The 57,671-nt window shown below is 44.0% G+C and carries 50 protein-coding genes and 1 pseudogene (1 of these 51 only partly in view); 29 read left to right on the plus strand and 22 right to left on the minus strand.

The genetic code is table 11. The features are described from left to right. Positions 1-44 precede the first annotated feature (44 nt). The 4 genes from ACFORK_RS22670 (at position 45) to ACFORK_RS22685 (ending at position 3,445) form a co-directional block, all read left to right on the plus strand. Entirely contained in the window at positions 45-761 is a 717-nt protein-coding gene (locus tag ACFORK_RS22670; protein ID WP_379203299.1) for an MBL fold metallo-hydrolase, read from the plus strand. Positions 762-838: 77 nt separating this feature from the next. Beyond that, positions 839-1,387: a hypothetical protein gene (locus ACFORK_RS22675; RefSeq protein ID WP_379203301.1), complete on the plus strand. Its 549-nt coding sequence runs from the start codon at positions 839-841 to the stop codon at positions 1,385-1,387. Between the two features lie 370 nt (positions 1,388-1,757). Further along, a complete protein-coding gene (locus tag ACFORK_RS22680; protein ID WP_379203539.1) occupies positions 1,758-2,747 on the plus strand; it encodes a tRNA dihydrouridine synthase in 990 nt (329 codons plus the stop codon). 128 nt (positions 2,748-2,875) lie between these two features. Continuing rightward, positions 2,876-3,445, plus strand: a complete 570-nt coding sequence (locus tag ACFORK_RS22685; protein WP_379203303.1) for an SF0329 family protein — start codon at positions 2,876-2,878, stop codon at positions 3,443-3,445. A gap of 240 nt (positions 3,446-3,685) precedes the next feature. Here the strand turns inward: ACFORK_RS22685 and ACFORK_RS22690 are convergent, their stop codons facing one another. Further along, positions 3,686-4,588: a hypothetical protein gene (locus ACFORK_RS22690; protein WP_379203306.1), complete on the minus strand. Its 903-nt coding sequence runs from the start codon at positions 4,586-4,588 to the stop codon at positions 3,686-3,688. A 153-nt stretch (positions 4,589-4,741) separates the two neighbouring features. Beyond that, positions 4,742-5,086 carry a helix-turn-helix domain-containing protein gene (locus ACFORK_RS22695; protein WP_379203308.1) on the minus strand — a complete coding sequence of 115 codons (345 nt, stop codon included), beginning with the start codon at positions 5,084-5,086 and terminating at the stop codon, positions 4,742-4,744. Positions 5,087-6,072: 986 nt separating this feature from the next. Here ACFORK_RS22695 and ACFORK_RS22700 point away from each other — a divergent pair. The 5 genes from ACFORK_RS22700 (at position 6,073) to ACFORK_RS22720 (ending at position 13,788) form a co-directional block, all read left to right on the plus strand. Beyond that, positions 6,073-6,405: a nucleotide pyrophosphohydrolase gene (locus tag ACFORK_RS22700; protein WP_379203310.1), complete on the plus strand. Its 333-nt coding sequence runs from the start codon at positions 6,073-6,075 to the stop codon at positions 6,403-6,405. 10 nt (positions 6,406-6,415) lie between these two features. Further along, positions 6,416-8,281, plus strand: a complete 1,866-nt coding sequence (locus tag ACFORK_RS22705; RefSeq protein WP_379203313.1) for a DNA/RNA helicase domain-containing protein — start codon at positions 6,416-6,418, stop codon at positions 8,279-8,281. A gap of 35 nt (positions 8,282-8,316) precedes the next feature. Next, positions 8,317-9,033 carry a restriction endonuclease gene (locus ACFORK_RS22710; RefSeq protein ID WP_379203315.1) on the plus strand — a complete coding sequence of 239 codons (717 nt, stop codon included), beginning with the start codon at positions 8,317-8,319 and terminating at the stop codon, positions 9,031-9,033. A 128-nt stretch (positions 9,034-9,161) separates the two neighbouring features. Next, positions 9,162-11,402: an MrcB family domain-containing protein gene (locus tag ACFORK_RS22715; protein WP_379203317.1), complete on the plus strand. Its 2,241-nt coding sequence runs from the start codon at positions 9,162-9,164 to the stop codon at positions 11,400-11,402. Next, positions 11,374-13,788: a DUF2357 domain-containing protein gene (locus ACFORK_RS22720; protein WP_379203321.1), complete on the plus strand. Its 2,415-nt coding sequence runs from the start codon at positions 11,374-11,376 to the stop codon at positions 13,786-13,788. The genes ACFORK_RS22715 and ACFORK_RS22720 overlap by 29 nt, the downstream gene beginning before the upstream one ends. Positions 13,789-14,119: 331 nt before the next feature. Here ACFORK_RS22720 and ACFORK_RS22725 read toward each other — a convergent pair. Both ACFORK_RS22725 and ACFORK_RS22730 read right to left on the minus strand, forming a co-directional pair. Then, positions 14,120-14,209, minus strand: a pseudogene (locus ACFORK_RS22725) (IS3 family transposase); the annotation flags it as partial. A gap of 215 nt (positions 14,210-14,424) precedes the next feature. Further along, positions 14,425-14,790 (minus strand): hypothetical protein, encoded by a 366-nt coding sequence (locus tag ACFORK_RS22730; protein WP_379203324.1) that lies wholly within the window; start codon positions 14,788-14,790, stop codon positions 14,425-14,427. Between the two features lie 171 nt (positions 14,791-14,961). Here ACFORK_RS22730 and ACFORK_RS22735 point away from each other — a divergent pair, with 171 nt between their 5' ends. Continuing rightward, positions 14,962-15,654 carry a helix-turn-helix domain-containing protein gene (locus ACFORK_RS22735; protein ID WP_379203326.1) on the plus strand — a complete coding sequence of 231 codons (693 nt, stop codon included), beginning with the start codon at positions 14,962-14,964 and terminating at the stop codon, positions 15,652-15,654. Positions 15,655-16,029: 375 nt separating this feature from the next. Here the strand turns inward: ACFORK_RS22735 and ACFORK_RS22740 are convergent, their stop codons facing one another. After that, entirely contained in the window at positions 16,030-16,566 is a 537-nt protein-coding gene (locus tag ACFORK_RS22740; protein WP_379203328.1) for a TetR/AcrR family transcriptional regulator C-terminal domain-containing protein, read from the minus strand. A 209-nt stretch (positions 16,567-16,775) separates the two neighbouring features. On the opposite strand from ACFORK_RS22740, the gene ACFORK_RS22745 reads away from it, so the two are divergent. Together ACFORK_RS22745 and ACFORK_RS22750 are read left to right on the plus strand one after the other, a co-directional pair. Further along, entirely contained in the window at positions 16,776-18,695 is a 1,920-nt protein-coding gene (locus ACFORK_RS22745) for an oxidoreductase (protein WP_379203330.1), read from the plus strand. Between the two features lie 305 nt (positions 18,696-19,000). Next, positions 19,001-19,333 carry a hypothetical protein gene (locus tag ACFORK_RS22750; protein WP_379203332.1) on the plus strand — a complete coding sequence of 111 codons (333 nt, stop codon included), beginning with the start codon at positions 19,001-19,003 and terminating at the stop codon, positions 19,331-19,333. Positions 19,334-19,544: 211 nt separating this feature from the next. Here ACFORK_RS22750 and ACFORK_RS22755 read toward each other — a convergent pair whose 3' ends face one another. Continuing rightward, positions 19,545-20,957 (minus strand): PQQ-dependent sugar dehydrogenase, encoded by a 1,413-nt coding sequence (locus ACFORK_RS22755; protein WP_379203334.1) that lies wholly within the window; start codon positions 20,955-20,957, stop codon positions 19,545-19,547. A gap of 587 nt (positions 20,958-21,544) precedes the next feature. Here ACFORK_RS22755 and flgL point away from each other — a divergent pair. Together flgL and ACFORK_RS22765 are read left to right on the plus strand one after the other, a co-directional pair. After that, entirely contained in the window at positions 21,545-22,777 is a 1,233-nt protein-coding gene (flgL, locus tag ACFORK_RS22760; RefSeq protein ID WP_379203336.1) for a flagellar hook-associated protein FlgL, read from the plus strand. Between the two features lie 1,086 nt (positions 22,778-23,863). Beyond that, positions 23,864-24,979 (plus strand): slipin family protein, encoded by a 1,116-nt coding sequence (locus tag ACFORK_RS22765; RefSeq protein WP_379203338.1) that lies wholly within the window; start codon positions 23,864-23,866, stop codon positions 24,977-24,979. 358 nt (positions 24,980-25,337) lie between these two features. On the opposite strand, the gene ACFORK_RS22770 is transcribed toward ACFORK_RS22765, so the two are convergent. From ACFORK_RS22770 to ACFORK_RS22780, 3 genes are read right to left on the minus strand one after another with little or no spacing between them, the layout of a single operon-like run. After that, positions 25,338-25,808: a hypothetical protein gene (locus ACFORK_RS22770; RefSeq protein WP_379203340.1), complete on the minus strand. Its 471-nt coding sequence runs from the start codon at positions 25,806-25,808 to the stop codon at positions 25,338-25,340. A gap of 29 nt (positions 25,809-25,837) precedes the next feature. Beyond that, on the minus strand, positions 25,838-27,646 hold the full coding sequence (locus ACFORK_RS22775) for a DUF2201 family putative metallopeptidase (protein WP_379203342.1): 1,809 nt from the start codon (positions 27,644-27,646) through the stop codon (positions 25,838-25,840). Positions 27,647-27,648: 2 nt separating this feature from the next. Next, positions 27,649-28,710, minus strand: a complete 1,062-nt coding sequence (locus tag ACFORK_RS22780) for an AAA family ATPase (protein ID WP_379203344.1) — start codon at positions 28,708-28,710, stop codon at positions 27,649-27,651. 233 nt (positions 28,711-28,943) lie between these two features. On the opposite strand from ACFORK_RS22780, the gene ACFORK_RS22785 reads away from it, so the two are divergent. Continuing rightward, on the plus strand, positions 28,944-29,522 hold the full coding sequence (locus ACFORK_RS22785) for an RNA 2'-phosphotransferase (protein ID WP_379203346.1): 579 nt from the start codon (positions 28,944-28,946) through the stop codon (positions 29,520-29,522). A gap of 129 nt (positions 29,523-29,651) precedes the next feature. Here the strand turns inward: ACFORK_RS22785 and ACFORK_RS22790 are convergent, their stop codons facing one another. From ACFORK_RS22790 to ACFORK_RS22805, 4 genes are all read right to left on the minus strand, one after another. Beyond that, entirely contained in the window at positions 29,652-30,836 is a 1,185-nt protein-coding gene (locus tag ACFORK_RS22790) for an MFS transporter (RefSeq protein ID WP_379203348.1), read from the minus strand. Between the two features lie 6 nt (positions 30,837-30,842). After that, positions 30,843-31,739, minus strand: coding sequence for an SDR family oxidoreductase (locus ACFORK_RS22795; RefSeq protein ID WP_379203350.1), 897 nt, complete (start codon positions 31,737-31,739; stop codon positions 30,843-30,845). A 145-nt stretch (positions 31,740-31,884) separates the two neighbouring features. Then, positions 31,885-32,847, minus strand: coding sequence for an AraC family transcriptional regulator (locus tag ACFORK_RS22800; protein ID WP_379203352.1), 963 nt, complete (start codon positions 32,845-32,847; stop codon positions 31,885-31,887). A 204-nt stretch (positions 32,848-33,051) separates the two neighbouring features. After that, on the minus strand, positions 33,052-33,516 hold the full coding sequence (locus ACFORK_RS22805) for a nuclear transport factor 2 family protein (protein WP_379203354.1): 465 nt from the start codon (positions 33,514-33,516) through the stop codon (positions 33,052-33,054). A 269-nt stretch (positions 33,517-33,785) separates the two neighbouring features. Between ACFORK_RS22805 and ACFORK_RS22810 the strand changes: the two genes are divergently transcribed. From ACFORK_RS22810 to ACFORK_RS22830, 5 genes are all read left to right on the plus strand, one after another. Beyond that, entirely contained in the window at positions 33,786-34,682 is an 897-nt protein-coding gene (locus ACFORK_RS22810; RefSeq protein WP_379203356.1) for a helix-turn-helix domain-containing protein, read from the plus strand. A gap of 289 nt (positions 34,683-34,971) precedes the next feature. After that, positions 34,972-35,754, plus strand: a complete 783-nt coding sequence (locus tag ACFORK_RS22815) for an SDR family NAD(P)-dependent oxidoreductase (RefSeq protein ID WP_379203358.1) — start codon at positions 34,972-34,974, stop codon at positions 35,752-35,754. Positions 35,755-35,794: 40 nt separating this feature from the next. Next, positions 35,795-36,655, plus strand: coding sequence for an AraC family transcriptional regulator ligand-binding domain-containing protein (locus tag ACFORK_RS22820; protein WP_379203360.1), 861 nt, complete (start codon positions 35,795-35,797; stop codon positions 36,653-36,655). Positions 36,656-36,666: 11 nt separating this feature from the next. Beyond that, the gene (locus ACFORK_RS22825; protein WP_379203541.1) at positions 36,667-36,777 is read left to right on the plus strand and encodes a helix-turn-helix domain-containing protein; all 111 of its coding nucleotides are present in this window, start codon (positions 36,667-36,669) and stop codon (positions 36,775-36,777) included. A 236-nt stretch (positions 36,778-37,013) separates the two neighbouring features. Further along, entirely contained in the window at positions 37,014-37,412 is a 399-nt protein-coding gene (locus tag ACFORK_RS22830) for a hypothetical protein (protein WP_379203362.1), read from the plus strand. 147 nt (positions 37,413-37,559) lie between these two features. Here ACFORK_RS22830 and ACFORK_RS22835 read toward each other — a convergent pair whose 3' ends face one another. Continuing rightward, positions 37,560-38,168, minus strand: coding sequence for a nitroreductase family protein (locus ACFORK_RS22835; RefSeq protein ID WP_379203364.1), 609 nt, complete (start codon positions 38,166-38,168; stop codon positions 37,560-37,562). A 388-nt stretch (positions 38,169-38,556) separates the two neighbouring features. Here ACFORK_RS22835 and ACFORK_RS22840 point away from each other — a divergent pair, with 388 nt between their 5' ends. Beyond that, a complete protein-coding gene (locus ACFORK_RS22840) occupies positions 38,557-39,723 on the plus strand; it encodes a DUF4317 domain-containing protein (RefSeq protein WP_379203366.1) in 1,167 nt (388 codons plus the stop codon). A 164-nt stretch (positions 39,724-39,887) separates the two neighbouring features. Here ACFORK_RS22840 and ACFORK_RS22845 read toward each other — a convergent pair whose 3' ends face one another. From ACFORK_RS22845 to ACFORK_RS22870, 6 genes are all read right to left on the minus strand, one after another. Beyond that, positions 39,888-41,399 (minus strand): sodium:solute symporter family protein, encoded by a 1,512-nt coding sequence (locus tag ACFORK_RS22845; RefSeq protein WP_379203368.1) that lies wholly within the window; start codon positions 41,397-41,399, stop codon positions 39,888-39,890. Between the two features lie 44 nt (positions 41,400-41,443). Continuing rightward, positions 41,444-42,196: an SDR family NAD(P)-dependent oxidoreductase gene (locus ACFORK_RS22850; protein WP_379203370.1), complete on the minus strand. Its 753-nt coding sequence runs from the start codon at positions 42,194-42,196 to the stop codon at positions 41,444-41,446. 26 nt (positions 42,197-42,222) lie between these two features. Beyond that, the gene (locus tag ACFORK_RS22855; protein ID WP_379203373.1) at positions 42,223-43,950 is read right to left on the minus strand and encodes a methyl-accepting chemotaxis protein; all 1,728 of its coding nucleotides are present in this window, start codon (positions 43,948-43,950) and stop codon (positions 42,223-42,225) included. Positions 43,951-44,362: 412 nt separating this feature from the next. Beyond that, on the minus strand, positions 44,363-46,138 hold the full coding sequence (locus ACFORK_RS22860; RefSeq protein WP_379203375.1) for an ABC transporter ATP-binding protein: 1,776 nt from the start codon (positions 46,136-46,138) through the stop codon (positions 44,363-44,365). Then, a complete protein-coding gene (locus tag ACFORK_RS22865) occupies positions 46,125-47,900 on the minus strand; it encodes an ABC transporter ATP-binding protein (RefSeq protein WP_379203378.1) in 1,776 nt (591 codons plus the stop codon). The genes ACFORK_RS22860 and ACFORK_RS22865 overlap by 14 nt, the downstream gene beginning before the upstream one ends. A gap of 124 nt (positions 47,901-48,024) precedes the next feature. Then, positions 48,025-49,014: a DUF4003 family protein gene (locus tag ACFORK_RS22870; protein WP_379203380.1), complete on the minus strand. Its 990-nt coding sequence runs from the start codon at positions 49,012-49,014 to the stop codon at positions 48,025-48,027. 230 nt (positions 49,015-49,244) lie between these two features. On the opposite strand from ACFORK_RS22870, the gene ACFORK_RS22875 reads away from it, so the two are divergent. Continuing rightward, complete coding sequence (locus ACFORK_RS22875) at positions 49,245-50,621, plus strand: hypothetical protein (protein WP_379203382.1); 1,377 nt, start codon at positions 49,245-49,247, stop codon at positions 50,619-50,621. A 360-nt stretch (positions 50,622-50,981) separates the two neighbouring features. Here ACFORK_RS22875 and ACFORK_RS22880 read toward each other — a convergent pair whose 3' ends face one another. Next, entirely contained in the window at positions 50,982-52,178 is a 1,197-nt protein-coding gene (locus ACFORK_RS22880; protein WP_379203384.1) for a DUF5780 domain-containing protein, read from the minus strand. A gap of 393 nt (positions 52,179-52,571) precedes the next feature. On the opposite strand from ACFORK_RS22880, the gene ACFORK_RS22885 reads away from it, so the two are divergent. Both ACFORK_RS22885 and bshB2 read left to right on the plus strand, forming a co-directional pair. Next, positions 52,572-52,916, plus strand: a complete 345-nt coding sequence (locus ACFORK_RS22885; RefSeq protein ID WP_379203386.1) for a YojF family protein — start codon at positions 52,572-52,574, stop codon at positions 52,914-52,916. Between the two features lie 23 nt (positions 52,917-52,939). Further along, positions 52,940-53,611: a bacillithiol biosynthesis deacetylase BshB2 gene (gene bshB2, locus ACFORK_RS22890; protein WP_379203543.1), complete on the plus strand. Its 672-nt coding sequence runs from the start codon at positions 52,940-52,942 to the stop codon at positions 53,609-53,611. Positions 53,612-53,707: 96 nt separating this feature from the next. Here the strand turns inward: bshB2 and ACFORK_RS22895 are convergent, their stop codons facing one another. Continuing rightward, positions 53,708-54,130: an Lrp/AsnC family transcriptional regulator gene (locus ACFORK_RS22895; protein WP_379203388.1), complete on the minus strand. Its 423-nt coding sequence runs from the start codon at positions 54,128-54,130 to the stop codon at positions 53,708-53,710. A gap of 215 nt (positions 54,131-54,345) precedes the next feature. Between ACFORK_RS22895 and ACFORK_RS22900 the strand changes: the two genes are divergently transcribed. From ACFORK_RS22900 to ACFORK_RS22920, 5 genes are all read left to right on the plus strand, one after another. Continuing rightward, complete coding sequence (locus tag ACFORK_RS22900) at positions 54,346-54,978, plus strand: ABC transporter permease (RefSeq protein WP_379203390.1); 633 nt, start codon at positions 54,346-54,348, stop codon at positions 54,976-54,978. A gap of 20 nt (positions 54,979-54,998) precedes the next feature. After that, a complete protein-coding gene (locus ACFORK_RS22905; RefSeq protein WP_379203392.1) occupies positions 54,999-55,907 on the plus strand; it encodes a glycine betaine ABC transporter substrate-binding protein in 909 nt (302 codons plus the stop codon). Positions 55,908-55,918: 11 nt separating this feature from the next. After that, a complete protein-coding gene (locus tag ACFORK_RS22910) occupies positions 55,919-56,881 on the plus strand; it encodes an ABC transporter ATP-binding protein (RefSeq protein ID WP_379203394.1) in 963 nt (320 codons plus the stop codon). Between the two features lie 24 nt (positions 56,882-56,905). Continuing rightward, a complete protein-coding gene (locus tag ACFORK_RS22915; RefSeq protein ID WP_379203396.1) occupies positions 56,906-57,541 on the plus strand; it encodes an ABC transporter permease in 636 nt (211 codons plus the stop codon). 73 nt (positions 57,542-57,614) lie between these two features. Beyond that, positions 57,615-57,671, plus strand: the 5' end (the start) of a protein-coding gene (locus tag ACFORK_RS22920; protein ID WP_379203398.1) for an LLM class flavin-dependent oxidoreductase. The gene runs 1,278 nt beyond the window's last position; 57 of the gene's 1,335 nt are visible here — the first part of the coding sequence; it begins with the start codon at positions 57,615-57,617; the stop codon falls past the right edge of the window.

Consider the following 57,671-nt stretch of genomic DNA (forward strand, 5'->3'; position numbering starts at 1 on the left):
GTATGCTTGGACAAGGATATGGCTTTAGCAGGAGGGTTTATTTTATGGAATTGAGACAGCTAACAGATCGTGTTTTTTATACTATGTTTAGTAAAGAGTCCGATAGGCCAGTTCTTGGATATATACATGGGCAAAAATGTTCTTTAATGGTGGACTCAGGCAATTCTAAACATCATGTTGAATCGTTTAATGAAGCTGTACGTAATGAAGGATTCAGAAAACCGGAAATCATTGCGATCACGCATTGGCACTGGGATCATACTTTTGGGATGCATGCAGTGGAAGGTGTAACCATTGCCCACGAAAAAACGAATGCTAAATTAGCGGAAATAGCTAAGTGGGAATGGACAGATTCTGAAATGAAACAGAGATTAGCAGAAGGGGTCGAGATTGAATTTGCAGATACTTGTATTCGTACAGAGTACCCTGTGCTATCGGAAATACGAGTAGTGACTTCGGATATCTCCTTCAGCGGATATATGGAAATCGATTTAGGAGGCATTGTTGCAGAATTACATCATGTAGCCTCTCCGCATAGTGACGATTCTGTCTGCATATTTGTACCTCAAGAAAGAGTATTATTTATTGGCGATGCCGTTGGATTGGATTATTATAATAATCTCTACCTAGATAAAGATAAATTGCGTTCTTTAATTACAGCGATTGAAGGATTTGATTTTGATACTTGTGTAGTAGGACATGCTGAACCTGTAAGTAAACAAAAGATTGTTGATATCATGAATTCTCTTCTGGAACGTTAGAAAAAATTCTGCTCAGCCCATAACGATTTCATCACGTTGTATATCTTGAGCAAAGCGAAGGGACGGGGTTAAAAAACATGAAGGAACCATCCGAACAGCTCATTGAAATGCTTGGTCAACCGTATAATCCTAAGAGTGTTCAAACCTTGCTGCAGTCCTTCGGCGTCAAGCGGATGCCAGGTCCAAACAGCTTTTTTAACGACGATATCATCTGGTCTGTAAAATCATCGATACGTATAGATCTTTATCGCGCGCCAAAAATAAATGATCTGACCGGGCTCCAATATACCAATCAAGAGGAATGGATTATGGGTGCCGTACATTTTCTTGCGCCCGGGTCGGATGACAGAATTAAGGCTCCGTTTCCCGGATACCTTCCCTCAGGAATCACGATGAGCTCAACACCAGATGAGTCGATAGAGGCATATGGTCAACCTGGGCTGGATGAAGACTGTGAGTGGCCTGGATTTTCCGGCCGAATCTTGGCATGGCGCAAGCCGGGCATCAATATCGCAATTGAATATGAGGACAGTGAGAATGGTGTCAAGATGAGAAGCTACCAAGCCTGTCTAATTGGCTGTATAGGCGCTTGGCGAAATGATAATCCGGAGGTTTTTGCTCCTTGATCGTAGGTTCCCCTCACAGCTGTGTGGGAAGAATAATGGGTAACTGTTACAGAATGGCTCCTCCCACTGCTAGCCTGGAAGCCAGAAGTTAACCAACATGAAGCTAGAAAACGAAGAGACGCCGGGGATACCCGAGTGTCTCTTTATTATCTGTGGGGTTGTTCTCAGAATGAGAATGGAACAATGTATTAACAGGAGCTTGTACACTCATTAGAAGCAATTGTGATAAGATTAAACCATTAGCGTTAACATATACTGTCGTTTGATCTGCGCTGCTTAAACATGCTATAAGTGAAGAACCAGGGATATGAATAAGTATATATATTTTTGCGGGATAAAGATTTATCTTGGCAGCTAGAGAGGGTTTAATATAATGAATAATTTTTGGCGTGAATTACCACGGCCTTTTTTTATACTGGCGCCGATGGAAGATGTGACGGATGTTGTGTTTCGCCATGTAGTAAGTGAAGCAGCCCGGCCGGATGTTTTTTTTACGGAGTTTGCGAATACAGAGAGCTATTGTCACCCGGAGGGGAACCATGCTGTGCGCGGGCGTTTGACGTTTACAGAGGATGAACAGCCCATTGTAGCTCATATCTGGGGAGATAAGCCGGAATTCTTCCGTCAAATGAGTATCGGGATGGCGAAAGAAGGATTCAAAGGAATTGATATTAACATGGGCTGTCCTGTAGCGAATGTAGCAGAGAACGGGAAGGGAAGCGGTCTGATCTGCCGTCCTGAGATCGCAGCGGAGATTATCCAAGCAGCTAAAGCCGGCGGACTGCCCGTCAGCGTAAAAACAAGGCTCGGTTTCAGTGAAGTAGATGAGTGGCGCGGCTGGTTAACCCATATTTTGCAGCAGGATATTGTGAATCTGTCCATTCATCTGCGCACCAGAGAGGAAATGAGCAAAGTAGATGCGCACTGGGAGCTGATCCCAGAGATTAAAAAGCTTCGTGATGAGGTGGCACCAGATACACTACTGACCATTAACGGGGATATTCCTGACCGTGAGACCGGTCTCAAGCTCGCTGAGCAGTACGGTGTGGATGGGATTATGATTGGGCGCGGTATTTTCCATAATCCGTTTGCTTTTGAGAAGGAGCCGAAGGAGCATAGTAGTGAAGAGTTGCTGGATCTGCTACGGCTGCATCTGGATCTCCATGATCAATATTCGGGACTGGAGTCCCGTTCATTCAGACCTCTTCAACGATTCTTTAAAATCTATGTCCGCGGATTCCGCGGGGCAAGTGAATTAAGAAATACCTTGATGAACACCAGGTCAACCAGTGAAGTGCGTGCGCTACTGAGTGAATTTGCAAGCAAGACGCAGGATGAGGCAGAGGAACAAGAAGATTAAGCTGCCCAAATGGTAGAAACCCGTGTGGAAATAGAAAAAAGACGCAAACAAATGAGGATCGGATGAATGGAGAGGGGGACAACCCGAAGCCATCCAGCCTTTCCTCTGTTTTGTTATGGAGGGATCACATGTCCTGGAGCAAATTGAAGCAACAACTGGAGGGCTTTCTTAGTCCTGCGTTAAACGGAAGGGTAGAGTACCGCGCACCGGGTTACCGTTATCTGCCTGATAAATCAGGGATTTGTTATATTACCGTAGATAAGAAGAACATCCTCAACATGAACGATAAAACGAACCCTATAAGATGGTATCAAACAGAGCTGGAAATTAAGAACGATCCAGACATTCAAATTCCTATCACCAATGAAGAAATAGAAGCCGTCAGAAAAGATACTAAGGGGCCAGTGCCAGAGGACCGCCTAATAGTCATTGCCAGAGGCAGAAAAAGTACAGAACATGCAAAAGAGCTTTTGTCAGCACAGGCTGCATTAAGTAAGTCGAATTTTACTGTTGTGGCTAATAAATTCCTAACTACTCCTATAGAGGAGAGCTTGGAGAGCAGCGAGATTCTATTGAATGTGTTGGCTTTGATGGACAAAAGAGTCGGGAAGAAGCGGATTTTGGGTATGGCTGAGAAGATGGAGTTGAAGCATCCGGTTGTGCGGTGGTTTTATGATTTGCGGCGGGGGACGTTGTGAGGTATGGTACCGGGAATGATTATAGATGGGCAGTTTGTTAGTAATGCTCAATCCACACATGTGGAGAGTTACTTACTGGTAGTGTGAAACGGCCGCATTTTAGAATAAACTATATAAAAATAATGAGGGGCTATTGCCCCTCTTATTGGTCATTGAAATGATCAGAAAGACTACTGTTTCAATTTTATTTGATGTGATAATAGAGTAATTCTTATAAGCACATTTATATAGTATTTCTGACTAATAAATAAACTTGTCTAATTCAGCATCAGTCATTGCTTTATTACTGTATAAAAAAGGGATGGCATCATGGTAGTCTTTTAAAAACGACTGGTCACTTTCTGTTTTCTCATTATTATATTTATATTTCCAATTACGCTCTTCTTTTGATATTGCATTTTTGAGCTCTTTCTTTGTGGTCCGATAACGAGTTTTCCCTTTGGGAGTGGTATATGCGGTTTCTTTTTTAGCTCTTTCTAGAATTACGCGCATTAAAAATTGATTTGCACCAAAAAAGTACTTTTTTCTAACTATATTCTTAGGAGTCAAAAGTATTTTATTATTTTCATAACGATAGCAGGGGAGTGTTTCTTTTTTCCAAGAAGATGAGATCATATCCCAGGTATAAAAGGTGTCTTCAGAGTTGGGGCTTACATTATAAATAGCTAATTGTTCTAATGTAAACTCGTTTAATTGGAGATGTATAATATTGGTCATCATATCTGAAAGTCCATCTTCATTGAATCCTGGTATAGTAACAGGTAAATCCATTGCTTTTGTAATAGATGGTATATTCACTGCTAGTCTTTCGAGATTTTTAAAAGTTTCTATTAGACCTTCTGCTGTATTTCCATGTCCGTTATCTCCATTTCCGTAACCTAACTTTGTATAATTAATTTCCCTTGCACAGGATAATAGCTCTAATTTTTTTTGATCATCATTGTTGCGATACGCTTCATAAAATTCATTAAAAAAGCTATTCAACAGATTTGTTGCCTTATCATACCAAGGCCCTCTTTGAGTTTCTATTAAACAAGGATCAATAAACAGTTTTTGATCCTTTAATACATTAATATCTACAAATTCATAAAGAGAATGTCCAGTTCGAGATTGATTTAGAAGTTCGGAAATATGTTTTTTCATATTAACCCCCCATGCTAGAGTTCAATCGCCATATTTAGTTATAGAACACTTTCTATTTTACAGCATTCTACATTATTTTACAAAAAAATCATCGGTAATAGTTAGGAATAAATAATATTGCTTTATGAAAAAATGTAATTTCACTAAATAACTCTACTTCTCACCTTTGCCTATTCCCATAGCAGCAATCACTTCCCGGGTTACCCGAGTGATTGCTGCTATTTCTTTTACACTTTTGCTGCTAAGCAAAGCCATATGTTCATCTAGAGCCTTGCGGCGTTCTGTCTCATCATCGAAGCGAAAGAATTCTATAGCTGGAATATCAAACGCCGCAATAATTTTCTCCAATGTCTCTAATGAGATGTTTCGATCTCCTCGTTCGACACCGCCTATGTAACTGTAGTGAAGCGAAGCTGCTTCAGCAAGTTGTTCTTGTGTCCATCCTTTTGCTTTTCTAAGCTCACGAATGCGATTGCCGACGCTTTCTGGTAAATTCATGGGATCACCTCTACATTAAGGCTAGAAGAGGAAAGCTAACCCTTACAAACTATTAAGAGCAATTTGATGATCTACGAAAAAGTACTTATAAGTACTTTTTATATTGACCCTCTAGATGAGAAAATAAAAAATGTAGGTATGGATAAAAAAAGGGGGATTCACACATACCTCTCTCTATCCTTAAAGCCTTCAACCCAGACATTTTTGTCCAAATGCTGGAAACTGCTTATTATTACGAACAGTGGGACAAGCTGCTATACACTGCAGATATTTTGCATAGCTATTCCCAGCGTATCTATTAAGAGCGGCTGTGCTGAAAGGTGATGGGGATGACGATCCCATTAGTCAAAATGCAGCGCCCTCTTTTTTATTATTTTGGGTTCAGTCAACAGATGCGAGGAGTTGCATGTAAGCATCTGGGGGATTACGAGCAGGCTAGAGATAGCATCTACAGATACGTAGAACTTGGGTGGTTGGAGGACCTAGGGAAGGAAGAGAAAGGGATTGCTCATGAATTTCGAAACTGGCAAAAGCGAATTTATATGCGGTAGAGATTTTATATGGAAAGACAGAATTATTAGAGGAGTATGTTCGCTTTCTTCAGACTAATCCAAAGGAACAGCCTGATGGGCTGCTTGTAATTGTGCAAACTGCCCTTTGTTATGGAGTGAACGTGGATGAGCAGTTGGGCCACTTTACTGATGATATAAATGAAATCGAGCTAGAGCAGGATAATATTGCGCAGATGAAGTACAGAAGGTTTTATTGTTTATTGAATTTATATAATATGCGGGAAGCTCTAAATATAATATATTAACCACCTTATTTAGTTTGACTATTTTTGGTCTCCATAATATTCTTAATTAAGAAGCATATAACAAAGGCCAAAGCATGGCCATAAGTGACCATTCAGAGGCGTATCCCAGGCAAGGGAGAACTGCCTCTTTTTGCGTTGTTTACTTCCTTATCATGATAGGAGCACACAGATGAATGAAGAGCTTATAAAACAAATCTTGGCCTTTCGAGAGAATAGGAACTGGGAACAGTTCCACAATCCGAAGGATTTGGCGATTTCATTGAGTATTGAAGCGTCTGAATTGCTAGAAAACTTTCAATGGAAGTCCTCGGAGGAGGCAGTTCAGTCGAAAAAGGAACAGATCACCGATGAACTCGCAGATGTGTTAGTGTACGCAGTGTACTTAGCGCAGTCGTTAGAGCTAGACCTTGAGGACATAATCCTCGCAAAGCTTATTAAGAATGAAGCCAAGTATCCGGTTGAAAAGGCATTTGGGAAAAAAGACAAATATACTGACCTATAGGGGAGCCTACATGATAATTTACAGCAGCAGTGCGCTAGCTTTCCGAGAGAAAGTTGATAGTAACCAGTTAACTGTAGAAATTGAGAATGCTTTTATCAGCAAGATGGGTATGCGACCCAGTCCCGGGGAAAGAAGAGCCTGGAACAACTCTATGCAGTTCATGGAACGTGTAGTGCGTAACTCAAAGATCGCTGATGATTGCGGTGTTATGATTGAATATAATATCCCGGCTACTAGTAAGCGGGTAGATTTTATAGTTGCTGGTCAAGACAAGGAAGGTAAAGATAATTTTGTAATCGTAGAATTGAAGCAGTGGGATGCGGCTAGCGAAACAGACCGTGAGGATGTAGTGGTTGCTTATATCGGAGGCAGAGAACGTGAAACTCCACATCCTTCGTATCAGGCATGGTCTTATCGGCAGCAGTTAGAGGATATGAATGAAGCTGTTCATTCCAGTAATCTTACCAGTTACTCTTGCGCATATTTACATAATTATCGAACTCCTCAGCCTGACCCGTTAAAAAGTGAACAATATCAAGGCTATATCCGTAAAGCACCGTTATTCATGGCGGAGGATACACTTAAACTTCAGGAATTTCTGCATAAGCATATTGGCAAAGGAAATGGAGTTAATCTGCTTTATCTGATTGAGAACGGAAAAATTCGTCCATCTAAGAAGCTGATTGATCATGTGGACGGGCTGTTCAAGGGGAACTCCGAATTCATCCTGCTGGATGAGCAAAAGGTCGCTTATGAGACCATAATGAGTTTAGCTAAAGACACGAGCAAGAAACGTACAATCCTTATTAAAGGTGGCCCCGGCACAGGGAAGTCGGTGATCTCTATGAACGCGCTCGGAGGACTGCTGAAGCATAAATTAAATGTGAGATTTATTGCTCCTAATGCATCCTTTAGAACGGTAATGGTAGAGACCTTGGTGAAGCAGCAGGCGAAGAATAAGGCACGGGCACGATCGCTTTTTGCTGGGTCGGGTCAATTCTACGATACACCGGAGAACTTTTATGATGTTATGGTTGTAGATGAAGCTCACAGGCTGAAGGGAAAAGGTGCTTATCAATATCGTGGTGACAATCAGATCGAAGATATTATTAAGGCTTCTAAAGTAAATGTATTTTTTATCGATGATTTTCAACGGATTCGTCCGGATGATATTGGATCAGTAGCGGAGATTAAGCGGATTGCTGATCTACACGATTCAGAAGTTCATGAGTATACTCTTTCTGCGCAGTTTCGCTGTGCGGGTGCAGAGGGATTCATTAATTGGGTAGATCATATTTTTCAGATTCGCCAGACAGGTAATTTTAACGGGTGGGATCAGAGCACTTTTGAGTTTAAACTCATAGATAGTCCCCACAAACTCTATCAAGACATTAAGGATAAAGTGAGCGAAGGTAATAAAGCTCGTATGCTGGCAGGATTTGCTTGGAACTGGACTAAGGATACCGAAGGGAACCGAAATGGTGAGATCGCCGATGTAACGATTGAAGAGCATGACTTTCAAATGCCGTGGAATGGACGGGCAATCTCTAACACTTGGGCAATTCATGAACACGGATTAGAGCAGATTGGTTGTGTGCATACTTCACAGGGCTTGGAATTTGACTATGTGGGAGTCATTATTGGAAATGACTTGAAGTTCGATCCTAAGAGTATGCAGATTTATGCTGAATATAATGAATACAAAGATACCATGGGAAAGCGCGGACTGAAGAACAACAACCAGCAGCTTACAGCGCTTATCAAAAACATTTACAAAGTGTTAATTTCTCGCGGAATGAAAGGATGCTACCTGTATTGCCGAGATCCTGAATTAAGAGAGTACCTAGAGGATCAACTCAAGCGAGTAATGGCATAACATTACAATTATACTAGTATATCTAAGGAGTATTTATGGCATCAATTATTGGATTTATAGTACTTATCATCGCCTTATCCATCTTGTCCGGACTGATTCAAGGTAACAAGAAGAACAAACGGCGCAGTTCAGCCAAACGAAAAACAACTGCTAAGAAAAGCGCTACAACTGGCTTTAATCGTGCCTCTACAACGTGCAGACCGGATGAAGTACTCTTAAAGGCACCTTTAGATCAAATTAACGGTGCTGAGTTTGAAAGACTGCTATCTCTATATTTTCGGGATCAAGGCTATACCGTCAAAGAAGTAGGAGTAGGCGGAAAGGATGGCGGTGTAGACTTGGTTATTATTGATAAGCGCGGCGAAAAAACTGCAGTGCAAGCCAAGTGTTATGCTGAACACAATAAAGTGCAGGTTATGACGGTTCGTGAATTGGTAGGCGCTAAAAGAAATCATGACTGCATCTTATCTCTGTTAATCACCACTTCAGATCTTACAGCGGACGCAAAACGAGAAGCGGAGCAATTTAAAGTTGATTACTGGCATGGAGCTCTGATCGAGAATAAGCTTCGAGCTTGGGGGAAATGGCAGCCTACAAAAGGTAAAGTAAAGCCTAAAAAAACTAGTAGCAACAAAGTTAAAGCCGTTACCTGTGCATGCGGGGCACCAATGGTTCAGCGTAAGAGTAAAGAGGGCACAGCTTTCTGGGGCTGCAGTAATTATCCAAGCTGCCGGAAAACAAAGGCTATGTAATTTTAGAGAAAGACCATCCTTAACGTAGCAGGATGGTCTTTCAAAATTACAGACTCAGCGATTCGCAAACTTCACGTAGAAAAAATCACTACGACTACTAAAAATCGTTAACAAGCCTGGAGGACAACATGCCATTACCGGAGTCAATCACACAGATATTCAAGCGTAAGCAAAAATCATACAAGATGGTCCTGATCCTAGCCCTAATTGAAGAACTGAGATCAACTAATCAGGAGAGGGTTTCGTTCGATCGCGTTAAAGAGAGATTCCTTAATTACTTTATAGCTGAGCAAGAAAGAGGTAGCCGGGTCGATCAGCCACCAGGGCGGGAGCTATGGAGGGATGCATCCAAAAGTCAGCTTAAAGATATCATTAACAGTCCTGTTAGTGCGCTTTCTCAAGTTTTGTTTGTGAATTCAGAAGATAACACCATAGGTTTTCATAGCCAGATTCAAAGACAACTGGGGGAAGAGGAGCTTTCAGAATTGGAGAGGCTTGCCAATGATGAACTGGAAGCCTATAACTCTGCTTTGCAACAATTTTCCTTACAAGGTTACCTTGAAGGGATCATGTCGGAGTATACTTCTGCCAAAAGAGAGACATTTGCGGGGCATTCCCTAGGTACTTTGTTTCGGCAGACTCTTCCTTCTGAGCTTAGAAAGCTACCTTTTTTAGACGATCAATATAAAATTCAAGGATCGGTTGGACAAGGGAATTGGGCAACAGTTCCATGGCTTGCAATACTGGATAAACGGATCACGGAAACGACTCAACGTGGAGAGTATGTTGTGTATCTGTTCGCTGAGGATATGAGTGCCGTCTATCTTACGTTCAACCAAGGGGTGACTGTGCCCATTCAAGAGATGGGACGTAGAGAGGGCTATAATTATCTGCGCAACCGTACGCTAGAGATTCGGGACCTCCTGCCTCTTGCCCATATGAAAAAGGATGAGGATATCCATCTGGTGAGTAGCGGTCTAGGCCAAGACTATCAGGTATCTACTGTCGCTTACATCAAGTATGAAAGAGGAGTCGTTCCGAATGATGCGCAACTGATTCGAGACCTTGAAAATATTATAGAGGATTACCGTCTATACGTGGATACTGTGACCTCTACGAATAATGAAGCCAATAACGAGGAAGTGGAAACATTGCCACAACAAGCCGAGCCTCTAAATGACGGACAGTTAACAAGCATCCTCCACCAAATCCAATCCCACATCCGCCGCAAAGGCTTCTTCTTCCCCGAACACCTCATCGAGAACTTCTACCTTTCCCTGAAGACCAAGCCTTTTGTCATCCTGGCTGGCATATCGGGCACGGGAAAAACGCGGCTGGTGAAGCTGTTTGCTGAGGCACTTGGTGCAACGGGAGATAACAGTCAGTTTACTTTGATCCCGGTACGACCGGATTGGAGCGATCCTGCGGATCTGCTGGGGTACAAGGATCTGTCGGGCTGGTTCAAGCCGGGTCCGCTCACGGAAGTATTGGTAGAGGCGCGGAAGCCGGAGAATGGGCATAAGCCTTATTTTATCTGCCTGGATGAGATGAATTTGGCCCGAGTGGAGCATTACTTCAGTGATCTGTTAAGTGTGCTGGAGACGCAGGATTGGCAGCAGGAAGGGAAGATTCGCACGCAAGATCTTATCTCTTCTACGCTGCTGGATAAGCCTGAGGATCAGGTGAAGTATGGCAGCCTGGGTATCCCGGAGAATGTGTTCCTGATCGGGACGGTGAATATGGACGAGACGACGCATCCTTTTAGCAAAAAGGTACTCGACCGCGCCAACACGCTGGAGTTCAATTATATCAACCTGCAGCAGTATCCAGACATGAAAGAGCAGGAAGACGCGGAAGATCCCGCTAATCTTGCTGAGCTGAACCATTTGTTTCTGCGTTCCGATTATTTGCAGCTAGTGGATGCCTATGATACCAACAAGGAGCTCGTTGTTCGGACGACAGAGAGATTGGTGAAGATCAACGCCTTGCTGGAGGACATTCACGCTCATGTGGGCTTCCGGGTCCGGGATGCGATTTGCTTCTATATGATCTATAACGATCGGTACAACCTGATGGGTGAAGAAGAGGCGTTTGACTGGCAGCTGCTGCAAAAGATTTTGCCGCGTATCCAAGGCAGCCACTCTACGGTGCGCCGGGTCCTGCTGAACTTGATGAAGGTTGCTCTTGGCACCGGATCTGATGTTACAGTAGACATCTCTAAACTTATGGACGACGTTTCCCCGCTCTATATGAAGTGGGCTGCTGGCCAAACTCCGCCTACGGCTGTACATCCACAAAGTGCACGTAAATTGGCTTTTATGCTTAGGAGGCTGGAGGAAGATGGATTCACCTCGTACTGGCTCTCTTAAACAGGCAGTGGAATTGCTTCGTGTGGACACGGAGCTTTTTACGCTTTTCATTCAAGGACGGCCCTATCATCCTACGGTAGAGACATTACAGCTTCATCGGTCTACGGGTCAGGAGTGGGTGAATGCGCAGCTTGGACTTGTGTGCTCCGAACGACTGGGTGATGTCCAGATCAAAGTCTTTTCACCTGAAGCTAACGGGATGGTGGAGTGGAGTTCGGAGGAAGCTACGTTTCCATGTTTCTATGAGACGCAGTCGTATGAGCTGGTGATTCAAAAGAAGACCTCAGGAGACCTATCTTTTTACCATGATAATGTGCTGCTGCGGCAGGCGATCAAGCCTTTAGGGGATTCGCTCCTTGTCGGTGCGCTGAATTTCGGGAATGAAGTCGGCTTGACGGAATGGGAAATCCGGGGTGAGGGGCAGACGTTGCTTCGTGTGGAGATGGAGATTTTCCCCTCGAAGATGGATTACAAGCTGGATTACCAGAACATTCTGAATGAAGTGAATGAGCAGATTTATAATTTGGCCTTTGATTTTTTGCGCAAAACCTACCAATTAACAGGCCTGCGGGAGACGCAGCATCAGAGCCTGACGGAGTTTTTTACGATACTACAGCATGTATTTAAACAGCTCCTGGATGCCGTTGAGCGAATTAACAAGAATCCGAATTACGCGCTGCTCCAGGACCGCCGGCTGGTGGATGCCAATCGGGTCAAAAAGGCCGGAAGAGAGAATATCCGCGAGCTCGCCAAGCATCCGGAACGGCTGAGAGAAGATATGAATCATGGATTCTTAACTATTGATGGCCGGAGCTACACAGCTACACATTTATTGGAGACACGCAGACGCCTCGCCTATGATACGAATGAGAACCGGTTCATCCGCTGGATGCTGGAACGTCTTCATGGGAAGCTGAAGGAGCTTAAGAGTCGCTGGAAGCTGAACAACCGGACCCAAGATCCATTAATCCTTAGAAAAATTGACACGATGCTTACCCAGCTGGAGCGGGTGCTTCAGATGGATTTCTTGCGTGAGGCAGGGAAGCTGAAGCAGATGTCCGTTACGCTGGTGCTGCAGATGGCACCGGGATACCGCGAAGTCTATCGTTTTTACCTCATGCTGCTTAAAGGCCTGTCTATTCAGGGTGATCTATTCCGCTTATCCATGAAGGATGTCGCCCAGCTCTATGAGTATTGGTGCTTCCTCAAGCTGAATCAGCTTCTGGGGCGGAAGTATAAGCTGGTGAAGCAGGATATTATTAAGGTGAACCGGAACGGGATTTTTGTGACGCTGGATCAATCGCGCAGCGCGCAGATGGTATACGAGAATCCGGTGAATGGAGAGCAGTTCATCTTGTATTACAATGCGATACCTGACTCGGATAAGACACCGACGCTTAGTCAGAGACCGGATAATGTTCTAACACTGAAGAAGAAGGATGCTGGCAAAATCAAAGAATATAAGTATGTTTTTGATGCCAAATACCGCTTAAATCCTGCTTATGATGATACTTCTTACCAGAAAAAGTATAGACAACCTGGGCCTGAAGAGGACGACATTAATACGATGCACCGCTATCGGGACGCCATTGTGTATCAAGAGAAAGGCTCGGGGGAATATGAACGAAGCATGTTCGGCGCGTATGTGTTATTTCCGTACCCTGACGAGGAGCGGTATAAGACCCACCATTTCTATAAAAGTATTGAGCTGCTGAATATCGGCGCCTTGCCGTTTCTGCCGAATTCCACAAGCCTGGTGGAGAAATTCCTGGATGAAATTATTCAAGATAGTCCGGAAAAAGCTTACGAACGCTCCACACGTCCACGCGGAACGAAAGAGTATTATGCCAACCAGTTGGCGGGCAAAAATGTGCTTGTCGGCTCTGTCCGGGGACCGGCGCAGGTGGAGGCGGCGAGGAAGCATTCTTTTTACCATGTGCCGTTAAAGAACCTTTCAGACGTCAAAATCCTCACCCAGATCGAGTACGTGGCGATGTGCCAATCGCGTAAAAAGTTCTTTGATCCTGCCAAAACGGGTATTCACTGGGTAGGCAAAGTTACAGATTGGAAGGTGCTACGGCGTAAGGAGATAAAAGAAATTCCTTGCCGTCCGGGGACGGAGGAAGAGCTGTATGTCCGATTTTCGATTAAGGAATGGGAGGAGGTAGCAGCTCCTATTGCACTAGGGGGACAGGGAATCTACACAGTGCTCTATACAAGAAAATATATCCTGGACCGGGCGCTTGAAATTGCGGAGCTTCGCCTGGAGACTGAGGAAGATCTTCGGGAATGGAGGGAGAAGCGCCGCAAGGGCAGGGTAAAGGTGAAGCTGGATCATAAGCAGTATGTGGACTTAGGGAAGGTTGTGGAGGTTCGGAATATTTAAAGTTCTGGATTCACGAGAACATCGCGGAGCTTGGGCTGGATTATAAGAAAAATGGATTTGGTGTTCTGAGTGTCAGGGGTACCTTTATCAGCGGTTCTATACATCCGTTAACGCTAAGGGTCAAATAGCAAGCGAATGCAGGATAAGCTGGTGAAAGATTGACAGGTGAGCTAATGGAACTATCGGATTTTGTTCCGCTATCCCTTGCGTTATGTTCTTGAAATAGCTACACATAAGTGAGGCCTCGAAGCCCCCCCACAAAATCATAATTGATAAATTAAAAGACCGTCTAACATCTGAAGTGACCCATAAAGTTAGACAGGTTATATGATTAGGCGATTCGTTGGGCATGAGTTCGGTACTGTACCGGACTCATGCCTTTTAGTTTTGCCTTGATTCGCTTGTGAGTGTAATAATTCATAGGATCTCAGAATCTCTTATTCCCACAGATTTTAAGCCATATCTACTAATTAACGACAAAAATCTACAACTTTTGACCTAGCTGTCCGATATTTAGCTTAGAGGGTTTGCTAAGGTCTGTAAGTTATGAGTTATGGATATCCGAACTGAATTTGGCAAGCGCCAATGAAAAAAAACCGCCACTAAGGGCGGTTATTCGCTAATGAATATTTTATATTAATTTGTTTCCGGACCATCAAGGTAAGCTTGAGCATCTTCAACAGTATCGAAGAACTTGATGAATCCGCCAAACATCCGTTTCTGTTGCATTCTATAAATTGAGCTAGTTGTGACAGTGGCCCAGCTCTTCTCCGTTGAAAGGCCGTACTTTACGACAAGTTCATTGGAGGAGGATAGTTCTTGCGCTACATCTTGGGCGAGGACTTTGGCTTCGGATAAATCACCAATGGCGGTAAATCCAGGTTTTGCTTTTTTAAGGTTGTCGGTAAGCTCATCGACATATTGTTGAACATTATCCTTGGTAACCGAATAGATTTTGATATATAGCCTATTCTTTTCTTGATCGTAATTGATTGTGAACATTATGTATTCCTCCTGATTGTCTTAAAAATCAACTTAACTAATTATACGGTACGAATGATTAATCATTCCACGGACTATAAGTCACATAGATTGTATTTCTGCAAAAGTATTTCAAGAATGCATATTCAAATCTTTATTTTACATATAGAAGAGGTAGTTGGAGGTTGTTGTATGGATATACTTGCTGAGTTTGGAAACAGGGTTAAGGAACTGCGTGCGCGTAGCGGAATCTCGCAAGAACTGCTGGCGCATCGCTCCGAACTGGATCGAACATATATAAGTGGAGTGGAACGTGGTGTACGTAACATCAGCTTAGTTAACATCGAGAAGATTGCAGCCGGGCTTAACGTCCCAATGAAATACTTGTTTTCAAGTGAGCGGTTTTCAAGCAATCCTGCTTTTTTAAAGAAAGATGTTGAAGTCCCAATTACCGAACGATTCAAGTATCATTTGGACTGTGACCAAAAGCTACTTACTATTCAGATACAAGGATTACTAACCGGAGCAAATGTGGATTATATATCGAAAATATGGAAAGGCATTGTCTCTAACTTTGCGGAGGGAGAATTAAGTGTTCTCGTTGATCACAGAGACATGAAAGCATCGGACGGGGATCCTGTTGTTTTTTCTCCTGAAGTAGTTGAGAAAGCGGTTTTGCTTCAGCAGAGTGTGATAACGTGCAGCAAAAAGGCTATAGTATTATGTAATTCGGAATTCATGGTACATCAATTGAATTATATGACAACCAGAAGTGGGGTAGGGGATAAAACTAATCCCTTGTACGGTAAGGATAAAGAAATGGTAGGTCAGGCTTACGAATTATTAGATGTTCACGGGAATGAATTAATTAAACCTATGAAATAAACTGCCAGTGATTGCTGCGGTTTATTACGAGCCGAGCGAGAAGCGGGGATTCCTTCCTGTTTTCCTCGGCTCTTTCTCTGCTAAAACGTTCTGCGGGATCAGAAAATGCAGGGGAAATTAGATGACGGACAGGGAAAAAGGTTACTGGTTCGGAAATACAAAATAAGTGCTTTGTTTTAAAAGAGACAAAACACTCATTTTGTTTCTTTTAAAGTGTTACATAACAGAATAGACTGGAATTGCTCACGGCAAGACACCCTTAGAAAAGGAGGTAATCGGCGCTTGCGAATATGATGTGCGGAACTAAGTAGCTGCGGCCAGTTATGTGAAAAACATCACAACTATTGAGCAACAGGAACTGAATCAGGTATGTGGTTATGCAGTTGCGTTAAGTCCGATTTTTAGAATATCGGGCATATTATTGCAAAGCAACGCCGCCAATTCCTTCGGCGAGAGCTCCATATCCGAATTTACCCAGCTAATGAATATCTGAACAGTGCCTGCGCAATGATAATCAATTGCGAATTTAAGCTCCGTGGATATTTCTTGAGTTTTGTTTCTTGAAGCATAAATGGCAGTGCAAAAATCCTGGTAATACTTTTGTATGAACTCAATAAATGAGTTTTGTCCTTTGTATTTTATGGCGTTCTGGAAAAAGAGCTTTCGCTCATAAATAAACTCAGCGGATTTGTTGCATATCTGCTCCCAGCTATCTTCGGAGTGAAAGAGTTCCTCTTTTATATAGGAAGCGTAGTACCAGTTCATCAAATCGTATTTATCTTTGAAATAACGATAAAACGTCGCACGTGATATATCGCTTTTTTTCAGAATCATGTCGGTGGAGATTTGATCGATGCGATGCTCTTGCATTAAATCAAATATGGCATTATACAGATGCTTCTTCACATTCATGTTGTTTACCTTCACATTGTATGAAATTTAAGCCGTGCTAGAGTGTCGAATAATGTCACTATTATATTGTGTTGGGTATGCAATGTAAAGCAGAGTACAGCAGCCATGCTCGATGATACTTATTCCAAGGAGTTCGAGATCGGGCTGCAGGTTGAGTGTAGCAAAAGGAAAAATGACACCGTTTTCATATACAAATAGGAGGCATAGTTATGTACGAAAAATTGTTTCAGCCTATTAAAATAGGTCAGGTAGAATTAAAAAACCGTCTAATCGTTCCACCCATGGTGGTGAACTACTGTACCCCGGATGGTATGGTTACTGAGCGGTTTATCCGCTACCACGAGGCCCGTGCCAAGGGCGGCTGGGGCCTGATTACGGTAGAGCAGAGTGTGGTGTGTGTGGAGGGAAAAGGACATCCGGGACAGCCCGGCCTTTGGTCTGACGATCACATAGAGGGTCTATCACGACTGACAGAGCGAGTCCATGCAGCCGGTGCCAAAATCTCCATACAAATCAACCATGCTGGTCGGGCGGCAAGCAGCTCTATCACTGGCTCTCAGCCAGTAGGACCTTCGCCTATTAAGGGGATCAGCAGTCTAGAAACGCCGCGTGAACTGAGTGTCGCGGAAATTCAGGAAATTGTACGTCAATACGGGCAAGCCGCACGACGTGCCAAAGCGGCCGGTTTTGACATGATTACCGAACATGCTCATGCCGGATACCTCATTGCTTCATTCCTTTCCTCTACCAGCAACAAGCGCACGGATGAATATGGCGGCACCCTTGCCAACAGGGCTCGTCTTGCACTGGAGATTCTAAAGGAGATGCGCTCCCAGGTGGGGAGTGAATTCCCCATTTTGTACCGGTTTTCAGCCGAAGAATATGTGGAGGGCGGTCTGACCATACGTGATACCGCTGCTCTGGCAAGGCTGATGGAAGACGCTGGGGTCGATATGATGGATGTTTCAGTAGCCAATGACACCCCGCCTTACACCGTGCAGCCCGCAGCGTTGCCACATGGTTTTGCAGCGGAGTTATCCCGGGAGATCAAAAAAGTGGTATCTGTTCCGGTAGCAGTGGCGGGACGGATTAACGACCCGCTTGTTGCAGAAAGCATTTTGGCATCGGGTGATGCCGATTTAATCTCCATGGGCAGAGCGTCTATAGCTGATCCTGAGTTTCCTAACAAAGTGAGAGAGGGACGGCTGGATGATATTAACTACTGTGTTGCTTGTCTACAGGGCTGTGTAAAAAGCGCCGCCTCCTATTCCCCAGTCTCTTGTTTAGTCAATCCTGTCACAGGACGTGAGGAGGAATTTACCGTAGAGCCGGCTGCGCAGCGCAAAAAAATATTGATTGCCGGCGGAGGTGTGGCGGGCATGGAGGCCGCAATCGTCGCAGCTCAGCGAGGCCATGATGTTCATCTCTATGAGCAGTCTGACAGGCTGGGTGGTCAATGGCTTCTAGCTGCTGTTCCTCCTACCAAAACGGAGCTTAACTATTTTACCATCTGGCAAAAGAACCAGCTTAAAAAGCTGGACGTAAAAATCAGCTACAACACACCTGTGGATCGTAACCTGGTGTTGCAGGAACAGCCGGATACTGTAATTATTGCCACTGGTGCCAAACCAATCGTTCCTCGCATCAAGGGAGCGGACAACCCCAATGTGGTACTGGCTTTTGATGTTTTAGCGGGTAAAGTAGATGTTGGCAATCGAGTGGCTGTGATCGGCGGCGGTTTGGTAGGTACAGAAACAGCTGACCATCTTGCCTTACATGGAAAACAAGTGGTTCTAATGGATATGCAGGACGCTATTGCCAAAGATGGCTTTGTGTTTAATAACCACTATCTGCTTGAAAGTATTGATAAACATCATGTAGAAGTCATCACCTCCGCGAAAGTGCTGGAGATTACTCCTGATGCTGTGATTTATGAAAAGGGTGGCGAACCACTCCGGGTGGAGCAGCTAGATACTATCATTCTTGCATTAGGGGCTGTACCTGTAGATACGTTGAGCCAGGAGTTTAAGGATATGGGAATTGACGTGAAGGTTGTGGGAGACTCCGCAGTGGTTAAACAAGCCATTGATGCGATAAAAGATGGATTTGAAGCCGGATTAGCAGTATAGGTATAGTCGGTACGGATAGATAATGACGAAATTCAGAGGGGTTGCCTATGAGGCAGCCTCTCATTTTTTTTACCGAGATATTAAAGAAACAGGATGGAAATGCTGGGACAATTCTACCATGAAACAGCCGGAACAAAATTACTTCGGATTCAAAATAGAGAAAATATAGGTATTTAGTGCTAAAAAAATGGATGTGAAATGCCGATGTAATATTATGGGTGGTGACAATGTGAGAATAGCGCATAACATTTCGGCGCTAAATTTTAAAATGGATAATAATACATACATAAAATGGAGGGGTCTTTTTGTCGACACAGACAATTTCACAGAAGTCCAAAGTGGTTAAGAAAGAAAAAGATAGACTAGGTTCAGCTATCGTTTCATTAATTACAGGGATTTTTTCAATTCTATTTTTGTTACTTGGCTTTTCAATGGGTGAACCAAGAATGGCTCTTATTGTCATGTCAGGGATTTTATCAATTATTGGTTTGCCCTTAGGTATTAGAGCAAGAAAATCATCTAGTGGTAGAGGTTTGGCGATTGCAGGCATAACATTAACGGTTGTACCCTTTATTATCACTATAGTAGGTGGAATTTTAGTTTTTGTATTCGCGTACTGGACAGCACGTAGAGTGTAGAAAGATAAGTCTGACTGGTTTAGCGAATTACAGGAGAGTTAATAGGGATGTAGGTGGGACTTAGGATCCATGAAGCAAGACGATCAAAGGGAGCTCTTCGAGCATCCAATAAAATTAGAAGCCGGCCCAATCGCATACGCGAGACAGGCTGGCTTTTATAATCCGATCCCTTAACAGCCACGAATTTACCCCCGACTATATTCAAAAAGATTCATGGAACAATCTCAAAAACAGTGCCTTGATTAGCATCGGCCACTTTCATCGAGCTATACACCCCTAAAAATAGCCGGGATTGATTCAGATTTGTTCCTAAACTAACATAATAAGCGGTTTGAGACCCGAAATTATAATCAGTTTCAATAATATTGTAATCACTTGGTTTACAATCTGCTCTTACCTTGGTATAAGCTAAAACTCCCCTAATAGGAGGCGCTGATTGTTTCCGAGCAAGATCGCTAAACACGACGCTCCCCGTTAAATCGGGGATTTCATTCCCGCTATAGGCCTGAACGCCTGTGAGTGCAGTTCCTGCAAACTTACCTGGGCGGGGGTCTTCATGATAATAACTAATTAAAGGCGGAAGGCGAAGCGCTGAAGTAGTCACAGCCTCATCGAAATAGGCAATATTTTTCTCATTCAAAGCTGTATTTCCAGGGCAGCCTCTCGGTACGGCAGTCGGTAAAGCACCTTCCCACCCTCGCCAGCCAAAGTTAATAAATCCTTCTTGGTCAGACGCAGATCCCATCATAGAAGCTTGAACAAGCTGAGTAACTGGTATGGGTTGATAATGAACGAATGAAAAAATCGATTCGACCAGATCCTGTCCGACACTCCCTACGTATTTAATATACTTATTATTAAACCTTTGAAATGAAATGCCCGTTAGATTACGTCCTCCTTTGGCAATGACCGTAAGCATTTCCTGAATAGGTTCGGGCAGCTCATGGAAACGTGTAACAACGGTTGGATTATCAATTAAAGTATGTATGCCTACATCAATTTCAATGACTTTACCGGCGATTTCCATAATGTCCTGGCTTAAATTAAAGGGGTCATAGGCTGATCCGCCATCTCCGGTCGTTAGAACAAGTTTTCCTGTTTCAGGTGAGAAGTTTAAGGTATTAATACCATTATGATTTAAAAAGGGTCTTCTTATATTAAGTAATGAGCGCCGTTTTTGCGGTTGACCATTCGATTGTAGAATCCATTCTTCAACGGTATCGATATGATCATATTTTACGTCTCTATTGTCCCACTTTAGATTTAAAGTGCTGGGATCACACGGGTTAGGCTTAAAAGATTCAGAAAAAGCAACTGGACCTTGGCTTCCAGCTACGGAGTAATGGAGATAGAATAGACCGTTATAGTAAAATTGGGGATGAAAAGCTAAACCGATCAGCCCTCGTTCATCGTATCCACCACCGGAGCTGCCTAGTTTTAAGATTCGCTGGCGAATATCTAAAAAAGTCCCGATCACTCCGTTTCTAATATAAAAGATCTCTCCGACCTGGGTTACAATAAATAAGCTTTCTACGGAGTCACCCGGAAGGATTGCTGTCTTTACAACAGTAGGCATGTTTATCCCACTAACAATAGGCCGTAGACTGACTTTAACTTTTTTCAAAGAAAACCCTCCCGGTTGTTGGCATCTTTTTAAGAATATGATGTGATCTGTTTTATTAGTACCGGGTTGAGGTTAGAGATACCTCGTCACATCTAAGGGAATATAGGGATGATCCTACTATGTAATTAATTGAAATATTATTACTTTCAATTTCTAAATCGAGAAAATATAGGTATTTAGTGCTAATAAAATGGGTGTGGAATGCCGATGTAATATTATGGGTGGTGACAATATGCGAATAGCGCATAACATTTCGCCGCTAAGTTCCTTACATACATAATAACGCCTCGAATTATGGAGTTAATATTACATAGGTGAGGGATCTCGTTGACAACACAGACTGTTTCACAAAAGACAAAAGTAGTTAAGAAAGACAAGGATAGACTAGGTTATTTTTGTTATTTGGCTTTTCAATGGGAGGGGCGGGAACAACATTAACGGTTGTACCATTTATTTTCTCTTTAGTAGGGGGAGTCTTAATTTTGTTTACACGTACTGGACAACACGTAGTGTGTAGAAAGTATAAGTCTAAATAGCATATATTGAATAATTTAAGGGGAAATATTCCATGTTAGCGAGGAATTATCATGATAATAGCTCATAACCCTGTAGCTTTACAGACTAATAATAAATTACAAAAAAATAATGATAATGCCGCCAAAGCAATCAGTAAACTGTCGTCGGGTTTGCGTATTAACCAAGCAGCTGATGATGCGGCCGGACTAGCTATATCAGAAAAAATGAGGGGACAAATTAGAGGTCTGACTCAAGCTAGTCGTAATACTCAGGATGGAATATCGCTGATACAAACGGCTGAAGGTGCGTTAGGAAGTATTGGGGACATTTTGCAGAGGATTAGAGAATTAGCTGTCCAGTCAGCTAATGGAACACTAACAGATGAGGACAGGAGTTTTTTACAATCGGAGGTCGCACAGTTAAAGGATTCAATTCATACCATCGGTAGTACAACTGAATTTAATAGGATAAAGCTGTTAGATGGTTCAATGACCGTTATTCCTGCAACTCCGCCAACTCCAGCAATTCCACCAAGTTCTAGTATTGATGTGTCGACTGGGGGAAACGGTAAGACTATTGCGGACGGGGATATTCCTATTGGTGTTAATGGTGCAGTTGTTCGGTTAAACCCTAATGAACATATAAATACGGAAGAAAATTATTCACTCTCTATTGATTGGTTAAACGGCTCTCCTGTCGGACTTACCATACACAGACAATCAAGTGGCACAGTTGTCACCTTAAATAATCCTAATCTTATTTATAGTGTGAATGGGATTACCTTTGACATAAGTGGCGCATCAAATGCGAACACAGCTCCTGGTAATCAACACCAAGGAGATGTTGTTTTTCATCCGGGCAATAACTCAGCAATTCCCGCCCATCCCGGAGCTCCGGCAATAGACAACAGCTTGGCGTTGCAAGTTGGTGCTAACTCAGGACAGTCGGTTAAAATTGCAATAGATGATTACAGGACAAGCAGTTTAGGCATTAATGGGTTAGCAATTGACTCTAAAGATAAAGCTTTAGAAGCGATTCAGTTAGCTGATTTTGCAATATCCAAAGTATCTGGGGGAAGAGCCAAGTTGGGTGCTACCCAAAATAGATTGGAGCACACAAATTCCAATCTTACCAATATGGCTGAAAATCTTACTTCCGCGGAGTCACGTATAAGAGATGTTGACATGGCTAAGGCAATGATGGAGTTCACCAAGAACAATATACTGACTCAAGCCGCTCAAGCTATGCTGGCTCAAAGCAACCAGCTACCACAATCAGTCCTATCCCTTCTTTCATCTAAATAATTATAGTTTCCTGCCTACAGAGGGCGGCTAAGTTAGCCGTCCTATTTTGTCATTTAGACGTACCCACTACGTAACGGATTAGTATCTACCCTCCTTGCAAGTTTTAGAATGTATAACATATCTGGTCCTCTATTAGATAAAATCTTTAGAAAGTACACCAATCCCGTTATAACAAAAGGGGAAGTGAAAACGTTGGGAAAGATCGTTTCCATTAAAAGAGCCAGAGAACTTCAAAGTATGGCGACTGGTGGCATCGTCGTGACACATTTAATCATGGAGACGAAGTCAAACGAGTCTGGTTCGATTAGATCAGCATGGTTAAGGATGCTTTTAAAAATCTGAGTAGCTTCAGGGTGACTTTCTTGAACTTCTAATTAGCATTAGAATTGGAAAACACCTATTGTTACATTTTTATTAAGGGTATCGGTTATCTGTTCAATCAAAAGCGGATTCTCCAAACTCTCTTTTCTTTACACCAAACACCTCGTCAACAGATTGATCCTCTTCAAACGCAACACTCACTCCCATTGCAGCAGGAGACGAATTTGGTCAAAACGACAAACTTTATCCCCATCGTAATACTTTCACCATGTTCCTCTAGCTCGAAATGAGCGATTATAGAACCTGTAAGACACATTGGCTCTTATTCGGACGGACGTAACGAGGCGGGGATATCGGTTTATCCCGCAGTGCCGTACATGTTATGTTACGGTATCCTGTACGATCCGGATCGGTATGAATCAACTATTCGGGGTTCGATTCCCCAATCGCCTAGGGAGCGATTCTGGTAGAATTCTCGATTTCCATCGAGCAAAAATTGAGCAAAAGAAAGACCAAAGGATAGAATCCCTAGCGGCTATTTTGAGCGCACTGTAGGCTGGCTTTGTAATCTGTGGATACCGCTGGAACGAAACTCCTGGGAATTCGCTTGGACGGAGGAGGAAGAAGGACGACTGAAGTTTGGTTAGGCCTTTTCCCCAATATCCTTGAGGATCACTCGCAGAAAAGTCCAGCTAAAACGAGATTCCGCCAAAGCCACAGTGGGATTCTTCATCCAATGGTCGCAACCATTAAGGGGGAACGAAGATGTTAAACAAGGTAACCATTCAAGCTGACCAGCGCGGTCTGCTCTTTCATAAAGGAAGTTATATGAAGACACTCCTTCCAGGAACTTATAAGTATTTATCGTGGTCACAAAGCACAGTTGTCGTACTGAATATCGCGAAACCGTTCGTTGTAGAGGGCAAAGAGCTGCAATTGTTCCTTCACGATGAAGACCTCGCTCGAGAACTTAATATCGTACGAGTGCAAGACCACGAATATGTTCTGCATTACGAGGACGGGCAATTCGTACATCTGCTTAAGCCTGGTATCTATGCCTTCTGGAACATACTTAAAAAACATACCTTTTTGCATGTAGATACCAGACAGCCTGAGCTGTCTGCTGAGGTAGATCGTTCCATTTTACCGAAGCTCACAGCCCATGTGCACACCTTCGAAATCGGAAGTCACGAATCCGGATTTTTATTTTATGATCATGTTATGCAGCGTGAGGTTTCTCCCGGAAAGTATTACTTCTGGAAAGGCCCGGTGTCGGTTATGGTCAAGAAGATTGATTTAAGACAACAACAAATGGATCTTATCGGCCAAGAGATCATGACAGAAGACAAAGTTACGCTGCGGCTGAACTTCGTTTGCCAATATAAGATCGTAAACCCGCTGCGCGCTTTGGAAATGAAATCGTTCGACGAGCAAATTCATATCCAGCTTCAGCTCGTGCTGCGGGAGTATGTCGGAACGCTTAAATTGGACGATTTGTTGAAACGGAAGGAGGATGCTGCGTCGTTCATCCTGTCTCGTATGAGCGAGAAGGCTGAAGAGTTCGGCGTACAGTTCCTGAGTGCGGGAGTTAAGGATGTCATTTTGCCGGGTGAAATGAAAGAGATCTTAAATACCGTTCTAATGGCGGAAAAGAAAGCTCAGGCCAATCTAATCACTCGCCGGGAAGAGACGGCATCTACTCGCAGCCTGCTGAATACCGCGAAGCTGATGGACGAGAACCAGACATTGTTCCGACTGAAAGAGCTGGAGTTCTTAGAGAAAATCTGCGAGAAAGTCGGAACCATCTCTTTAACAGGTGGTGGGGATCTGCTTGAGCGGTTGAGCTCTCTTATTGGGGAGAGAAAGGTGGGAAGCAATTAGGGGGAATTATTAACCTTTTTAAGGGTCTCCAAAAGAAAGGGAGTATGGGCATTTAGTATTAATAAATCCTGCTTAGTTTGAACACATCGAGCGGCTGATGCAAACGCTCCGGTAGGAGCCACAATCATTGGCTCGATGATTTTTTTCGGTCTTTTTGTTAAATCAAAACACTAAATTATTCCGTCATCATAGTTAGAATCCGATTTAACTCATTAACATGATTAACCCCATGATCTTTCAAAATCTTACGTAGTAGTTCATAGCCAACTTCTGAATCAAAATAGTCATCCATAAAAGCTAGTACGTGTTCGTTCTGACTATCATTAAGCGGTATCCAGGAACCTCTCGTTTTTATAGCTCATATATCATTTAGTTGAGTCCAAAGTAATTCTATTTCTTGCACGGACAACTTCCGTCTGTAGAATAACGATGGCTGGTTCATGATTTTTACTGCAGGTACATTCTCAAGATAAGAAACAAAGCTACTTCTCTCTTCAAGCATTGTGTTTCTTGTAACATTATCATCGTCATTTGCTTTTGTCATAAAACTAACGGCTTCATTTATAACCTGAATGATCATGACTTTTGCCTCTGCAAAAGAGTCAAAGTCTTCGGGTATATATCCTTCCATTTCAGCTAAGATAGCTTCCAAAACAATGTATCTGGGGAATAATTTCTTGGCTTCAAGAGAGAAGTCGATTCCGTCGGGTTCTCGATCCCTTCCTTGATCGATTAACTTATTATACTTTTTGCCCCAATAATCAATTTTTGTTATGCAATATCTCCTTGCCAACGAATGAAAACCTCTTATTAGAGTAGTTTCTTCCATAGGTTCACCTCTGCGGGATTATTTAATATTCAATCCATCCGAAAAACTTTCCCCTTCGGTACAAACGGTAAGCTCTGGCCCTTAGGAATAAGAAATGCATGCTCACGGCGAATGCTCACTCTATCGCAGTAGCCATCTGTGATGATCAATAAGGGACCGTTCTTGGGAAAATCCTCTGCACGCTCTAGCAGATCGATTCCCGGTTGGAGGATGGTGCCTCCTCGGCCTTTGATGGACACGCAATCTGCGATAACCTCTGGGGCGAGATACCCTTGGTCGTAGACGGCAGCGTCGCAGAATACTACACGTACCAGGGGAACATCTCGGGACAGGCTGTAGCTGGCGATGGCACCCAGGGCTTTGCCAAGCAGCTTGGTATCCATGGAACCGGAGGTATCGAGCACAACACCGAATGTACGACCATCTTCGTCCCCGGCGTCCGGTATCCAGCGAGGTCTGGGAATATCGGGGGTGGAGGATTGTCTACGGCTGATTCTGGAATAGCTTCGGACCTTCTCCACTGGCGAGAAGTAGTGGTCGAACCATTTCGCAAGCTCAACATCCCATAGAATAGGGGGCTGAGACAATGCGCGGATTTCTTCTACAAGTCCTGCCGGAAGCAGCCCGCGATGCTGATCATAGTGATAATCAAGGCCTTGGCTGAGACAGTTCCGGTAAAAATCATCAAGTGCAAGTCCATCATTCCGTTCCCACCAATCAGGTTTGCTCGGCGGCAGGATGTCTCCGAGGCCCATTCCCCGAAAGGTAGCAACTTTACGATACAGCCTAAGATCGTTGACGATCCGGTCATAGATCGATTCGGCACACAAACCCTTTAATTCCGGGTCATAGAGCCCACCAATCCTAGGGAAAGCACCTAACCCCATCTCCATCAGCCACTGATTGATGACATAATCACAGGCCACATTCCATAAATAAGGGTCACGTCCGTCAGCGCGGGCATGGTGTCTTAACCCGACATGCAGAAATTCATGTGCCAGCACGAACCGGCATTCCTGCTCGTCGAGGCCTGCTGCGGGGTTCATATAGATTTCTTTGGCCTCAGCATCTACAGCGGCTACAGTGATGGACAATCTATTGCATAGAATGGGGTCCTCAATAATGGTGAAATCGGCAGCCATCGCTCCCATCAGCGGGTAACTGCTAATGAACCAATTACGGGCTTTTAGAGCCAGCGTGAGGACTTCTTTCTGAGCTCCCAGGTATTCTTCGTATCCTGCGGTGACATTGACTGCACTGGTGACAGCCATGGATAATCCCTTTCCCAGACAATCCTGCCAATTTACTTGGCGACTGCTCCAATAGTATCCCGTATTGCGGGGATTCAAGAGCATGTCCTGAAATCCGTGTCCGGCAGAACCGAGATTGTGGAAGGAAGGAGGGAGTCCTCGCTCTACGAAGATGTCATATAACTCTTCTTCACTTTTAGCTGCCAATTCGATTCGTCCGTCCATTGCCGCAGGAGGTCGCCCAAGCTTCATGTCATACAGAAATTTTGCAATAAAAGCATCGCATGCCGCATTCCATAGATCCTGACGTTCCATCGTCCGGAAATGTCCAAACCCAAGATGAAGCAAGGCATGGGCAAGAATGTACACCCATTCCTCTGGCAGCCCTCTTCGCTTAGGATGCACATGAATAAAGCCGTCACTAGTAGTGACAGCCCAGCCGTGCTCCGGACATTGGTTTCCTTCCCGGCGAATAAAATGAGCGTGTAAGGCAAGCGGAGCGAACATGGGATGTTCAGTAATGTATTGAAGACCTTCGTTATAGGCTTTGGTAGCGGGATCAAGTTCTCTGGACTTAGGTTTCGCCATAGTTAGACTTCCTTCTTCTGGACGAGGCGTGGCAAGTCGCGGACAATTTCAACTAGGAACCAATCCGGCAGACTTTCTCCGTTCTCGTTTCGCGCAACCGTGAGTTGAGCGATTTCGAGACTGATGGTGCTTAAGTTCTTAATCAGAGCCTTGGAACGGTGGGCAAGTCGCTTATGATGCTCAGTAAGATTGGACTTGGATTCCGGCAGTTCTTTAATAAGATGTGCGCGGAAGGACTGTGCCATAAAGTACAGCACATCCCGATCCTCTGGTTCATTAGGCCAATGGAGCTCACCTTCCAGAATGGCATTCAGTTTGTATTTATTATTAGTTTGTTTGTAGAAGGCTTTAAATTGCCCGGCATGATGAGGGGATAGACAACCTGTGGCCAAAATATCTAAAATTTCAGGCTGCAAGCCGTCACCGAATTCTTTTAACGCATCACTTAGCATATGCCAGGATCTTGGTGTGGAGAAGGGTTCTTCGTGTTTCGGAGGTTGAACCCAAAGATGGTCTGGACGAGTCTCTATATATTGGATCACTAGCGGGTGGATTTCATTCTCATATGCCCACGCTAACCATTCACGGTGAGATACTCTTAATTGCACATGAAACATGCGGTTGATCAGTGCGGATGACATGGGTTTGACGATAGCGCTATCCTGCGCACGGTTTCCAGCGCCAATGACGATAGAGCCTGCCGGGAGGTGGTATTCCCCGACACGTTTCTCCAGGATCAAGCTATAAAAGGCTTTCTGAACCTCATGAGTACAGGCGTTAAGCTCATCCAAAAACAAGCAATAGGGCTCGTCGCGGGCGATGATGCTTGGCGGACAGAACCTGCTTTTTCCATCTATAATTTGCGGGACGCCAATGAGATCCTCGGGTGCAAGCTGGCTTCCCAGTAGAGAGACACAGGGCAATCCCACCTGATCGGCGAACTGCTGGACTAAGGAGGATTTTCCGATTCCCGGAGGTCCCCAGATGAAAACTGGACGTGCGACGGCGATGTTTAATAATAGATCCATGATCTGTTTAGATGACACTGTTGTAGAGATATTCATTGCTGATTGTTGATTCCTTCCATATTTAAACGTTAAAGTAATGATACCATACGATAATTATGGTGTTGGTGATAAAGAATGGTTATAAATTAAAGATTCATAGGCTAACCTTGCTTAGATACAGGCTGTATTTTTCAGCTTTAATCAAAAATTACCGCTCCCTAAGATGACATCAGAGTATAATGCGGTTAATAGAAGCTGGATTAAAAAAGGAATTTAGGAAGTGAAGGTAGATGTTAAATCAAGCTGCAGAAAAAAGCTTAAGCAAGTTAATGACCAAGATTCTTCGCCATGCTCCCGGAGAGTTTGGCATAGTCTTAGACCCGGTGGACGGATCATGTTCGCTGAGTGCCTTACTGCAAGCCATTCAAGCCCAACATAAGTGGTCAGGGGTTACGTTAGCGGATATTGAGCAGGTGGTTCGTCAATCGGACAAACAGCGTTTTGAAATTAGGGATGACCGAATCAGAGCGAGGTATGGTCATAGTCACGATAAAATTCAGTATGCCCCCGGTGAGCCTCCAGCGTTGCTCTACCATGGTACGAATCAGAAGGCCCTCCCTATAATCCTGCAAGAAGGGCTGAGGCCGATGAGCAGGCAGTATGTTCATTTATCTGAAGGAACTCATTTTGCAACGTTGGCTGGGAGCCGCAGAGGAGCGTTAGCCATCCTTAAAGTGGACACTCAGTGCGCACAGCAATTAGGCATCACCTTCTATTACGCGGGGAATGAGGTCTGGTTGGCTGAGCACGTGCCGCCTGTGTGCTGTTCGGTCTTGAAGTCTGATGAAAAAGGGGAAAGACAATCATGAATCAATCTATCAACTGATATCGGCGTCAGTAAGAGTCCAGTATTAACAAGATGAAGTTTAATAGCACCCGCATGAAAAGCCGCCGATTCCGGCGGCTTTATCTTTTACTCTGCACTCAATTGTACTTCATCAGCTTACTACCTCTTTAGAAACCTCGTTACGAATCAGGCAAGCGGCCCCAAATCCAATGCCCAGCACAAGTGCCAACAGGATAAAGGTTAGCGGGAAGCTGCCCGTTCTCATGCACTGAATTGCAATAATTGGCCCTAGGCTCGTTCCTGCAAACAGGATGAATGTATAAACCGATACTGCAATGCCCTGTAATTGGCCCCCAAGTTGGCCCACAAGCGAGATGAGAACTGGGCCTACAAGTGCTATGCCTGCGATATAGATAACACTCATTACGGCGAGTAACGTTAAGTTAGTGATTAATCCCAATGAGGCTAGTCCAAGCATGGCTAATAGTAACGCACCACGTAATATCCTCAGGTTGCCGAAACGTGCAGCAAGTCGTCCAGCGTAGGGGGAAACCAGCATTCCCAACACGCCAACAGAACGAACATATAAAATTCCTTGTTTGTTAAGTCCGAATGTCGGGCCGCTTAAATAGGTTCCCAGCGCGGTCGACATACTAACGAAAGACATTAAGAGAACAAGCGCTACCGAATAAGCGAGCAGGAGTTTCTTACGGGCAAAGACTTTTCCCATGTTCCGAATCGGTTCCAGAATACTGGAATTGTCATTCTGATAGTTCCCTTTAGGCAGAAATTTTAATACCAGGATGGCAGTAAGCGAATATAAGGCTGCCAGCAAATAAAAGATCGAATACCATCCATAATGTTGGCTCATGATTCCGCTCAGCACTTGACCAACAATTCCGGCAACCATAAACCCGGTGGTTATGAATCCGATCGCAGTCATTCGTTTTTGCGCTGGATACATTTCAACAGCATAAGCTAGTGCAACCGGGGAAAACGTCGCGGCAGCCGCCCCTTGTAATCCCCTTAGTACGATAATCCAAGAAAAGTCCCGGACCGTGCCAATGAACAGAGAAATGAAGGCCAAAGCAATTAAACCGCTAAAAATTACATACTTACGACCATACCTTTCGGATACTGGGCCATAGATAAGACAACCTATAGCGAAACCCAATGAGAAAATACTGCCAGCAGTCGCAGCCTGCGTGGAAGATATTTTAAAGATATCCGAGAACAAAGGAATAAGTGGAATGGTAACGTACAGGCTAGACATGATAACCATGCCTGCCCAGCACAAAATAACTGTCATGGAGGTATAATTTTTTGGATTAGTCATGATAGGTCAATTATTAAAATAGTTCCTATCAAGATCACTCAGAAGACCTGCATGCTCAGGCCTCCACCCAAGCAAATCTTGAGTCAACTTACTCGAAGCCTGAACATTCTGCGAAACGAAATGTGTCAGCCAACCAAAATGAGCAGGAGCTTCTTCAACAGATTTACTAACGACAGGAATATCGAGGCGACGACCTATTACTTTGGCAATCTCCTGAATAGGGACACCTTCCTCGCCGATCGCATGCAGCTTGGAACCTGCAGGAGCGGCTTCAAGTGCTAGTCGGAACAATCTTGCAGCATCCAATCGGTGTATAGCAGACCAGCGGTTTGAACCTTCTCCCACATATGAGGAAACACCGGTCCGCTTAGCGACATTAATCAACGCCGGAACGAAGCCGCCACGATCACCGGCACCGTGTACCGAAGGAGGAAGTCTCAACACGGATACACGCACGCCTTTCTCAACCAAGGAAAGAGCTTCCTCTTCCGAAGCGATTCGGTGCCTCCCAGCAGTACTAACATCAGGGGAGTCTTTCTCTGTTCCAATTCGTCCTGGTGCAAGGTGAGCAATCACGGATGTCACAACCAGAGGGCGTCCCGAGCCGGCAAGTGCTTCACCGAAAGTCTGAACTGCACGGCGGTCTGTTAGTCCGGCATCTGCCATATTCGAAAAATCATGATTGAAAGCAGTATGAATGACACCATCACATGCTTTTGCACCGCTTCTCAGGCTATCCAGATCATCCAAAGAACCACGGTGTACGAGCGCTCCGGATTTAAGTAGAGAGTCGGCAGCTTCATCTGAACGAGCCAGGCCAATCACTTCGTGTCCTGCGTTTAACAATTCGGTTACGACGGCAGAGCCGATAAAACCAGTTGCTCCTGTTACAAAAATACGCATGATGAGACCCTCCATCGAATATAGGATTTACTTGCACTACCGAAACGATCTACTTGCGATCGGAGTTCGGGGTTACAAGGTTATATTCATTTTAGAATCCATCGCGTCTTGATGATTGCCTGTTCTGCTTCGTTTATTGCCTATTTCAATGGAGGTTTGAATCATCCGTTACTTGTTGACGTAACCCCAAAACATCTCTCTTGGGTGGGCTTCCAAAAAAACGGCTGTAATCCCGGCTGAATTGAGAGGGACTAACGTAACCTACTTGATAACATGCTATTGTCGCATCCATTGATTCAGAGAGCATTAACCGTCTTGCTTCATGCAGGCGAAGCGCTTTTTGGTATTGCAATGGACTCATTGAGGTAATAGATTTGAAATGCACTCGAAAAGTAGATTCACTCATATGTACCATCTCACCCAGTTCTGCAACTTTCATTGGATAGGCGTAATTATTACGAAGCCAGGTAATGGCTCTTGTAACCCGGTGTGCTTCCGATCCTGAAAAGCCAAGTTCAGCGATACTAGATCCAATTGGGCTGCGTAGAACTCGTATTAAAATCTCATCCATGGCTAGGGGGCCCAGTAATTCGGCATCACTGGTATTGGTCACACATTCCACCAGTCTTGTTGCAGCACTAATCATACCTAGGTCGGCGTTTAGTACATAACCTGCGCCCCACTTCGTTACGGCAGGTACACCCTTTGGATATACCCTGAGGGCTAATTCGGCAATTTTTTGCGGTTCAAGAACCAGTTTTACGCTTAAATAAGGCTCGATATTGCTAGCTTGTGTGACCTTCAAAGCAATAGGAAGTGCCACAGGAAGCATAAGGATTTGCGATTGATGGAATCGATAGACCTCTTGCCCTACGGTCACTGACTTAGCACCTTGGGCTACAATTAACATAGAGGGCAAGTCAAATGATTTTACAGAGTTCTCGTTTACTTGCGAATATCGACTGACGGATAGGCCGGGGATGCATTTCTCGAAAGTCCCTTCATATGGGGTTTGGGCGCTGATAAGGCCTGCCAAGCGAACAGTTTCAACAGCAAGTGCTTCCTTGTCGCTACTTTTCGAAGTCGAAACCAATGTATGTTTGTTCATGAGTTTTCCCCTGTTCCCTAACCAACTAAAAAGTGGATAGAAGAGTTGTGAGTCTAACAATAAATTTTCGCCGTTACAAACTAAAACACCTGTCAATACTGGGCAATAAGAGTCCGGTATCGACAGGTGTTTTGAGTTGTTATAACAATCTGAGCACACGTACTAGTAAACTAAGACTCAGGGGAAAATAGTCATACAGGCGATTTAGCTATGCTGAGGTTTAGTTTCAACCCATGCAACCTTGAGATCTCTTTTTTTGAAGAACCAGGTATTATTAATTTTGACGAACTCGTCGAAATATCTGATCGTTGCCACCATCAAATTTTGTTTATCGCCATCAACTGTTAAGTGATGAGCAAAACAATAGGTTGTCCCAGTTGCAGTATCACCAGACAAGGTGATCTTACTTTGGCCATTAAAGTGCATGGTGGAGGTATAGGTGTTCAGGTTGTCGAACACAGGGAACAAATCTTGTCTACTGTTAATGATTTGGTCTGGTTCTGCCTGACGCTCATCCATAAATACTCTAAATAGCGTATCTTCAGTGAATAGTGACATTTGACCTTCAGCATCTCTTGTGTCTGCACAAAATGCATAGGCATCAACTAGTTCACGGATCGCATCACGGTCAGCAATTTCTTCAAGGGTTAATTTTTGTACTTCTCTCATTTTTCCCACACCTTTTCTTGTAGTTTGTTTGTATCTGTTCTTTCTGCATATGCTTTGTTTGTTGCATAACTTCTATCCTTATAGTAACCGAGCCGAGGTTGTAAAGCTTTGTCGTGCAGCTCATTTTAGTTGTCAATTCGGCTCATTCGAACCGATAAATTGGAACAGTTGTTACGTGCCGGAGCATGCTTCCGTAAATTTTAGTGCTGTCCCATTGGATTGGCATGGGGGCTTTGTGTTATCTTGTACTCAGATAAGGAGTGAGGCAAATGGGGGCAGTAATTACAAAGGCTGTGAAAATGCCTCAGAGTATAGCCAGTGTTAGCATGCTTAATATGAAAGGACTATCGGTCATGGGGGCATGCGGCTATTCTGACATTCAGACCGGGAGAATGTATCTGCAGGATCATGTTCTATTAGTTGTTTTGGAAGGGGTCTACATCATCAGATATGGTGATCAGGAATATGCGGTGAGAAAAAACGAAATGGTGCTGTTGCATAAAGGCATCGCCGTCGAGTATGAGAAGTATGGGGAAGAGAATTCGAGACATATCTTGGATTACATGATGTTCTTTCTGAAGGATGAATTGCTGCATGAATTTATGAAAATATCCAGTCTTCCTTCTCCCGAAACTACATCGCCTGCTCCAACGGCTGTTCATTCGGTGAATGAGCGCCTGTTAAGCTATATTGCATCACTCAAGCCTTATTTTGACAAGCCAGAGGCCATTCAAGACGAATTAATTAAGCTGAAAATGCTGGAGCTTCTATTTGATATATTGGATGCGGACAAAGGGTTATTGAACCAAATTCTGCAGCTGAGACAGCAACGTCCTACAAGTATTGTCGAGGTGGTGGAGAAGAATCTGCTTAACCCCGTATCGCTTCAGGATCTGGCTTATTTGTCCGGCAGGAGCTTATCGACCTTCAAACGGGAATTTCGGAAGATCTATAATGAGCCTGCAATACAATGGATTCGTAATCGTCGGTTAGAGAAGGCTAAGGAGCTATTAACCCATTCCGGAATATCCATCACGGAAGTCTGTTACGCTACAGGCTTCGAGAATGTCTCGCACTTCTCAAAAGTCTGGAAGAAGAAGTACGGGATCCCCCCATCTGCAATGAGGCATCGTAACGCTGCTGAAATGGCTATTGTTGAGGGTTGAGTGAGGATAGGATTATCCGAAGCTGCCTTACGTTCGGATCATAAGTTTATCTTTCTTAAAGACACGGAAGCACATTTCTGTGTCTTTTTGCTTTTCTATAATGGGTTCCAACTCAGCTGTGCAATTATTAACTCCATGATGCCCAGGTTGGCGCGAATTGAAAGAATAATGGCGTGAAATGTCGTTAAAATCGTGAGATATAGAGAATATAATTCTTAACACAAGGTAAATTGAAACTATAGATGTGGTCATAACGAATTGCATCTGTGGAATAATAGGAGGATTAGACATGAGTAGGAAAGTAGCGCTAATTACAGGAGCATCTAGTGGAACAGGAAGAGAATTTGCTCGAATTCACGCAGCAAAAGGCGGGGATCTTGTTATCATTGCCAGAAGAGAAGATAAGTTAAATGAACTCAAACAAGAATTAGAGAAGAAATATAATATTAAGGTGAAGGTTATTGCGAAGGACTTAAATTTGCCTCAGGCACCTGTTGAGATTTATAACGAGGTCAAAAAGGCAGGCATACAGGTAGATTACCTTATAAATAATGCCGGGTTTGGAGGACGTGGTTATTTCCACGAGCGTCCAATGGAATTAGATTTACAGATGATTCAAGTTAATATCGTAGCGCTGACTAGTTTAACAAGATTGTTTTTGCCTGACTTTGTAAAAAGAAATAGTGGGAAAATAATGAATGTATCGTCAACAGCATCACTTATGGCCGGGCCATTGCAAGCTGTTTATTATGCATCGAAAGCTTATGTTACGTCCTTTAGCAATGCATTAGCGCAAGAATTACATGATAAGGACATAACAGTTACAGCATTATTACCTGGAGGAATGGAAACAGAGTTTGCCCAAGCGGCTGATTTGGTGAATACACCTTTGTTTGCCAAGACAGTAAGTCCATATATTGTCGCAAAAGAAGGATATGATTCAATGTTAGAGGGGAAATTAAATGTCATCTCAGGGGTCTCAGCTTCCCAAAGAGCGATGATCGGAATGACACCATTCATACCTAAGAAGGTAATGTTGAAACAAATATATCAAATGCAGCAAAAAAAATAGTCTTTCATTTAAGCAGGAATGGATAATTAGGGAGGGGTACATGTCTAATAATAGAGTTGTAATGAATAGGAAATTTGCAGACCTAATAGAAAATGCCGGTATATCCATTACAGAGGCACTGAAAAAATCCGACCTGCCTGAAGACTTATTTAATCGTCAAATATCTTCATTAACAGCTGTTGAATATATAAGGTTTATGGAAGCCCTCAAAGAGCTGTCCATTGATGAGTGCACGCCAATAAAGATGGGTACATTAGAAAGTGTAGAAACATTTTCCCCACCTGTTTTTGCAGCTTATTGCAGTAAGAATATGTTAACTTGTATGAAAAGAATAGCAACATATAAAAGGCTTATAGGCCCATTAGTCTTTGTAATTAACGAAAATATGAATGACGTAACCTTAGAGATGAGTTTTGAAAATGAAGAATATGAAGTGCCCGAGTTTTTAATTGGTGCAGAAATGGTGTTTTTAGTACAACTTATGAGAAATGCTACTAAAACTCATGTTGTACCAAAAGAAGTGATGACACAGCATCAGATAGATCATGATCATTATGAAAGTTTTTTTGGAATAAGACCTGCAGCAGGACCAAGAAATATGCTGACGATATCAAAGCAAGATGCACTTCGTCCTTTTATAAGCCAAAATGATGCCATGTGGGAATATTTCGAGCCAGAATTAAGAAGACGGCTTAATGAATTAGATGTAGATGACACTTATGCCGCTAGAGTTAGAAGTGCACTCATAGAGCTTTTACCGGCAGGAGAAGGAACTATAGAGGATGTATCATCAAAATTAGGCTGGAGCAAAAGAACGCTGCAAAGAAAATTAAAGGAAGAAAATACATCATTTCAGAAACAGCTAAACCATACAAGAGAACTACTAGCAAGGCATATTTGAAAAATTCGGATATGATCTCTGATGAAATAGCTTACCTCTTAGGGTATCAAGATCTAAATTCATTTGTGAGAGCATTTCATATATGGACGGGCATGACAATAAGCGAATATAAAAGAAAATAAATAAGGCCAGCCTTTTGGCTTGATTTCTATTTGGATCGTCAGCTCATTCATTTCCATCACGTATAACCGTGCCGCTGGTAAATTAAGCATAAAATCAGTATAATAATTATAATCTGTCATTCCTCGAGTTGGATTGGTTACACAACCATCTTACGGAATGTACAGATATTTTCTATATTCTGGGCCAGTTTCACAATCTATGCTGAATTTAAAGCGCTTGAGGAAGGATGAGGTCTATGTATACATTTGATAATCAATTACCTAAAACAACAACTTATTGGAAAGAAAATGGGATTTTTCATGTTAAACATACAAGCTTTCGTGTAACCATTGAGGAAGCCTATGCAATTGCGGAATTGTTAAAAGCATCTGTTAAGGACCAAGACACGAAGGCGATTATGATAGACAATCGTGAAGCTAGTGGAGTTTGGACCCCAGAAGTGAATAAAGTTTGGGACGATACAACGGTTGGAATTAGTGATGAAAGACCTAAGAAGTTTGTTACATTAACGAATAGTGTTACAGCTGCAATGCAGATTAATAGAATTTCTAGAAGAACTGGTAATGAAAATATGTCTAAAGCATTTTTCAGTGATTTTAATGACGAGGTAAAGGCATTTATAGACGCAGAGTAAAATACCTAACTGGGACGAACTAGTGCAGAGAAGTAAATAAATGGTAGAAAAAAATAAACGGTCTTTATCCATATAAGGATGAAGACCGTTTTTATAGTGGGAAATTATTTTATAAATTGGTGGTAACCGTTTAGCTTAACTGGAGGTTTACTTATAAGTTCCCTCAAAAACTACTTCGCTAAGCAGCTTTCGTCCACTCGGTACCTCTCTCTCCTGAATTGGATCAGGCAAACTACTCTTATCTCCTTGATAGCCAAGGGCAATGACGGCATGAAGATCGTACTGTTCAGGCAAATTCAAGGCCGCTTTGGCTTGCTGGCGGTCGAATCCGCCAATAGCATGAGTTGCCAGTCCTTTCAGCGTTGCTTCAAGTGCCAAGTAGCCCCAAGCAGTCCCTGTATCAAAAGCATGAGCTCCATTGTGATCGCCGTTTTCACGTTTAGTATCAGAAGCGACGAGAACGAGCACTGGGGCTGTAGTCGCCCAAAGCTGGTTGAACTCGCCCAAAAACTGATGAAATACTGCCAGTTGTTCCTCTGTCTTAGCCACCACAAATCTCCATGGCTGATCATTATATGAGGAAGGTGCCCAATGAGCGGCTCCCAAAATCGCATTTAAATCGTCTTCTGATACTTTACGATCGTCGAATGCGCGTGGCGACCAGCGGTTCAGAAACAATGGCGATACACTGTTCTCTTCGTTGCGATAAGGTTGAACCTCTGCGGAAACCTCTTCTAAAATACGAGTTGAGCTCATTTAAAACACACCTTTCCGATAGATATTATAGTATTTTGTTGTATTGTATCATGTTAAGGTGGGTAAGGCAAAAGATTTCTATTTAGGGTCTAATGTTCGATAGAAATGTAAGACGAATAAAAGAAAATAACAAAGAGCAAGAAGGAACGAAGGGGAAGGTTTGGAACAGTAGGAGCGTTAGCGATCGCCTTTGTATCCAGATTTCAACCGCTAAAAGCGGCTTATAAAGAAGAAATCTGGGTACAATAGCGACCGGAAGTCCAAACATTCACCGTAGCGACGACCGAGCCTTACGTTCATATCATAAGCTCGTCTTATATAGCGAAGGTTTTTTATATCATTTATACTGATAAGACCAATTTACTTCTTAGGAGTTGTTTAACGAATCATGATAAAGAAAGAAGTCGCGCATATACGCAAGCAATTTAAGCTGGATCACGATTTGCTGAATATTTACGACATTCTCAACGTGTATATTATGAAGGAAAGCAACGAGATCTATCATTGGGAGCGCCAGCCGTTTGGCCTGGTGGACAGAGAGAAGCAGGAGCTCTATATGGGCAATTTTAAAAAACTACTGACCGGCGAGTTGGATCAGAAGCTGTTCGAGTTGAAGTTTCAAGAGGAAGCAGAGGAACCGACGCAGGTGATGCTGCACCAAGCTTTAGTGACAGGTGATCCGGAAGAGTGGCAGGATTTAATGCTGATGTTGGTGGATAGAATGATGGCAGATACCCATTATGAACGGGATACGGTGGTCACTTTCGTTCGTGGACAGTATTACCGGCCAACCAAAGCAAGAAACGATGAAGCTGAGGAAAGTGAGAAGAACGAAATGTTCGCGCATCCGTTCATTCTATGCAGCGTGAATTCGACGGAGAAGCAACGGAAAGCTCTCTTATTTGATTATGTGGAGAAGGAATATAAATACAATGTCATTGTAGATCCGATCGTCAAGTTAAGTACACCGGAGCAGGGCTTCTTTTACCCGAGCGTGACCGACAATTACTCCGATGTGAACCGCATTCTGTATTGTACGGGAAAATCGAACTTTCCAGATCCGCATTTCATCGAGCAGGTCTTGAATGCCGAAAGATCCGTGACGGCACTGGAAGAGAGAGCGATTTTCGAAGATATCGTGAAGGAAGTGGCGGGCGAACAAGTTGACGCAGCTACCCTCGCACAGGTGTATGAGGAGATCCATCAGGTTATCGAAGATGGCGAAGGCCAGGAAGAACCTCCGAAGCTCGATTATAAAGATTTGGAACGCGTGCTGACGGTAAGCGGCGTGGAGAATGTGACGCAGGAAAAAGTTGAGCGGGCGTTTGAAACGATCGTTGACAATAAGCATTATGAGATGAAGGCGAGCAGCGTGATGCCGAAATTCACTACTAAATCGATAAAGATTGATACCAAAGTAGCTACGATTTCGATCAGTCCACAGGATTTAAAGTATGTGAAACAGGTGAATTATCAAGGGAAACGCTGTATTTTGATTGAGGTTGACGAAGATGCCATGATCGAAGGGTTTACGCTTAGTACAGAAACGCTTTAGTGTCAGTTGACACTGTTGAAGCGATCGCAGATTTTGAGTAAATCTAAGCGAATGCTTCTTGCGTAGCTTATTAGAGTCAGCATAAAAGAAGGGCTGTCACCGGATCTTGAAGATTCGGCAGACAGCCCTTTTTAGCTGGACTAAATTAAGATAACAGGCCTCTATTAAGCCTTTGCGTGAGTACTGAAGCCGGAATTAATGTCATCTGTACCACTCACTTCATCCAGTGAGGCGTCCTTCTGTTTATTGAACATTTCGAGGACAGCAGGCGTAGCTGGGAAGATGAAGCTGAATAATACAATGGTAATGCCGGACAGAATCACACCGGAAATGCCCGGCATCATCCAAAGCTCTGTCACCAGACCAAAGAATCCGGTAGAGTCGGTAGTCCATCCCGGTACCCCGGTGAAGGAAGTAATGATGTAGTAGAGTAGACCGACGGTGATGCTGGCCCACACGGCAATGGTGGAGACTCTACGCCAGAATGGCCCTAGGACAAGCGGCCAGAAGACCGTAACGAAGATGATATCCCAGGCGAGATAAGCCAGATCGATGATCTGCTGGAAGTTAATCGCCAGGATGAAGCCGATAACGGCACTAACCGCAATTCCGATCCGTGAGACACGAAGCAGCTTCTTTGGTTCAGGGTTTGTATTGATGAAATCCAGATAAATGTTCTTAGTGAACACCCCGGAGGAAGCGACGAAGCAGGCGGCTAGTGTCGACATTCCCATGGCAGCCAGCGCAGTCAGGAAGATCGCAGAGACTAGCGGCGGGAAGTAACCTTGGGCGAAGGCCAGCATGAGGTTCTCCGGATTTTGGCTGCCTGGGTAAATGAATTTATAAGCTTCACCAAGCATGCCGGGAATCCAGCTTATTAGAATTACAATGACACCAGAGATAATCATCCCCCGCTGGGCAATCTTCGGATTCTTAGCTCCAGCTACCCGCTGCCCTAAGTCAGCTGCAGGAATATCACCGAAGGCCAGCACTAGATACAAGCTCCAGAAAGTAGCGCCGCCTTTATTGAATAGTGTACTTACGTTCCACCAATCGGGATGGAAGATGTTATCGTGGTACGAGTAAATGACTGCAACGGTAATCCCCAGGATTCCCACGATAGAGAGAAGGCCTTGGATGACTTCCGTATAGGCAACTGCCCATAGTCCGCCAATGATGGAATATAGCGCTGTTAGAAGCACGAACAACAGGGCAGCCGGGATAAAAGGAAGATCGAAGATTGCTTGGATGATATAGGTTCCTCCGACCGTCAAGGCTCCCGCATTAAAGAAGCCGAAAGCGATGGTCATCACAGATCCAGAGTAAGCACCTAGCTTCTTGCTGGCATAGCGCAGGCCGTAATAGTCGGCAATGGTCCATCCCTTCAATCTGCGCAGCGGCCGGGTCCAGATGAAGGCACCCAGCACCATGCATGTGCCAAGCCCGGCCATCGTTGCTGTTCCTTCGAAGCCGCCAGTGGTGTAACCGGACCCGATAGCCGCGAAGAAGAACGGTGCCGCCAGCATGGCGGCCAGGAGACTGCCGGCTACGACGTAGAGCGGCATGCTCCAGCCCGCAACGAGCAGGTCTTCAGCGGTTTTGATTTTTTGATACCCTTTGAAGCCGATGTAATATATAAAAATCAAATAAATGAGAAATACAATTATGGACGTCATGTGATTGCTCCCCCAGTGGTTACCATTAAGATGACTAGAATAAATTAATTCATTACACTGCCGCCATTGGCACCCAGCACTTGTCCTGTGTAGAAATTGGCATCATCGGAAGCCAGGAACAGAACAGACTTAGCGATTTCCTGCGGCTGTGCCAGCCGCTTCAGTGGATATTTCGCCGCTTCTTCTTCTTCGTAGCCTTCGCCGAAGTCAGCGAGGATATCGGTCAATGTTCCTCCTGGAGCTACCGAGTTCACGTTAATGTGTGGGGCAAGTTCCCGTGCCAAAGCTTTGGTGAAAGAAGTAATACCACCTTTGGCTGCCGAATAATGCGTGAATTCTTCACAGCCAAGACTTGCTAAGTCCGAGGAGATGTTAATGATTTTACCAGCCTTATTGTCCCACATACGGCGTGCGGCTTCCCGTGCATTATAGAAAGTTCCATATAAATGTACTTTGATCATGCGGTCCCATTGCTCATCTGTCATTTCACGGACTGTTACGGCCTGGGCAATCCCCGCATTGTTGACGAGTATATGGAGTGTGCCGAATAGGCGGTCGAATGCAGCGAACATCTCACGCACTTGGGTGGAATCACTGACATCGGCGTGGTGAATTTCGGCCTTAACGCCATAGGATTCCGCTTCTTTTTTTACTTCAAGTGCTTCCTGAGCATCGCCAATATAATTGATCATAACGTTCGTTCCCGCCTTGGCGAATTCAAGTGCCACCGCTTTGCCTATTCCTTTGCTTGCGCCTGTAATCAACGCTTGCTTGCCTTTTAGCCCTGTATAGCTCATCTATGATCGCTCCTGTCTATTAAAAATTAAACTTTGAATCGTTGAATTAATTCTTGAAGAGATTGCGAAGTAAGGCTTAAAGATTCGGTAGCTTGGGCTACCTCCTGAATGAATTGCAGCTGAAGCTCGGAGGAGCTGGAGACTTGGTCAGATTTCTTGGCAATCTCGCCGGAGACGTTTCTAAGCTCCGTCATCGAAGCGGTAACCTCTTCAGAGGAGGCGGAAATTTGCTGTGATGAAGCGGAGATTTCTTGCATTTGCATAGATACATTCTTGGTAGATTCGAGAATCTGATTGAAGGACTGAGCCGCTTCTTTCATCAGTTCAAGACCTTTATGAACTTCCTGCTGACCCTCCTGGGCTATGACCTGTGACTGAGCGGTACTCTGTGTAATACTTCCCAGATGCTCAGCAATTGTACTTGCAGAGCGGCCTGTTCTTTCGGCAAGCTTTCTGATTTCGGTTGCAACGACAGCAAATCCCTTACCATGTTCACCCGCACGCGCAGCTTCAATAGAAGCATTGAGCGACAACAGGTTCGTCTGTTCTGCCACATCGGTAATCAGATTGGTCATTGTATTAATCTCGCTAATTTGGGAATTGAGTACTTGAATCACATCGGCAATGCGGGTGACGGATTCTGTAATATTATTCATCTGATTCTGTAGTCTATCTAAGGAGTCATATCCGTTCTGAGCACTCGAGGCCATTTGTTCAGATTCCTCTGAAGCGGAAGATGTGGATTCAGCAATACGTTGGATGCCTATCGCGGTTTCTTCCAGTACAATTACAGTTTCTTCCGTAATCTTTGAATTCATCAGGGTCTTCTCGGCGACTTCGGTCATGTCACTGTTCACTTGTACAGAGTAGGATTCCGTTTCTTGGGAACTAGCGGTGAGCTGCTCAGAGGAGGTAGCTACATGTTCTGAAGACTCTTGGATGTTCAGGATCAGAGTGCGGAGGCTATCTTGCATTTTGACAATCGCTGTATTAAGCTGGCCAATTTCATCGGCAGAATTGTAGCTAAGTGGACTGCTGCTAAGATCTCCTGCGGCGATACGGTTAGATACATCAACAATAGACTTCAGTGGTTTAAGTGTTCTAGTGATAACGGCATAGATTACAAGAGCTATGATGATAATACCGATAATTGTAAGTAATAACTGTTTATTCCTAGCCTGGCTGGATAACTGATTTATGTAGTCAGCTGAATAGTCTATACCGATTACAGCGATTACTTTACCATCCTGCTTAATAGGGGAGATTACGGTTCTCCATGTACCAAACGGATCTTTGAAGACATCAGTGACCTCAGATATTCCGGTGGAGTAAACCTTCTTAGCAGCTTCTAGGTGGATAGGAGCAAGATCCGCGAATAAAGCCCCAGGTTTATAGATTTCGTTCAAATTGGAAGTGTATGCTTGAGTGGTTACTTGATCATCCTTCAAACTCCAAATATAACTCCAACTCATTACACCTTGATCTTTCTGGATTTGATCAAGCTGTTTCTGAAGACTTGTGAAGTCAGGATTTCCTTCTCCGTTGTTGCTAAGTAGCTGATTAACCTGTTCAGGATTAATCTGCATGCTGGTCAAGGTACCTACACTAAGAAGCTCACTCTTTAAGTCATTCGAAAGGTTGGATTTCAGAATGTTTAAGCTGAAATAGGTGACTCCGGCAAAAATTAAGACAACCATGATAATTACAATCATGGATACCTTATACTTTAAAGATAAATTTCTCGCTCTCTCCACAATTCCTTCTCCTTTTCAAATATATTTCTTTTTTGTATGACACTACTCCTATTATTAGTTATCGACATCAACTGCCATAAAAGTAAGATAAATTACCTATCTGAACACAGAAAACTTCTAAATCCTTCTCCAAGGACAGAACTTATAGTGCCAAATATCCAACAGACATGCGCTATTAATTGCGATAAATATATGAATAACTAGGATCAGAGTCTCAATGGATGGGGTTATTTTACTATAGGTACTTTCAAGGAGGTTTGAAGCATACGATAGGGCGGTGCATGGTAGGCAAAAGGACTAATACAGAACAAAATAACGGCTTTTAAGCAAGTAAATATCACGCCAAAACAAAACCGCCCGCGTCCATGGCAATGTCAATCTGCCATAAACGCGGGCGGTTTGTTGTCTAGACTTAAGCTTCCATCTTCTGCGCCGTATAGAGACGGTGATAGAGCCCTCTCTTTGCGATCAGCTCATCATGTGAGCCGCTTTCTGCAATGCCTTTGCCCGACACATACATAATGCGGTCACAGTTTTTCACGGTGGACAGACGATGCGCGATAATGAAAGAGGTACGACCCTTAAGCAGCTCATTTAGCCCCTTTTGGAGCAAGCGCTCAGTCTTTGCATCGATGGAAGAAGTAGCTTCATCCAGAATGAGAATGCGCGGATCTGCCAAGAGGGTTCTTGCGAACGAAATGAGCTGCCGCTGTCCCTGAGACAGCTTGGAGCCGCGCTCGTTGACCTCAGTGAGGTAGCCCTGCTCAAATTCACGGATGAATTCATCGGCGCAAACGGCCTTTGCCGCGGCGATCACTTCTTCTTCGGTGGCATCCAGTTTACCGTAACGGATATTGTCCAGAATAGTACCGGAGAATATGAAGCTGTCCTGCAGCATGATCCCCATTTGGCTACGAAGGGATTTCAGTGTGACCTGCGAGATATCCTGGCCATCAATCAGAATCTTACCACTTGAAACGTTATAAAAGCGTGAGATCAGATTGACGACTGTTGTTTTGCCTGCGCCTGTTGGTCCTACCAGCGCGATGCTTTCACCTGCTTTGGCGTTGAAGGAGATATTCTCCAGAATATTAAGCCCTGGGTCATAGGCGAAGGTTACATCGTCGAAAGTGATATGGCCCTGTACAGCTGGCAGTTTTTTCGCATTCGGAATATCACTGACAGTAACCGGCTCATCCAGCGTTTCGAAGATACGCTCAAGATAGGCAACGGCGTTGATAAAGTTATTGTACAAGTTCGAGAGATTCAGAATGGGCTGCCAGAAGCGGGCAGCGTAGCTGCTCATCGCCAGAATAACGCCAAGTGTCATGTCTTGGGGGCTAAGCGTCAACAGACCCACAAGGAAAATCAATGCTGTAACAATGGTAGACAAGTTATCGACCGCGAATGGAATCAGTATGTTATAACGCAGAGCCTTCATCCACTCCGTGCGAAAATTGCCAGCGAGCCGAGTGAAGATCCCCTCATTGCGTTGTTCGCGGGAAAACATTTGTGTCACACCGATGCCGCTGATGCTTTCCTGCAAATAGGCGTTCAGATTGGAGCTTTTATTGGACACTGCCTGCCACGCCCGGCGCTGCCGGGTTTTAATCAGCATCATGATGCCAAAGAATACAGGTAATCCTGCCAGAATGACGAACGATAGCCGTACATCGACGGCGAACATGAAGGCAGCGATAAAGATCAGGTTCACTATTTCCAGAATAAAGTTGATAATACCGTTGGACAGCACATCTGAAACCGAATTGACGTAATTCACGACCCGTATGAGAATCTTGCCCTGCGGCCGGTCATCGTAGTATTTGAAGGGCAAATCCTGCAGATGCTTGAACAAATCGGTACGGATGTCAAAAATAATATCCTGCCCGACACTGGTCATGATGCGTGAGCGGACGGTAGCCAGATAAACGCTGACTACGATGGTCACCAGCATCAGGGCGGACCAGCCCAGCAGCGCAAGCTTGGCTTTTGCCGGAATAATCACGTCGACGACATGCTGCATGATCAGCGGGGCCGAGAGTGAGATGGCTGCTGAAAGGGCGCTGAGTACAAACGCTACAATCATAGGTGTTTTCTTCCGTTTGATATATACCATCGCACGCCGGAAGTGTTTTATGTTGAACGGCGATTCCAGATTCTCATCGACGTCGAATTTATTCCTTGCCACTTTCGATCACCTGCCTTCCAATCCCCTCGTTCTGCAGTTTGAACACATCGTAATAATAGCCTCGTTTGGCTAGCAGTTCGGCGTGGGTACCTTCTTCAATCAGCTTCCCACCATCCACAATGAGGATACGGTCGGCCTGCGAAGTAGTGGACACCCGCTGCGCGATAATAATCTTCGTACAAGGATAATCAAGCTCTCGTAGACTTTTCTGAATGTGCTCCTCTGTCTCCAGATCGACAGCAGAGGTCGTATCATCCAGAATCAGAATTGGGCGGCGGACCGCTAATGCCCGTGCCAATGCAATACGCTGCTTTTGCCCTCCGGACAATCCAACTCCGCGTTCCCCGACAACGGTATCATAACCTTCAGGCATTTTGGTAATGAAATCGTGTGCGGCTGCGAGTCTGGCATAGCCTATTGCATCCTCTTCCGGAAGATCAGGATCGCCATAAGCGATATTTCCGTCGATGGTATCGGAGAACAAGAGTACATCTTGAGTCGCCATACCGATATTATCGCGTAGTTCATCAAGCTCCAGCTCTCGAACATCGGTGCCGTCTACCAGTACACGTCCTTCGAATACATCGTAGAAGCGAGGGATCAGGTTAACGATTGTTGTTTTGCCTGATCCTGTCGAGCCCATGATCGCAATGGTTTCCCCGGGTTCAACGGTAAAGCTAACATCATCCAGCACGATAGCGCTGTCATATTTGAAGCGAACATGATCGAATACAATGCGGCCTTCGTAACGGCGTTTGTCTGTAGACTTGTGCTCGTTTACAATATTGGGCTTAGCATAATAGACATCGACGATTTTGGACAAGCTCGCAAAAAAGCGCTGAATGTCGTTGATAATAATGCCGATGTTGCGCATAGGGTTGGATACGGCCCATATGAGCGAAGAGAAGGCTGTGAATTCGCCAAAGGTGATTCGGCCTTCCATAAGAAAGTACCCACCGGCTAACATTAGGACTACGTTGAAGCCCTGAGCGAAGGATTCCAGATAAGGAAAATAATCAAGCCAGACGAGGGCGGCTTTTTTGTTCGCCGTGGAAAAGTTGACATTCTTCTCCGTGAATTTTTGGATCTCGAACTCCTCGCGGGCAAAAGCTTTGACTACACGGTTGCCTGAAATATTCTCCTGAGTAGTCGTGTTAAGCTGGGACAGTCGCTCGCGCAGATCGACATACATGGGACGTACGCGTTTTGCGAATATGTAAGCCACGATAAAAATTGGCGGTGACAGGATAAGCATCCACAGCGTCAGCTTTACATCTATTGTGAAAAAATAGATAACGGCAGCGATGAAGATCGTTAACGATTCGATGATCGTCTTGAAAATCCATGCCATAGAGTGACGAACCATGTCCAGATCACCTGTCATCTTGGTCATAAGATCGCCTGTGCGGTTATGGTCGTAATATTCCCTGTCTTGTCCCTGAATCTTGTTGTACAAATAAATACGGATGTTGTACATCATGTTTTGCGAGGACTTTTCATACTGCATGGTCGTAAAATAAGCCAGCCCTGTGCGCAGTAGAGAAAATCCAATCATGCCCAGGCAGAGCATAATCAAAAGTTGCCGTTCTGTAGCAAGGTTCTGCAGGGCATTGTCACCGGCTATAAACGTATCGACAATGCGCTGGCTGATGTACGGGTTCACGATTGTGAGACTTGAGCCCACCACCGAGAGGCAGAGCGCCAGAATGTAACGCGTCCGGTTACCCTTTAAGTTCTGCCATAGCCATTTAAGTTCAAACATCTGATCACCTGTTTCTGATTGTTCTCTCACCCTTGCCTGAAAAGAGTGGATAAATCAAAGTGATTATAACATTATCAAACGCCCAAGTATCGATTACGGAAATATTTTTCTTGTGACAATTAATTTAATCTGAAGAGGAGGATATAGCGACAGCCGATGCAGCCGTAGCCCCGGCAATAGCAGCCTGTTGTGCGATCACAATATTAGTGATGCTGGTGGAGAGCGTTGTAGTTACAATACCGTGTCTAACATCATCTACATATTTGAAGGCTACCAGCGCAGCTGACAGCAGCAGCAATTCCTGCTTGCCGATGGACCAGCTGCCGAGGCCCTTTTGGGTACGTAAAAATTCGTAGGTCTCTGAGACGTCGGTAACAATGTCCTCTTTGTTACAGGGGAGCAAAGACAGCACGCCAAGCGAGGAAAGGGTATATTCCTTGTCCAGACGGATACCCTGTGACCGGAATTCATCGCGTAAAGCAAGCACGCGGGCTGCCGCCTCTGGGGCTTCTCCCCCAAGAATCAGTACCTGTGTCAGGGCTTGCACACTGTTCCCCGATCTAAACTCAGGCTTAAGCGCAGTATAGAGTTGCTCCATGCGATCGATACCTTTTTCAATGTCGATATCGGAAAGGCCGAGCATGGCAGCAAAAATATAATCGTCCTGTCCAGTAAGAAAACGGTGCTTGGCTTTCATACTGTCGTAAAACAGCTTTGCCCGTTCTACCGTACGGGAATATTGATCTGATGTCGTATGAGCGGCGATCTGATAGGCTGATATAACGAGATAATCAGAGGCTCTGAATTTAACTTCCTTCATTAAATCATACACGGTCAGGGTGTTTGCGAGCTGTTGTTCTTGTGCAGCAGAAAGAGAGAGCAGGGCAGCAATGCTGATGACCGAGTTACCCCTAAATGAAGAGAACCGACCAGTGTTCTCCTTTATAAGCTCATAGCTCGCGCGAATCGCTTCCTCATCTGCAATTTTGTTCTCTGCCGTGTATAGTAAGGCCGCCAAACGGTTAACCATTACATTTTGCCAGGCAAATGCCTTTTTCATCTTCAGCGCGTTTTCTGCGAACAATTCAAGCTTTGCTGTGTACTGTTCCTTCATTAGATACACTCCTCACCTGTGCTGTGTTTTATTATTTCATACATACTCCCAAGATTAGTTAATGTATATTCATTTTAACAGATCATTTTACATTTTTATCTTTTGTCTTACGCTATGAAATCGATAGAAATGATTTACAAAAAAAATGCAAGCGACTATTATAATTCTATATGTATTAATTTCCTTTTTTATCTATTGTGCGGGGTCAGAGCAGACAAATGGAGGTTTAAATGAAGAAGTATGACAAAATCATATCCATCATTTTCGTACTGATTATGACGGGTACGGGTATTTTCTGGGCCTATTCAAACCAGACTTGGACAGTGCTGGGCACTATAGCCACAGCGACCTGTTTCGCACTATTCGTGTTATTAGGCCTACGCACGATACCTGTTTTGACAGAGTATATTCTGACCAGTAAGCAACCAGAAGAGATGCAGAGTAATAGAACGGACCGCGGGAGTAGGCGGGCATGGCTGAACATTATTAGCTGGATGGTGCTAAGTCGTGTTCTCCTTCTGATCATTGGTTATGCTTTTCTGATCATACAGAATGGTTATTCTGGTGGTCTCTTCAGTAAAATGATGGAGACATGGCACATATCGGGGATCGATGCTTCTTCTTATCTTGGTATTGCGGAGAACTGGTATGTGACAGAGGGAGATGCTAAATATCACCTTGTGTTCTTCCCCTTTTTACCGAATTTAATTAAAGTAGTTGAGATATTTACGGGTAGTTATGTTGCGGCAGGGTTTGTTGTTTCTATCCTTAGTTCGATCGTTGCGGCTCTGTTCGCTTATGAGCTTGCTAGACTGGATATGTCGCGGAGAAATGCTATGCGAGTGGTGAAGTATATTTTTATATTTCCTGCGGCGTTCTTTTTCCTCCTCCCTATGACGGAATCACTATTTTTGGCACTTTCTCTGATGTGTATCTATTTTGTGCGTAAAAAGAATTGGCTCATAGGATGCTTGTTCGGTGCACTGGCAGCTTATACGCGTTCCCCAGGAATACTTCTGGCTGTACCGGTCGCTATTGAATTTATACGGGAGCTGCGGGACACCTATAAAGGAGTACATAGAAGGACATTTATAAGCAAATTGGTTTATGCCTTTGTTGGCCTTTTCACTATATCGCTGGGGCTGCTGGCCTACCTTTATATTAATTATGATGTTACAGGCAACGCGTTTCAGTATAGTATCTATCAAAAAGAGCATTGGTTCCAAAAGCTCTATTTCTTTTTCGATACTGTAAGATATCAGATGGAGTATGCTGTTGGTACTTTTCTTGAGGGAGATAGCCGTAATTTTCTTGGATTATGGTTACCCAATTTGCTGACGATATTCTCCGCTCTGATCGTTATCTGTATGGCTGCGAAGAAGCTGAATCCTGCATATACAGCATATTTCATCGTGTATTTCGCGTTTGTAGTTGCTCCTACCTGGCTGTTGTCCGCCCCACGTTACTTTATCGTTGTGTTTCCTCTGGCTTTTGCAGCGGTGGCGCTCACAGAAGAGAAGTCTAAGGATGCTGCACTTACCGCAGTATCTGTTATGGGCGGTTTGTTATATCTCGCATTATTTGTGGCGGGTTATCCTATATATTGATAGGTCGCTTTGTGTTTTCTGGGAGCGTTCATTATGCGTGTAAAAAAAAATGCGTTGGCAGCCTCGCCAACGCATTTTTTTTATATAGATTGAACTGGAAAATAAAAGAGGAGAAAGGATTGAAGGGGAAGTTTGGGGCTGTAGGAGCGGTAGCGACCGCCTTTGTCTCCGGATTTCAACCGCGAACAGGGTACAAATAAAAGAAATCTGGAGACAACAGCGGCCGAAAGGCCAAACATTTCCCGTAATGACGTTCTTACTCCGTATAAAGGTCTTAGGATCAATTTATATAGTATGAGTGGGACGTGATTTCTAGGGCAAGTGTTTGCTAGCTTGGAGAGACTTCTATGCAATCCATAGTTATTGTTTTAAGGGCTTTTCCTGATGCTCCTCAAGCCAATACGGATAATACTCGTTCTCCCATGTTGTACCGTCATAGTATTCTACAGTTTTTACACAGGCAAGCACAGTTTTTATACCATGTGAGCTATCGAGGCCCCAGCCTTTTTCTGAACCGAATGTGGCTTTTGGTACAATATTTACATCTTGAGCGATTCCTACAAATTCTAAGGAAGTATCTCCATATTCTCGTTTAATCTTTATAGGAAGCCCGTTATTATCAAAACCCAACATAGATACGTCCATGTTTTTAACAACTTTATCGGTGTTATTACGTGTTATAACTTGAATCATATCAGGATATAGGGATTTGTAAGTATCATCTTGAACGATTATAGCGGCTTTCTCTACAGTTACCTCTTGATTTTTTTTGGCTTGTTCCATTTTCTCTTTGCGTTGGAGAGCTAGTTTTTCTTCATTTTGTTTTTCATAAACTGCTTTTTTAGCCAACAAATCAGAATCAGTAGACATGATGGATAATCCTTCATCAATAACTTTGATAGCTTCATCATATTTGTGATCTGTTGAAAGTTTCTGAGCATCATCCAGAATAGATGTTTTATAGACAGCAAAAGCATTTTTAATTAGGGTTTGGGCATTCGAATAGTTAGCTTGGTCAACCTCGTTGACCTTCTTTAATTCAGTTAGAGCATTTTTCACATCATTATTACTCAGGAGTTCTGCTCCGGTCTTAAAGGCAGTTCTTGAATCATTCAATTTATCTATATCCGATTGAGCTATTCTCACTTCCGAATCCAAAAGGCTAGTTTTCTTAATTATTTCTAGTTGGTTTGAAGCAGTGCTATGATCGATCGTTTCGTCAGTGTATTCTTTTTTAATTTGTTCTAAGCTGGTTTGAAGATATGTTTTGATTTCTGATTCCTTTTCTAAATCGCCTTTGATTTTGTTCTCATAAATTTCTATGGCATTTCCAAATTTATTATCTTTAATAGCATTTTTGAATGCATGTACGGGTCGGTTATTTAGGATTAAAAATATCGAGGTAATTACGATTATGACTCCGATAATACTACTGATTAGAATCCAATTTTTTTTGTTTTTTTTCCTTTCAGAAACCCTACTCGTAGTCTGAGTTCCACAATTTTCGCAGAATAGGCTATCCTGGGGCAATTCAGTGTTACACGTTCTACAAAGCATGTTCATTCCCCTTTTATTGTACTTACCTGCTTAATTACCTATTCAATATTTTAGTGAATGATGTCGGATTAGGTCTTAAGTTGTAGGCATATGATACCATTATACTTAAATAAGCAAATTCCTCCAATTTATTTTTAAAGAATTCTATTAAAAAATAAGACACATATTGTCACGCTTTTGGTAGAAACCTAGTTAAAAGATTTATTGAAAACAGATATTGAATACCTATCCCTACTACTCAGAAACATCCATTGAATTACAAAGCATCGCAAGTTATACTTTGATGAGAAATAAGTCACACTTATATCATGTAGGTCCGTTCTGCAAAGATATGGATCTTATTTCTTATATGTACATTCAGCTATACATTCAGTCAGAGATGGAGGCGCAACATTGCAGCTAATCAATCAGTCAGAAATACAAAAACGAATCGACCGGCTTAAAGATCAGGATCTGTATATCCATCTTGAGATGACAATGGGGGCATATGCAGCTCACCTGGATAGCTCTAAGCATTCGGCGTCTACTTTTATCACCAATGCTGTCATTCAATATTCTCATGGGTCGATTTCAGGAGAAGGACCTTATCGGATAGGTCTGAAAATGTCGCAAGGTTGGGTGTACTCAGAAGGTTTAACTCACTACGAAGAGAGTGAGACGGATAGATTGATCATGGCAGGGCACGACAGTCAAGGCAAGCTTATCGTATCCTTACAATTAAGCCGGGAGCCTTTCTAATGCATGAGGAGATGAAGAATTCAGTGGAAAGACATATTCTTGTTATATTGCCACACCCGGACGACGAGGCCTTCGGTGTATCAGGTACCCTGGCGAAACATATACAGAGTGGAACTCAGGTAACATACGCGTGCCTGACACTAGGCGAAATGGGGCGGAATATGGGGATCCCACCGTTCGCCAATCGGGTGACCCTTCCAGAAATACGTAAGAAAGAACTCGAAGCTTCTTGTCAGGCCATTGGGATACAGGATCTAAGAATGCTTGGTTTCCATGACAAAATGATTGAATTTGAGGATCAAGCCTTGTTGGATAGTCAAATTGATGACCTTTTGAAAGAGCTGAACCCTTCGTTAATCATTACGTTCTACCCGGGTTACAGCGTTCATCCTGATCATGATGCCACAGGAGCCGCAGTAATCCGTACGGTTGAAAGACTACCTAAGGCAGAGAGACCTCCTGTACACTGTGTGGCCTTTTCCCGGAACGCGAAGCAAGCTATTGGCCAACCTAATGTAATAGTTGATGTTAAAGATTTTCTGAAGCCTAAAATGGCCTCCATTCAAGCGCATAAATCTCAATTCCAAGCCGCAGAGTTAGTAGGCAGCAAAGAATTGAATGATGAAGAGATTCAGCAGCGTTTTGGCACAGAGTACTTCTGGATTTATCCATTTGAAGGACCATTGTCATCATAAAAAAAAGTCCGAGCATACGAGCTCGGACTTTTTCTTATAGAGAGGCCTGGCAGAAATATCGCTGGGGCTCTTTTTTATAACTTCATTACGTTCCGCTCAGAAATTAAGATTGTGTTCAATTCTGGAGGAAAGAACGACCATGACTTGAAAATAGCCGAATTTATTGCAGCTGGCGGTGAAGGCCTCCAGTTTCTCAATGGATTCAGTCATGATTTTGACCAAATAATTATATTCGCCGCTTATGCGGTGCAGATCGACGACATCGGGCTGTGTCGCGCAATGCTCCGAGAATGCTTTACAATGCTGAGTCTGGACAAGCACATAGGATTGGGTCTTTTTCCCTAATTTATTAGGATTTAAATGTGCCCGGTAGCCGGAGATTGTCCCCTGTTCCTCGAGTTTACGTACTCGCCCCGTCACGGCCGGCTGTGTTAGCCCAACCTGCTTTCCCAGCTCAGTCATGGAGTATCGCGCATTTTCCTGCAGCAGCTTCAATATTTTAATATCTGTGTCGTCCATCGTCGATTCTCCCTTTCCATTCAATAAAGTCTGGGTTGCTTTGTTGTTAATTTATGCCACTGAATGAAGTGTTCAAATCAAATTATTTATAATACCTAAGTAAAATAGTAGAAATACTTTGTTTTTCATATGTGAATTTTAAACTCTATCACCTATAATGTCAATAAAAGTTGCCCTGACAGCGATGTGAAGCTTATGGAGGTGATGATCAGGAGATGATACATGAGATTATCCGCTACATTTCGGAGAATCAGGAACGTTTTTGGGAGGAGACGAAAGTTCATTTGGAACTAAGCTTCTCGGCATTTTTAATTGGAGTTGTGCTTTGTGTGCCCCTTGGAATCCTTTGTGCGAAGAAGGCCAGCTTTGCCGCTCCAATTATGAATCTTTTTAACACCCTGCGGGTCATTCCGAGCTTAGTGGTTCTGATCGTCATCATGCCTATTCTCGGTACCGGCTTCATGCCGTCGCTAGTTGCGCTGACTCTGCTGGCATGTCCGCCGATTCTAATTCATACCTATCTCGGTTTTCAAAATATAGAAGGCTCCATTCTTGAAGCGGCTTCAGGAATGGGAATGGGCCAGACGCGGATCATGAGGCGGATTGAGCTTCCTCTGGCACTGCCTTTGATCATTACGGGTGCAAAAACCTCGGCTGTGCAGGTTACCGCCAGTGCAACGTTGGCTGCATTTATCGGCGGAGGGGGTCTGGGGACTTTTATTGTTAACGGATTAGGTATTAATGATTTTGCAATCGTTCTGACGGGTGCCATTCCAATTACTATCTTGGCAGTTGGAATTGAAATTCTGTTATCTGCTGTGGAGAAATGGTCCTCATGGCAAAAATAATCAACGGAGGTTCTACTATAATGAAAAAACATTCTATCGTCATGCTAAGCCTTATCCTGCTATTGTCCCTGGTTGTGTCTGCATGCGGAAAGGCTAGCTCCGGTGCGGCCAGCAAAGGAACAATTAATGTCGGCTCTAAAAATTTCACGGAAGCCTTTATTTTATCGGAAGCTTATTCTCTTGCATTGGAGAACGCCGGCTATACCGTCAATCGCAAATTCAAGCTTGCCGGACTTCTTGCACATGAGACAATTGTGAAAGGCGATATTGATGTCTATCCAGAATATACGGGAACAGCGTTGCTTTCCATTTTGAAGCTGCCTAAGCAATCCGATCCGAAGGAAGTATACGATACTGTCTCCAAAAACTATAAAGAGAAGTTCAATCTCGTCTGGTTGGCCTCGACCCAAGCGAACAATTCTCAGGGACTGGTGGTCACGAAGGAAGTGTCCGACAAATACGGCCTCAAGACGCTATCTCAATTGGCAGAGCTGGCGCCGGAGCTAAGACTTGCTGCGGTAACTGGTTTTGAAGATCGCGAAGACGGCTTGAAGGGCCTGAAGCAGGCTTACGGCGGTTTTAAATTTAAATCCGTAAAGCTGTTCGACGCTGGGGTGAAATATCGGGCTCTGCATGATAATGAGGCGGATGTAACGGTAGCTTTTACAACAGATGCTGAGCTTACTAAGCCGAATCTGGTTCTGCTTCAGGATGATAAACAGTTCTGGCCTCCGTATTATGTAGCACCGGTTATTAAAGCGGATGTGCTGGAGAAAAACAAAGGCATCGACGACATTTTAAATGAAGTCTCAGCCAAGCTGGACACCGCGACGCTGCAAAAGCTTAACGCCGAAGTGGATATTAACAAACAGGAATATACAGATGTGGCGAAACAATTTTTACAACAAGCGGGTATCTTGAAAAAATAGGATGAGTACACATGAGCCGAGATGCAATTGTATTTGATCAGGTGACGAAAAGCTTTCCCAAGGCAGCCAAACCGGCGATCTATGAGACTAACGTGCGAATCGAGGAAGGGAGCTTTGTAACAATTCTAGGTGCATCGGGCTGCGGGAAAACGACGCTGCTCAAAATGATCAACCGAATTCACGAGCCATCCTCCGGAAAGGTTTTTGTAAAAGGGCAGGACATTACGAAGATACCCTTGAACGATCTCCGCATCCAAATCGGATATGTGATTCAGCAGATCGGATTATTCCCTCATATGACTATTGAGGAGAACATTGCGACCGTGCCGAAGATTTTAAAATGGTCTCCGAGGAAAATTCAGGAGCGTATTGATTATCTATTGGACCTGGTGCATTTACCCCAGTCTTTTAAGAAAAGATACCCGGCCCAATTATCCGGGGGACAGCAGCAGAGAGTCGGTCTTGCCCGCGCGATGGCGGGGGACCCGGTGATCATGCTGATGGATGAGCCCTTTGGTGCTATTGATGCAATTACCCGGGAGTCACTGCAGGATGAAATCATTCGAATTCAGAAGAAGCTGAATAAGACGATTTTATTCGTTACTCATGACGTACAAGAAGCGTTGAAGCTGGGAGACCGGGTTATGATTATGAACGATGGCGTCATTCAGCAATTTGATACGCCAATTGAAGTGTTGGTCCATCCGGCCAACGAGTTTGTCCAGAAGCTGGTCAAATCCGATAACCAATTCAATCAATTGGATTTGATCCTGGCTGCAGATGCCATGGTTTCTCTGGATACTTATCCCGATAAGAGCGACGCTGCGGCAGTAGAAAGGGTTCAAAGAGATTCCTCGCTCAAAGAAGTTCTGCTGCTGCTGCTGAAACCGAATGTGAACGCTGTCTGGGTAGTTAATGAACAGGAGACTCCAATGGGGCTGATTACTTGGGAGCAATTAAAGCTAAAAGCTTAAGAGACAAGGAAAGGGGGCTTTGACATGGATTATGCGATCAAGCATTACGATCAACTGCTGCTGCTAACATTACAGCATATTTATCTCACATTGGCCACACTAGCCATCGCGTTGCTGATCGCTCTTCCCGTCAGTATGCTGCTCGTGCGGGTTCAAGCCTTTACGATCCCGGTACTGGCTGCACTTGGCCTTGTCTATGTCATCCCAAGCATGGCGATGTTCGCTTTTCTTGTTCCGCTCTTTGGAGTTGGAATTACGCCTGCCCTGATCGCGTTAATCGCCTACAGTCAGCTGTTTCTTGTCCGTAATTTGCTTGCTGGCTTTAAGTCGATCAACCCCAGCATTATTGAAGCTGCAAAGGGGATGGGGCTCGGATCACTAGCTCGGTTCTGGCGCATTGAGCTGCCTCTCGCATTGCCCATTATTATCGGGGGGATCCGGCTGGCGATTACTACCACAATCGGGATTGCAACGATTGCTTCCTGGATCAATGCAGGCGGGCTAGGTGTCCTGTTGTTTGATGGTCTGTATCAGAATAATCCTGCAAAGATTATCTGGGGAGCATTGCTCGTATCCGGAATGGCTATTTCGAGCAATCAGCTGTTATTCCGTCTGGAACGAAAAGCGTTGTTACGGGCCAGAGGGGAATTCCCCCTCTAGCATCAATCATCCTGGGCATTCATAAGGGAAGCTACGCGATATATGACGTGGTGCACAATAAGGAGAATAAAGAATGAATAAACGGAGAGAACATCTGGCATTGGGCGTATTTCTGTTAGGTGCCGGCCAT

The sequence above is a fragment of the Paenibacillus sp. GCM10012306 genome, assembly GCF_042649265.1.
Taxonomy (GTDB): Bacteria; Bacillota; Bacilli; order Paenibacillales; family Paenibacillaceae; genus Paenibacillus_AQ.

Coding starts and splice junctions, on each gene's coding strand:
- ACFORK_RS22670 (WP_379203299.1), top strand. CDS start 45: ATGGAATTGAGACAGCTAACAGATCGTGTTTTTTATACTATGTTTAGT.
- ACFORK_RS22675 (WP_379203301.1), top strand. CDS start 839: ATGAAGGAACCATCCGAACAGCTCATTGAAATGCTTGGTCAACCGTAT.
- ACFORK_RS22685 (WP_379203303.1), top strand. CDS start 2,876: ATGTCCTGGAGCAAATTGAAGCAACAACTGGAGGGCTTTCTTAGTCCT.
- ACFORK_RS22690 (WP_379203306.1), bottom strand. CDS start 4,588: ATGAAAAAACATATTTCCGAACTTCTAAATCAATCTCGAACTGGACAT.
- ACFORK_RS22695 (WP_379203308.1), bottom strand. CDS start 5,086: ATGAATTTACCAGAAAGCGTCGGCAATCGCATTCGTGAGCTTAGAAAA.
- ACFORK_RS22700 (WP_379203310.1), top strand. CDS start 6,073: ATGAATGAAGAGCTTATAAAACAAATCTTGGCCTTTCGAGAGAATAGG.
- ACFORK_RS22705 (WP_379203313.1), top strand. CDS start 6,416: ATGATAATTTACAGCAGCAGTGCGCTAGCTTTCCGAGAGAAAGTTGAT.
- ACFORK_RS22710 (WP_379203315.1), top strand. CDS start 8,317: ATGGCATCAATTATTGGATTTATAGTACTTATCATCGCCTTATCCATC.
- ACFORK_RS22715 (WP_379203317.1), top strand. CDS start 9,162: ATGCCATTACCGGAGTCAATCACACAGATATTCAAGCGTAAGCAAAAA.
- ACFORK_RS22720 (WP_379203321.1), top strand. CDS start 11,374: ATGGATTCACCTCGTACTGGCTCTCTTAAACAGGCAGTGGAATTGCTT.
- ACFORK_RS22730 (WP_379203324.1), bottom strand. CDS start 14,790: ATGTTCACAATCAATTACGATCAAGAAAAGAATAGGCTATATATCAAA.
- ACFORK_RS22735 (WP_379203326.1), top strand. CDS start 14,962: ATGGATATACTTGCTGAGTTTGGAAACAGGGTTAAGGAACTGCGTGCG.
- ACFORK_RS22740 (WP_379203328.1), bottom strand. CDS start 16,566: ATGAATGTGAAGAAGCATCTGTATAATGCCATATTTGATTTAATGCAA.
- ACFORK_RS22745 (WP_379203330.1), top strand. CDS start 16,776: ATGTACGAAAAATTGTTTCAGCCTATTAAAATAGGTCAGGTAGAATTA.
- flgL (WP_379203336.1), top strand. CDS start 21,545: ATGATAATAGCTCATAACCCTGTAGCTTTACAGACTAATAATAAATTA.
- ACFORK_RS22765 (WP_379203338.1), top strand. CDS start 23,864: ATGTTAAACAAGGTAACCATTCAAGCTGACCAGCGCGGTCTGCTCTTT.
- ACFORK_RS22770 (WP_379203340.1), bottom strand. CDS start 25,808: ATGGAAGAAACTACTCTAATAAGAGGTTTTCATTCGTTGGCAAGGAGA.
- ACFORK_RS22775 (WP_379203342.1), bottom strand. CDS start 27,646: ATGGCGAAACCTAAGTCCAGAGAACTTGATCCCGCTACCAAAGCCTAT.
- ACFORK_RS22780 (WP_379203344.1), bottom strand. CDS start 28,710: ATGAATATCTCTACAACAGTGTCATCTAAACAGATCATGGATCTATTA.
- ACFORK_RS22785 (WP_379203346.1), top strand. CDS start 28,944: ATGTTAAATCAAGCTGCAGAAAAAAGCTTAAGCAAGTTAATGACCAAG.
- ACFORK_RS22790 (WP_379203348.1), bottom strand. CDS start 30,836: ATGACTAATCCAAAAAATTATACCTCCATGACAGTTATTTTGTGCTGG.
- ACFORK_RS22795 (WP_379203350.1), bottom strand. CDS start 31,739: ATGCGTATTTTTGTAACAGGAGCAACTGGTTTTATCGGCTCTGCCGTC.
- ACFORK_RS22800 (WP_379203352.1), bottom strand. CDS start 32,847: ATGAACAAACATACATTGGTTTCGACTTCGAAAAGTAGCGACAAGGAA.
- ACFORK_RS22805 (WP_379203354.1), bottom strand. CDS start 33,516: ATGAGAGAAGTACAAAAATTAACCCTTGAAGAAATTGCTGACCGTGAT.
- ACFORK_RS22810 (WP_379203356.1), top strand. CDS start 33,786: ATGGGGGCAGTAATTACAAAGGCTGTGAAAATGCCTCAGAGTATAGCC.
- ACFORK_RS22815 (WP_379203358.1), top strand. CDS start 34,972: ATGAGTAGGAAAGTAGCGCTAATTACAGGAGCATCTAGTGGAACAGGA.
- ACFORK_RS22820 (WP_379203360.1), top strand. CDS start 35,795: ATGTCTAATAATAGAGTTGTAATGAATAGGAAATTTGCAGACCTAATA.
- ACFORK_RS22825 (WP_379203541.1), top strand. CDS start 36,667: ATGATCTCTGATGAAATAGCTTACCTCTTAGGGTATCAAGATCTAAAT.
- ACFORK_RS22830 (WP_379203362.1), top strand. CDS start 37,014: ATGTATACATTTGATAATCAATTACCTAAAACAACAACTTATTGGAAA.
- ACFORK_RS22835 (WP_379203364.1), bottom strand. CDS start 38,168: ATGAGCTCAACTCGTATTTTAGAAGAGGTTTCCGCAGAGGTTCAACCT.
- ACFORK_RS22840 (WP_379203366.1), top strand. CDS start 38,557: ATGATAAAGAAAGAAGTCGCGCATATACGCAAGCAATTTAAGCTGGAT.
- ACFORK_RS22845 (WP_379203368.1), bottom strand. CDS start 41,399: ATGACGTCCATAATTGTATTTCTCATTTATTTGATTTTTATATATTAC.
- ACFORK_RS22850 (WP_379203370.1), bottom strand. CDS start 42,196: ATGAGCTATACAGGGCTAAAAGGCAAGCAAGCGTTGATTACAGGCGCA.
- ACFORK_RS22865 (WP_379203378.1), bottom strand. CDS start 47,900: ATGTTTGAACTTAAATGGCTATGGCAGAACTTAAAGGGTAACCGGACG.
- ACFORK_RS22870 (WP_379203380.1), bottom strand. CDS start 49,014: ATGAAGGAACAGTACACAGCAAAGCTTGAATTGTTCGCAGAAAACGCG.
- ACFORK_RS22875 (WP_379203382.1), top strand. CDS start 49,245: ATGAAGAAGTATGACAAAATCATATCCATCATTTTCGTACTGATTATG.
- ACFORK_RS22880 (WP_379203384.1), bottom strand. CDS start 52,178: ATGCTTTGTAGAACGTGTAACACTGAATTGCCCCAGGATAGCCTATTC.
- ACFORK_RS22895 (WP_379203388.1), bottom strand. CDS start 54,130: ATGGACGACACAGATATTAAAATATTGAAGCTGCTGCAGGAAAATGCG.
- ACFORK_RS22900 (WP_379203390.1), top strand. CDS start 54,346: ATGATACATGAGATTATCCGCTACATTTCGGAGAATCAGGAACGTTTT.
- ACFORK_RS22905 (WP_379203392.1), top strand. CDS start 54,999: ATGAAAAAACATTCTATCGTCATGCTAAGCCTTATCCTGCTATTGTCC.
- ACFORK_RS22910 (WP_379203394.1), top strand. CDS start 55,919: ATGAGCCGAGATGCAATTGTATTTGATCAGGTGACGAAAAGCTTTCCC.
- ACFORK_RS22915 (WP_379203396.1), top strand. CDS start 56,906: ATGGATTATGCGATCAAGCATTACGATCAACTGCTGCTGCTAACATTA.